Raw genomic sequence first — 56580 nt, forward strand, 5'->3', positions numbered from 1 at the left:
AGAAGTCGGTGGACGAGCACGGCCGGCCGATGGTCTACATCGCCGAGTCTCCGGAGGCCGAGCAGTTCGGTCCCCTGCCGCCCGCCGTGGCCGTCGCTCTGACCTGGCAGGGCCCGGTTGATGCACCCCGGCGCCGCCGACGCGGTGCGACCAGGCCGAACGACGGCCAGTGATTCACCCCCGAACTGACGGAGGCGCCCCTGCACCCGCACCACCCCATCGATCCCTCACGTCCCACCGCGCCGGACCCGATGTGCTGGGTTACCCCGCGCCACCTGGCCGGTGACGACGGCGTCCTCGCCGAGCGGATCGGCGAGACCCTGACCGACTTCGGCTGGCGCATGTGGCCGACCTCCCGCAACACCCTGCTCTATACGAGTCCCGACGGCCTGCGTGGCGCCGAGTGGATCCTCGCCGCCTACCCGTTCGAGTTGGGCGGCCTCCCGGTGGCCTGGCAGATGTCGGCCCGCCCGCACCCTGCCTCGGCCTTGACCGAGTGGAACGCGTACTTCACCGCCGGGATACCGCACGAGGCGCTCACCGATTTCGTCCTCGCGCTCGACGCCAGCGAGACCCCCGATGCTGGGCTCGAGAACGCCGAGGCGGTGCTCACATCGCTCAGCGCCCGGGGCTGGCTGCGCGACATGGAACGCCCGCGTACGACCGCCACCGACCCGGGCTTTTCCACGAACGTCTCGCTGGAGATGCTGCCGCCGCTCATCCACGACGCCGACCCTCGCGATGACCTGCTGGGGTGGCAGGCGTGGGCGGAGCCCGTGCTCGGGGAGCCGTACCTGTGGTGTGCGAGTTTCAGTGCGAGCGCCCCGCATGAGCTGGTCGCGGTCTTCGCCTCCTCGCTCGCCGCACCCGGCCCGGTGCCGCGCCGCACGCTGCCCGAGGGAGCGGAGGACCGTCTCACCGTCGTCCGCCGCGGCTGACGGGATGCCCATAGCCGCTGACCGAGGCGGGGATCGAGGGGAGCGATGCCCCTTCTCCCAGGCCCGGTGGTGCCGCTCCCTTCACGGACCGGCACCACCGGGCCTTCGCCGTACCACGGCATCAGCGCACCCGACGGCATCCTGGAACCAAGATCAAGGCCGTGCGTAGGATCACCGGCGTGCCAGGCAAAGTAATCGGCAAAGGGCCCTTGCGCGGCTACCTCCTGGAGGAGGTGCTGGCCTGGTTATTGCGCTCCAGCGGCTTCGAGGTCCTCACGGCCGACGATGACCAGGACAAAGAGCCGTGGAAGGTGCTGAAGGAGGACAAGAACGGTCTGCTGGTTCGCGGACGCGGGGCATGGCACCAAGTCGACGCGCTCGGACAGTTCCGGTATGTCCCGCCGTTCTCCCTGCCGGTCCGCCTGTTCGTCGAGGCAAAGTACCTGACCACAGGTCCAGTTGGTCTGCCCACCGTACGCAACGGCCACGGTGTGATCCATGACGTAAATGAGGGCGAGACCACCACGCTCACCGCTGTGGGGACCGGCCGGCCTCGGACGCGGTACCGCTACAGCTACGCGATCTTCTCCACGTCCGGCTTCAGCCCGGAGGCACAGGATTACGCGCTGGCCCACCAGATATCCCTGATCGACCTTTCCGCAGCGGACTTCGCCGTGCTGCGGAATCTCGTCAAGAACACGGCCGACACGATTCATGCGGTGCTCGAAGCCACCCCCGCGGCCGAGAGGCCGAAGGTGCGCGAGATACGGACGTATCTTCGTGGCCCGCTGCTCGAAATGGACACGGGCGACGTGGAACTGCCCGATGCGATTCGCGGCCCACTCGATTACCTGGCGCAGGCCCTATACAGCCGGTCGCAGCTCGGTCTCGTTCTGGCCTTTCCTGCCGCGCCGTTCGTCCTGGGACTGGCCTCGGACGATCTGTACGGCTTCGTCGACTACGCGAGAGCGCACCCCACGCATGCGGTGCGCCTACGCCGCATCAACCAGGCGGCGTCACATCCTGTTTGGGAACTGCGCTCCGCAGAGCACCCCGAGGCATACGCATTGCGGTTCGGGCTGCCGGAGCGGGTGGAAGCCTGGATTGTCGAGCAGGACGAAGGAATGCCCTCACGAACCCGGTACATCAAGCGCAGCATGCTGTCGACCATGACCCTGTACTGGATGCACGGGGAGCACGCCCAGACCTTCCAACTCCGTTACGAGCCGGGCGAACTCCGTCTCGACGGCTGATCGCCGCATACGACGAAGCCCCGGGGGCCGGGCCTGTCGGGAGGACAGAACCGGCCCCCGGGGCAGGTGATGGAGCGGATCAGCGGGTGGCGCGCGCCTTGGCGAGCGCCTTGTCCAGGTGGGCGTCCACGAGGCCCGGCGAGCCGGAGACGATGACCAAGATGTTGCCGGTGCGGATCGCCGTCTGCTTGACGACGCTGCGCTGCCCGCCGGCGGAGAAGGTGAGCAGCTGGCTCCACTGCTCGTCGCCGAGGTCCGGCGCGGCCGACTTCTCGGTACCCATGTCGACGACGGTGCTGCCTGACGTCACCTGGTAGGACGGGCAGGAGAGCATCGCGTCGAAGACCTTCCCGATGCCCGTGGACAGCTTCGCGGCGCTGTCGCTGTACAGCTCCTCGCTCACCTCGGAACTGCTGCTTCCGGTGTAGGTGAAGGACGCCTTGGACTTGCGGTGGAAGTCGAGGCCAGCACCGGTGGCCGTGGCGCCGCCGAGCTTATCCAGCGCTGGGCAGCCGATGACAGCGATGTTGTCGTTGCGGCGAGCGGGCTCGGCCTTAAGGGTGTAGCCCTCGCCCAGGTCGTTCTCGTTCAGCAGCCGCTGGTTCAGCTGGGCCGAGGACAGCGGCGTGGATGCCGAGAGCCTGCTGCCGCCCCGGTGCGCGGGTGTGGAAGACGCGGCCGAGGCGTCGGTGGGCTCGGCGGAGCCGGCGCAGCCGGTCAGGGTGAGGACGGTGAAGACGGCGCCAAGGCCGAGGGCGAGCGTGGTGGAGCGGCGCATACGTGAAACCCCTTTGATGATGCGAGACGGATGGTCTGACCGGGTCGGCCCTCCGGGTGTCGACGAACGCAGGGGTAGGGGAAGGGGTTTCGCGCTCTCAGCGGCCGAGGTGGCGCAGGCCTTCTTCGAGGGTGGGGTGGAAGTGGTCGACCGGACCGGAGTTGCGGTTGTACCAGGCGGTGTCCAGCCGGGTCTCCTGCATCTCGTGGCCGGCTTCGCAGCGCAGCCACACCGAGTCGTCGCGCATGTTGAAGACGATCCAGTTCCGGTAAGCACCGCAGTGGCACGCGTGGACCTCTCCGTCGATGACGAGCGGCAGGTCCCAGCGCATCATGAAGCCCGAGACGTCCTGCCGGCACGGTGCCCGGAACTCCGGCGGCAGGAAGTCGGGCACTACCGTCGCGGACTGCGCAGCTGGGGCCGACGCGGCGACCGGGCCGGGTGCATCCGGCAGTGGCCACTCGGTGTGCATCGCCAGCACCGCCTGGCCGGCACGCTGGGCTTCACGGAACTCTCGGTCCGCACGGTTGCGTCGGAACATGCCGTCTCCATCTCTGTCGTCTCGCCTGCACGAGGAGAGTGCCGCAAGTCGCTGACCTGCTGCAACTCTAAGAATGCTGAATTCAGCGGGACTTGGCGGAGCGCTCCTTACGGTTGGTCGGACGCTGCGCAGCTCCACCGCGGCCGGTGGCGGGCGTGCTGGCCGTGTGATCCGGCATGGTGGAAGCGTCGGCCGGCAGAGCAGCCATGCGCCGCAGTCGCCACACGAGCACGTCGCTGATCGAGTCGGCGGTGTCCAGCTCTCGCCGCTCGGCAGCCTCGGCCAGGAGCGCGGCCGGGTCGTGCCCGGCGCTCTCAACGTCGGCGAGCGTGGCGGCCAGTGCGTACCAGCCCTGTTCGGCGAGGATCTGCTCGGCCAGCTCGGGCACCGCCTGGCGCAGGTAGGCGGCCTGCTTGCGCTGCAGAGGCGGGGACAGGCGCCGACCGCGCTGGTGCATGACGCCCAGGTACGTCGGCGCGGCGGCCTGGTAGGCGGCGCGCAGGTGTTCGGCAGCCTGGCGGGCAGCAGCGGCCTGCTGAGCGTGCTTCTTCAATCCGTGCCAGTGAGCGGCAGCGGTGACCAGGAAGAACACCATGTCGATCAGCATGGCGGTGGTGGCGCCGTCCTCTCCGCGGCCGAGCGTCGGCCCACCGTGGACGAGGTCGCGGGCGGCCTGCCTCAAACCGCGGGCGTGCCCCCGCCCGGCCCGGACGTGGGATCGAGTGGCCCGCTCGAATGCGAAGGCGGCGTCTCGCAGTTCGCGCCGGGTGTGCGCGGCCGATGTCTTGGCGAGCGCGTCGAGGACCTCGCCGGCTCCGGCGAGCTGCGCGGCGATCAGCCTGTCGTCGCCCTGGTCGACGATGAGCACGGCCTGCCAGACCGCCCACGTCGCCTGGCGCCGGGCGGCCGACGGGCTGACCCGGGCAGAGCCGGAGGAGCGGTCGGTGGTGGCGTCGCGGTCGGGTTCGGAGGCGTTGGTGGACCACCGCTCGCGGATCTTGGGGAGGGAGAGGTCAGGGGCGAGGGCGGAGCCCGAATAGTAGATCGGCTCCTGGTCCTCGTTGCGGTCGTCCGTCAGCGCGACCTTGTAGCCGAGCAGATCGCCCGAGGGCGCGACACGCCGGCTGACCAGGAGGCCGGCGGCGGCCAGGCGGTCGAAGAACTCCTTCTCGCTGGCGACACCGGCGGCGGCGCGGCGCACCGTCTCTCGCAGTTCTTCGCGTGACGTTCGTTCCTTACCCTGGCGGTTCGCCTTGTGGCGTTCGGCGCTGGTGGGCCGCTTGGCGGCGGTTCCGTCGCCGGTGTTGAGCTGCTTGAGGCCGTACTCGGCCTCAATGAGACGGGCCTCGGCCTGGGAACGGCCGGCGTCGTTGTGCAGGCGGGCCTTACGCCCGTCCTCGTGAACGGTCGTGGCAATGATGTGGATGTGGTCATCGGCGTGACGCACGGCCGCCCAGCGGCAGCCGGGCTCGTCCTCGGGGTCGGCGATGCCGGTGGCGGCGACCATCCGACGGGCGATCTCGCCCCAGTGCTCGTCGGTCAGGATCGGATCCTCCGGTGCAGCACGGACCGAGAGGTGCCACACATGCTTCTTGGGGCGCTGTCGCTTGGGAAGCACGTTGACGGGCTGGTCGAGCAGTCGTTGCAGATCCGCCAGCGTCGCCTTCGGGTCGCGGCCAGGGTCGGGAGCGAAGAAGTCCCAGGAAGCGACGAGGTGGGGATCGATGTGCTCCTCGTGCGTACCGGGCCCGTAGAGGTAGTACAGCAGGCCGATGGTGCGGGTGCCGCGCTTGTGAACTCGCGGGATCATTCGTTGGGGGTCTCGGCTTCGATGTAGTGGTCGGCAAAGGTGGTGACGCGTTCGGCGGCGTACCGGACGGCGGTCAGGGCTGAGCGGGCATGCGGTGCGTCCTCGCCGGAGTTGAGCGTCTTGGCAACTTGGTTGATGTTGTTGCCGATCCGGCTGAGATGACGCTGAAGGTCGAAGAGTGCGTTGACCATCTCGCGTTCGGCGGCGATCTCGGCGGCGGTGCGGTTGAGGTCGCTGGCAGCCCGAAGCGCGGCGCGGGCGAGGAAGCCGGCGACGCTCATATGACATTCGTTGGCAGCGCGGACGAGGAGTTGGTACTCGTCGTCGTTCATGCGGCAACTGGGTTGGTGTAGACGCTTGTTCTTGTCATGCAGGCGTTTGCGCTGACGCGTACGCGGTTTCGCGGGGACTTCATGTGAGCAGCGCGGGCTGTGGCAGGTGTGCTGATTTTCCCCCTGGGATTGCCGGCCGCCCTCGGTCGCAATCCCACGGACCGGTGCCCCCTGGCACAGGTCCGTCTCGCCCGCCATTTCAATGGCGGGAAACCCATTTGCAATGCTCCCGACGGGAGCATTGCAAAAGGGATAACTTGCTCCCGCTGAGGTCGAGTTGGCTTCCGGCTCATCGGGCGGGGAAGAGGGGTTTGTCGTCGGGTTTGTCATCGGGTGTCGTTCCTCGTGGTGCGGATTTGGCGCTGGATCGCGGCGGCCAGATCGACCATGGCGGTCGCGCCGTCGAGGACCCGGACGGACGACTCGGGCCGGTGCTGGACGAGCCACTGGCCGGTGGGGGTCAGCACGGCTGTGTGCAGCAGCTGGTGGTGCACGAGCACGTCCGCCCAGGCGCCGGCTTCGGCGATCGACGGGACGTGCGTGCGCGAGTGGCGGGCAGAAATGGCGATCCCTCCGGGGCAGGAGCGGTGGCCCGACCGAGGCCGGGCAACCATGCGGAATGCGGAGTCAGGCGCGTGACCTGCATCTTTGCAGGAGTCAGCCGCACTCGGGACAGCGGTCGAGGTGTGTGTTCAGGGCCCGCGCCATGTTCCGCTTCACCGAGACGGCGTTCTTCGCGCTGGTCTTCGCCGGCGCGGATCCCTGGTGGCGTTCGGCGTGACCGCGCAGAAAGCGGGCGTCCCGCTCGAAGTCGGCCTTGGTGGTGGCGAATCTGTGGCAGGTCTTCATCGGGCCGTCCTCCTTGTCGTGGTGCCCGCCTCATCTCGCAGCAGTTGCAGAAGCCGCGTGATGTTCTCGTTCCGGCCGCCCGCGAGGTTCAGGGAGCGCAGGATCTCCCGCAGCTGCGGGCGCGTGATGACCGCATTTCCGTCACGCTCCAGCAGTGCGGGTATGTGGGGACGCACCAGCTCGGCCGTCTCGTCGAGGCTCAGCTGCTTACGCCGAGGGCGCTTGGGCTTACCGCCACCCGGCCGACTCCGCTGCGCCTTCGTCTTGGGCTGCGGCTTCCGCCGTCCGGGGACGGTGTGGGGACGGTCCTCTTCGGCCTCGGTCCCCGATTCGGTGTCGGAGTTTTCGCCGTCCCCGTTGTCGTTGGGGACGGTGTGGGGACGGTCCCCTTCAGCCTCCGTCCCCGTTTCCGTGTCCGGGTGTTCCCGTCCCTCTTTGCCGTTGGGGACGGCTGCAGGGGACGGTCCTGCACCGCCCTGAGCAGCAGCTTCGTGGACGTCCGCGGCGTTGCCCTCGATGTCGGCGTCGGCCTCTTCGGCCCCGGCGGGTGCGTCCCCTCGGTCCCCGATCGCCGCCGCTGTGCCCTCGCTCAGCAGGCTCGAGTCGGGCTCATCGACGCGGTCCCCGTTGCCGTTGGGGACGGTGTGGGGACGGTCCCCATCGGCCTCCGTCCCCGTCCCCGATTCCGTACGGTCCCCGTTCCCGCTGTTCTGGAGACCGTCGTTGGGGACGGCGCTCAGCCACCGACCCACCTGTTTCTTGTCCGTCGGCAGCGTCACCGGGGACGGGCCGAAAGGGGACCGGTTCTCGCCAGCGGAGTCCGGGCCGTGCACGGACTGGGCCCAGGGCGACGGCAGATCGACGGTGGCGAGGGCTGCCGCGTGCCGGCGGGCGGCCAGCTGCTCCAGGAGAGCCTGACGCTGCTGAGGATCGGTACCGACCCCGGCTCGGGTGAGAGCCGACTGAAGCCGACGCGTGATCCTGGTGTCCTTCTCGCGATCCGCCGCCGACATCCCGGCCAGCTGGGAGGCAAGGGCCACTGCCCGTCGAGTCGCGCGGTCCTTGGTGATCTGCGCGGCATCGCGGTTGCGGGTGGCGATGCCCAGGCGTGAGAGGAGCCGCTCTCGTGCTTCGCGTCCGAGCGTGGCCAGGAGTCCCTGCGAGGCGGCGTCCGGTTTGTGCAATCGAAGCTCGATGCCCATGGCCAGGTGCCAGAGCACGGCTGCCATGACCGGGCCGACGAAGGCGCGCACGGTGCCGCCCATCGTGCCCGACTCGGCGTACGCAGGGATGACCTGCACCCCGGTGATAACCCAGACCAGGGCGCCGGGCAGGCCGGGCGCTCCCTGGGTCTTCAGGTTCTGCCGGGCCATCAGCGCGGTCGCGAACAGTGCCGCCTCACCCGCGCTGAACATCATGGCCCGCTCGACGGTGCCGGCCATGTCGAGGTAGTCAGCGGCGAACCGCCAGCTGGTGTCGCCGGAGTAGACGGTGCAGTTGAGCGCGGCGAGGGCCGCGACCCAGACCGCGGGGGTGCCGACGCGCCTGCCGTCCGCCCGGTTCCGGTTACGCCGGATCGACCAGCCAGCAAGCGCGAGGGCGAGCAGCCCGACGGCTGCGACGACACAGGCAGGTTCGATGGCGTAGGGCAAGGACATGGCGATGGGGTTTGTCATGCGGCCTTTCGGAGAGCAGCGATCAGGGAGTCGGTCTGCACCTGGCGGGGCACCTGTACCGGCGAGGCGATATCCTCGTCGTCGGCGGTCTCGTCGTCGGCCGGCTTGGTCTCGTCGGCCTGATCCCAGTAGTGGTCGCGGTCGGCGACGGCGTGTGCGGCGTTGCGCATCAGGTCGCGCGCCCAGTCGAGGTCGAGGCGCAGCGCGTACGCGAGGCGCTCGGGGCTCCAGCCGCGGACGTAGGCGTGGCGGGTGACGGCCTCGCGCTCGGCGTCGCTGAGGTGGATGTCGCGCCCCTCGAAGGCGGCCTTCACTCGGCTGTAGTCCAGGCGCTTGTTGACCTTGGCGTGCCAGGGGCGGCGCTCGTCCTCGGTGAGCCCGCCCCACATGCCCTGGCGGATCTCGTTGTCGAGGGCGTAGTCGAAGCACGCCTTCTTCACCGGGCACTGCCCGCAGATTGTCTTTGCCGCGTCGATGGCCGCACGGTTGCGGGCCGCGTGGAAGAACAGCTCGTCGATCTCCTTGGCCGGCAGGCCCCGGCACAGGCCGCGTTCCTGCCAGCTGTGGTCGGCGATGCCCCGAATGGTCGGGGTCGGGGTGTCGTTGGTGGTGATGTGGCGCAAGGCAGTCTCCGGAGGGCGCCTCGGTCGGCGCGGGGCGCTCGACAGCGGTGGTGGCTGGGGTGCGGCGGGGCGCTGCGAGGCGGGCTCGGGGTACGGCTGGGCCGTACGCAAGGCGGATGGTTTCTGTGGAGAGCGGGCTGCGCTTAGGCGGAGGACGCCTGGGCCTGCTCCGCCAGGGCGCGGTCGATGCGGCCGGGGTGGGCAGTGGCGCGCGGTGCGTTGCCCCGGGCCGTGCCGTCGAGGGTGATGCGTCGGCGGCGGCAGGACTCGCCCTCTGCGGCGTGACACCACTCGCACGGCACGCCGAGGACGTCAGGGCCGCCGGCGGCGATCGCGGCTTCCCGGGCGGCGCGGGCCGGACGGAATGGGGCCAGCTCGGCCCGTACGGCGGACGGGATGTAGGAGCCGACAGCGGCCAGCTGGTCCTTGAGACCCGACCGGTGTCGCCCCGCGGTGATCCCGCGGTGCGCTGAGGGAGCGGCCTGTCCGGCCGCCACGGCGTCGCGCGCCGCCAGCAGCTCCGCCCTCCAGGCTTCCGGGTTATCCGGGTCGGCTGCCGGGGTCGGGTCCGTGTGACGGGCCAGACGCTCTCGTCGGTGCGCCTGCCATTCACGGGCCACATCGGCCGGCAGGATCGGGTACGGCGACATCACGATGCGCTTGCGGACGATCTCGCGCACGTCCCAGCCCTGGCCGGTGGCCATGGGGACGTCGCCGAGCAGCTCGTGCCAGGTGTCGAGCTGGTTGTCAGCCTCACCCGGGTCGGTACGGATGAGACGGGGATCGAGGCGTCCGGCGTAGGTGAGCACGGCAGCAACTTCGCGGTGGTCCATGGCAGTTACTCCGTTCCGGTTCGCTTGTCGACGGCGGCGAGCAGGGCGGCCATGTGCGCATCGGCGCGAGTCATGCCGACCTGCGGCGCGGGGGCGCCGCCGGGCAGGGCGTAGAGGTTCGGTCGCTGGGGTGTGGGGCTGTGCTCGCGGGCGATCCAGGACCGCCAGTCGGCAGCCCAGGTCGAGGCGGGGCGAGGGCTCCAGGCGGCTCGGTGTTGGCGCCACTTCGCGTCGGCGGCCTGGAGGCCGTGCTCACCGAGACGGGCGAGATGTCCCTGCTGCTGTGCCCAGGACAGGCTGGCGTCGTCGATCTGCCAGTCCGCGACGGAGGTGAGGCCGACAGCACTCCTGCTGCTGTACTTACGGTTCACCTTCGGTTCACTACGGTTCTGGGGGTCAGATTCAGACCCGGAGGGGGGTCGGATTCCGACCCGGGGAGGGGTCATTTTCTGACGAGGGGGTGCAGATTCCGACCCGGTCAGATCTTGACGAGGGGGGTCGGATTCTGACCCGGTCCGGGGCCAGATGCCGTGCTTGCGCAGCCGATCGACGTCCAGTTCGGGCACCGGACAGGACTCGGCCGGGGGCTCGACGTACGCCTCGGGGTCGTCCGTGCGGGCCGCCGCGATCTCCGCCAGCCACGCAGCGGCGCGCGGCAGCCGGTAGACCGTGCTGTGCTGCGGGCCGACGAGGTCGTCGAGCACCTCCAGTTCGCCGCTCTCGGCCAGCGCGGCCAAGGCGGCGCGCACGGCGTTGCGGCTCGCGTTCGTGCGCCGCATCAGCGAGGTGAGGGACGCCCAGGCGACGCACTGCTCGTCGGGGATCCGGTCAGCGATCGACAGCAAGACCAGGCGCGCGTTGCCGCGACTGGCGCTGTATCCCCACGCCCATTCCCGGGTGTCCCGGCTCATCGGGGCACCGCCCAGGCGGGGCGGGCGGAGGAGGCCGGCTCCGGTGCGAGGGCGCTGTGCAGCCGATGCGTGGTTACGGGGCCAGGGGGCGAAGCGGGGACGGCTGCCGCGCGAGCCGGGGACACCGGCCCTTTGCGCAGGGCAGGCGGCATGTGGGACTCTCCTCCGTAGTGAAACCCGCGCCGGTGTGCCCCGTGGAAAGGGCCGGTGCGGTGAAAGGTGGGTAAATCTCCGCCCTTGCCGGGGCAGGAGTACCAGCTGGCGTCCGGCGTCCGGGAGTTACCGCTCCCAGGGCGCCGTCGCTGTTTCGGGGCTATCTCACCCGACTGAATCGCGCGTTCCGCATAGGGCTCCTCGCCTCGTCTGCCGCCGGGCGGGGTGCCCGGCGAGGGACGACGAACTTATGCAGGACCTGCTGCAAGATCCAGACCTTGCTAAAGGACTCTCTACAAGTCGCACCACAGGGCGGCGGCACCTGCGTGTACCTGTGGAGGCAGTGGGCCGCGACACAGGCAGCAGGCTGAGCGCCCCGACGCACTCGGACATGACTCTCACGGCACCCCCTCGTGTCTTGTGTCGCGACGCGGCGCAGCAGCGAACCACGCTGGTTCGGCGGCGCCGACCATGGCGGCGCGCTCGGTGCTACTCAGCATGCCGAGGCAGTCGGAGAGGTACCGCCGACTGGTGTCGGGGATGTGGGCGATGGCGGCGAGGGCAGCGCCTCGCACCGCTGGCGCAAACGGCTGTGCCGTTCCGGCGCGGGCCCGGCCGGGCAGAGTCAGCCGTCCGTCCACGAACACAGCGAGGACTGGCCGCGCACCGCAGTTCCCGAATGACCCGACGGAAAAACTCGAGTGTGCATCGCGAAGGGGATCGAGCCTTCCCACTGTTACCTCTGCGCCTTCCATTTCAAGATCAAATTCGTCCTGCAATTACAGGCGCAACTAATATCGCTAGGTGAAAGTGATGAGTGTCACGCATGTCATACGCGCTTATCGGTAGAAACGGACAGACCATCCCGAAGGGTGGACGCGCAAACACAGGAGGCGTTTGCGAGGTAGAACTTTCCACATGCAAGATCCGTGCGTCAACTGGCGTTAATCGCGGAGTACGATGTCGGAACCCCTGTTAAGTTGCACGCCTTGGAAAGGATCATGAAAGAGCCAGCAGAGGAGCCGACGAGTCTTCATGCGAAGAAGCTCAGTGACCGGCTCAACCGCCTGTTTGAAGTGGTGCACCCGCCTGGTCGCGGCCCGTACAGCAACTCTGAAGTGGCCGAGCTGATGGCCGAGCGAGGGCTCGAAACCGTGACGTCTACCTACCTCTGGATGCTGCGCACCGGTCGCCGAGACAACCCGACGAAGCGTCATCTTGAAGCCCTGGCAAGCTTTTTCGGTGTTCCTGCCGCCTATTGGTTCGATGATGAGGTCGCCGAAAAGACCGCGGAGGAACTGAAGTTGCTGGAATTGCTCCGCGATTCGAAGATCAAAAACGTGCTGCTGCGTCTGTCCGATGTCTCGGCGGACGGAAAGGAAGCGGTACTCGGTCTCGTGGACGGCGTACGAAAGATGGAGGGGCTGCCGCCCTCCAACTAGCCGCATTCCGGCTATGGTTCAGCAAATGATCAAGGAATGACAATGTGGTCCACGGGTAGGTGGCGCCAGGGTGACCCCCTGGCCGCCCTGGAACTCCCCGACGTCACGAACATCCGCGACCTACGCGACGAGGTCTCCCGTCGTACGGGGCGCGAGGTGATCCTGCAGCCGCAAGAGCAGGCACCGTCGGTCTGTGGGGCGTGTGCGGTCCTGGAGGCCGTCATCTACGTGTTCTACGACCCGCGGACCAGCAGCCTGCATCAAGATCAGATCATCGCTCACGAGTTCATGCATCTGTTCCTCGGACACCACGAGGCCCGCCCGCTGTCCGCCCTGGCACCGGCGCTCATCACCACCATGGACCCGGCCATCGTGCAGATGATGCTCGGGCGGACCAAGTACGACGACGCAGAGGAGCACGAGACCGAGCTCCTCGCCTCGCTCCTCCAGCGCCGGATCATCGACCGGTGGCTGCGCAGCGACGAGTCCTCAGGTGACGAGGTCCAGGACCGCGTTGCGCACACCCTGCTGCGCAGGCGGGAGGCCCGGCCGTGAAGGACCTGCTCCACCCGATCAGCCTCGTGGTCGCTGTCCTGGGACTTCTCTGCCTCCTGCGGGACATCCCCGCCCGTCGCCGCGACACCGCCACCACGGCCCTGGCTTCCGTCTTCCTGCTGTCGGGTCTGTCGTTCTTGTTCTCCATCACCCCGATGTGGGACTACCTTGACCGTGTCCTGGGCACCGTGAACCTCTCCGTCCCTCTGGCCCAGAGCTGCGTGATCGCCCTGATCGCCTGCCAGCAGGTGGTCCTTACCTACTGGGGATCGCCCCCGGACATCGCCCGCAGAAGAGCGCGGGCCTGGCTCGGTGCCGGCCTCGCGGTGATCGCGGGGCTGCTGGTGCTCTTCGCCTTGCTGACGCCGAGCGCGCCGAGGCCGATCGACTTCACGCTGTACTACGCGCACGACCACGTGTACGCCGCGTACCTCACCCTCTACGTCACCGCGTACACGATCGGCGAGGTGCTCCTCGCCCGCGGCTGCTGGCGCCTGGCCCGGCGCAGCAAGCGCACCTCCGTCCGCGTCGGTCTGCGGGTCGTCGCCCTGGGCGCCGTCGTCACCTTTGGATACAGCGGCGTGCGGACGGGCAACGTCATCGCCCCCGCCTTCGGGATCTCCCTCGCAGGCTGGGAGAACTTCGCCTGGACGTGCGGCGACGTCGGCGCCATGATCACCCTGATCGGCTGGCTGGTGCCCACGATCACCGACCAGGCCAAGAACGTCCGCTACTGGATCAAGCAGCACCTCAGCCACTACCGCCTGCGCCCCCTGTGGCTGGCCTTCTCCAGCGAAGCCCCCGAGATCCGCCTACCGGTCGACCATGGCGACCCCACCCAGCGCCGACGCTTCCGCAGCATCGGATTTAAGCTCTACCGACGGGCGGTCGAGATCCGCGACGGCCGCTTCGTGATCCGGCAGTACCTCGACGTGGGCGTCCGCGAAAGCAGCGAAGCCCACCACAGGGCGCAAGGGCTCTCGGGCGAGGAACTGGACGCCGCAGTCACTGCCGACCAGATACTCGCCGGCATCGCCGCCCGCAAGTCGGGCGAGCATCCCCATCCCGACCAGCTCACCGACTTCGCCGATACCGATCCCGAGACGAGCCGGCCGATGGACGACATCGACGCCCTCCTCGCCGTCGCCCGCCACCTTCCCCGCCAGCCTGCCCGCGCCCCCCACCCCGAGCGAGCCTCCGCATGACCGACCTGACCCGTCAGCCCGCGCACGTCCAGCTGCGCGCCCTGGAACGCCGCGAGATCTCCAGCCGCGAGCTGCTCGATCTCCATCTCGATCGGATCGACGCCAGCACTATCAATGCCGTCATCACCCGCGATGACGATGCGGCCCGGCAAGCCGCTCACACTTCCGACGAGCGCCGAGCCCGCGGCGAGGCCAGCGGGGTCCTCGATGGCCTCCCGCTCACCATCAAGGACAGCTTCGAAACGGCCGGCCTTCGCACCACCAGCGGAGCCAAGGAACTCGCCGACCACATTCCCGACCAAGACGCAGACGCCGTCGCACGACTCCGCTGCCAAGGCGCGGTGATCATGGGCAAGACCAACACCCCCGCCTACTGCCAGGACCTCCACACCGACAACGCCCTCTTCGGCCCCACGCTCAACCCGCACGACCCAGCGCGGACGGTCGGCGGCTCCTCCGGTGGACCTGCCGCGGCAGTCGCCGCCCACCTCACCCCCGCCGACCTAGGTAGCGACCTTGCCGGCTCGCTGCGCCTACCGGCCCACTACTGCGGGGTGTACGGACTGCGGCCGACACACGGACTGGTCCCGGCCCGCGGCCACGTCCCCCGGCCACCGGGTTGGCTTACCAGCAGCGACATGGTCACTCCCGGCCCCCTGGCCCGCCACCCCCGAGACCTCGACCTGCTCCTTACCGCGCTCACCACACCGGCACCGGCCGAGGGCTCACCCTGGCGCGTAGACCTGCCGACGGTCAGCAAGGGCATCGACGCACTGCGCATTGCGATGTGGGCCGAGGACCCTAACTGTCCCGTCGACCACGAGACCGCACAGGCGCTCATCACTCTTCAGAAGGCGCTGATCGCAGCCGGAGCCCTGGTCCGCCACACACCCGGGCCTGTTGGCTTCGTCGACTCGACGCGCCTGTTCGAACAGCTTCTGCACGCCACCGCGACGGCCACAACGAACGACGAAACCGCTGACGCTGAGCTCGCTGCCGCGCGGCAGCTGCAGGACCAGGATTCCAGCCCTCGCGCGATTTGGCTCCGCCACCGGACCCAAACCCACCGATCCTGGCTGCGCGCGAACGAGGAACGCGCCCGACTCCGTTCGGACTGGCAGCGGTTCTTCGCGGAACACGACGTCCTCGTCACACCAGCCGCACCCACAGCCGCGATCCCGGCAGGCAGTCGCACCCTCGCGGTCGGCGGCCAGGAACAGAACTTCTTCGACCAGACCGGCTGGGCCAACCTCACCAGCCACATCGGCCTTCCTAGCCTGGTTGTACCAGTGTCTTCGACCGCTCAGGGGCTGCCCATTGGCATTCAGATCATCGGTCGCCCGTACTCGGAGCGCGTTCTGCTTTCCGTAGCCGAAAGGCTGACCTCCCTGCTTTGTGTCTCTGAGTGAGAATGCAACCCTCGTTCCTGTGGTGGATGCCGCCTCGGCCCGCCGACGGCCTTCGGGAGGAGTACCGGCCGATGATCCGCTTTTGTCGGCGACGCTTGAAATGTGGTTCTGGATCACTTTCAGGATACTGTTGGTGATCTTCGCTCGTTTGGGGTGAAGTTGCCTGGTCTTCGTTCGCTTCTCAGGTGGAATGTGCTGCGCTGGTCGGAGCGGGGCGGTTCGAGCGGTCGGAGGGTGACCGCGATGGCGATGGGTTCTGGGCCTGGAGGGTTGATCCCGCCGTGGACGGTGCGTATGGCGCGGGCCAGTAACCCGCATGGCACGGCGGCGATGTGGGTGCGGGACCGGCTGGACGGCCTGTTCACTGATAAGGACTTCGCCTGCTGGTATCCGGTTGACGGGCGACGGGGTCTGTCGCCGGCTCAGTTGGCGCTGGTGTCGGCGTTGCAGTACGCGGAGAACCTCACCGACCGGCAGGCTGCCGAGGCCGTGCGCTGCCGACTGGACTGGAAATACTGCCTGGGTCTGGAGCTGGACGATGCGGGCTTTGACCACTCGGTGCTCAGCGAGTTCCGCGGCCGGATGGCCGACGGGGACCGGGCCGACCAGCTGCTTGCGGTGATGGTCGACCGTCTCGTCACCGCGGGCCTGCTCAAACGCCGCGGCCGCCTCCGCACTGACTCCGCCCACGTGCTCGCCGCCGTACGCAGGCTCAACCGGGGCGAACTGGTCGCCGAAACCCTCCGCTGCGCACTGGAGGAACTCGCGGTCCCGGCGGAGGAGTGGCTGGCTGGGTTCATCACGCCGCAGTGGGCCGACCGCTACGGACGCCCCGTCCGCTACGACCGACTGCCGCGCGGCCGGGAGGCAATGATCGCATACGTCCTGCAGGTCGGCGCCGACGGCATGCACATCCTGCAGGCCATCCATCGAGACGACGCGCCACCCCGGCTGCGGAACCTGCCGGCTGTGCAGGTCCTGCGGCAGGTATGGGTACAGCAGTACTGGCATGACGCGGAAGGTCAACTGCGCTGGCGGGGGCCGAAGTCCACTCGCGACCGGGCCAGTCGGCGCAAGACCGAACAACGGAATACCGGCAAGACCTCCGCCGACGGCAGGCCGGATCCGGCCACCGCGCGAGTGCCGTGGTCGAGTCTGGAGATTGTTACTCCGCACGATCCCGAAGTCCGCTACAGCCAGAAGATCACCGCCGCCGGGCAGCGTGACTGGATCGGCTACCGCGACCACCAGACCGAGACGTGCGACGACACCGGCCCGAACGTGATCGTCCAAGTGGTCACCCAGCCGGCCACAGAACAGGACATCGACGCCCTGGAACGCATCTACCAGGGCGTCACCACACAGGGTTTCCGCCCGTCGAGCATGTCGTCGACGGCGGCTACAGCACGCCCGACAGCATCCATCGCTCCGCCGAGAGGTGGGAGATCACGCTTCTCGGGCCGGTCCGCGACGATCCGAAGGCCGCAGAGCGTCCCGGCTGCACGAAGGAGGACTTCCGCATCGATTGGGAGGCCCGCACCCTGAACTGTCCGAACGGTGTGACCAGCCCGCCGTGGAAACCCACGCTGGGCGACGGACATCCCCGGCTGTCGGTACTCTTCCCGCGCAAAGCCTGCCGAGAGTGTGAAGACCGTCTTCAGTGCACCGGCAACACCGACGGCAAGGGACGGCACATCTTCCTGCTGCCCCAGCGCCAGCAGGAGATCCAGACACACATCCGCAGGGAGCAGAAGACCGATCCCTGGCGACGCCGCTATGCCATCCGCGCTGGCTGCGAGGCAACCGTATCCGAGACCGTCCACGCCCACGGCCTTCGTCACTGCCGCTACCGGGGCCTGTCCAGGACGCACGTGCAGCACGTACTGACAGCTGCCGGAGCCAACATCATCCGCCTCAGCGAGTGCTTCCCACCTGGAACGACGCCACCCCGCCCACCCCGGCCAGCCAGCCACTTCCAACGACTCTGCAAGAAGCTGACGTCCTAGAGATCACCAACAGCATCCGGAAAGTGATCCAGAACCACTTTTCAGCCGTCGCCGACACGCTTTCGGGGGTGGATAGTGATTGTCTTCGAGCTAGTAGGACTTCGTTAGGTCTGTCTCGATCTTGGAGTCCTGCTGGGCAGGGGCTGATGGCAGGTGGTGCAGATGCCGGTCCAGCACCTCAGGGTGTTCTGGAGGGTGTCGAGGACCTGGTAGAGGGTGAGGCGGCCCGGGTGCTTTTGGGGCCAGGCGTTGTTCGGTTCGGTGAGGAAGGCGTGGGCGACGGTCACGAGGGTGACGTGGTGGTGCCAGCCGGGCCAGGAACGGCCTTCGAAGTGGTCCAGGCCCAGGCCGTGTTTGAGTTCGCGGTAGTCGTGCTCGATGCGCCAGCGGACCGTGGCCAGCCGGACCAGGTCGGCGATCGCCGTGTCGGCCGGCAGGTTGGACAGCCAGTAGTCGGTGGGAGCCTCGGCGCCTTCGGGCCATTCGACCAGCAGCCAGCAGTCGGGCAGGATCCCGTCCCACCAGTCCTGTTCGGCCGAGGCAGCGGCTTTGATCGGGCGCTCGACGGCTTTGCCTGCCGGACGGACACGTGCGGCAGCGAAGCGGGAACGTAACGTGCTCGAGTCCCGCGGCCAGGTCCAACACTGAGCGTGCCCGGTGGCGATAGCGTGGCTGGGGCCAGCAGCCGACCGTCCCGTGGCGGGCCGGGGCCTCAGGCTTGGCGTCGAACGGGTGGGCCGTCACATCGGGGCGGATGGCGAGCACGTAAGGGAGTTGGCGGTCGCTCAGCGCGGCCCGCAGGTGTGCGTTGGTGCCGTAGGCGGCATCGGCCACCACCGCCGGCGGTGTCATCCCCCAGGCGGCGAGGGTGTCGAGCATGTCCAACGCCAGACGCCACTTCTCCCGATGGGTGATCTCGGGCGGGATGATGGTCTTGGCCCGGCCGTCGCTGTCCGAGGCCCATTCCGCGGGCAGGAACAGCCGCCATTGCAGCGGGCAGGAGGCGGTATCACTCGCCGCGTGAACACTCACGGCGACCTGGCAGTTGGCCCGTTCGCCCAGGGCTCCGCAGTACTGCGGAGCCACGGCGACCGACATCTGTCCGTCTTTGGGCACCGACACATCGTCGATCACCCAGGCCGCCGGATCGACCAGCGGCAGCAGGCGTTCGTTGATCCGCCGCTGCACCGGCGCCGGATCCCACGTGGACTGGTTCCTGCTGCAGATTCTGCTCGTTGCCGTCCGGCAGCCGCGACGCCATCGCCTGAATCGACTTGCGGCGCCCGTCCAGCATCAGTCCCCGCAGATAGCAGTCGCCCTTAGCCCGCTGGTCCTTACGCGGTACCGAGGCGAACACATCAGCCACGTATAACGCCAACGTCGCCCGAACACGGTTCACTTCATGTGCGTCCACACACTCAACATGCTCGTGATCAGGACTGATAGGAAGACCTAACGGAGTCCTACTAGACGGTGACCCGGTAGCCGCTCTCAGCCAGAATGCGAGCCGAGGTCGCTCCGGAGGGACCGGCCCCGATGATCAGGACATCCGTCACCTGCTTGTCCGGCGGCTGTCCGACTTCTGCCATCTGCAATCTCCTCGATGATTGCCGGAGCCCTATCGTCCGAACAGGGCCGTCCTGGTTCAGGTGGTGCCGCGCGCCGGGTTTCTGTGGCCACGACAAAGGTGCGGTGACCCACCGAGGGCTCATCGGCGGCACTCATCGTGGGACACACGGTTCGCCCTGTATCCCATTCTGCGCACGGACAAGACGGTGGAGCAGAACCGACCTTCGCAGCACAGCATGCGCTGAACACGGGGCGTCCGCCGACCAGGGTATGCCGAAGGTCCCGACCGTCTCCTCGGTCGGGACCTTCGTCACGTTCCGCAGCCCGGTTTGTCCCAGCCTGCCTTCAAGGCGCGCTCAGAAACATGTCCGTATGGCGGCGCACTGTGCACGTTGGATCAGCCGTCGCTGCGGCAGCGGGTGATCGTGCTGCATCCCCGGGTGTAGGCGTTCGCGGTGGGCGAGTCGAGGTTCGTGTTGAAGTCCCAGTGGGCGCCGGGGTCCTGGGCCGGGTCGTACTGGACGCGGGCCTGGGCGTGGTGCGGGTTGCCCACGAACTGCTCGAAGTGAGGCGCGGTGATGCTGGCGGGTTCGAGGAGACCGGTGGGGCCGTACCTGGCCGTCATCGTGTAGATCTCCACGCCGATGATCGCGTAGTTCGGGATGTGCCGGACGAACGCCCACTCGTCCTGGGAGTGGTAGTGGTCGTACAGGTCACTGCGGTTTCGGATCTGGTCGGGGATGTACATCGCTTGCGACGCCCAGTGGGGATCGATGCGGTAGACGTAGGTGCGGGCCATGACGGTGCCGTGATAGCAGCTCTGCAGAAGATAGTTCCCGATGCCGGGAAGCAGGGCGTAGATGGCCTGCCGTGCTGTCGAGCACCTCCGGGCACCCAAGGCCATCTCAGCCAGGTTGTTCACTCCCTGGCTCCGCGCGAACGACTCGGCCACACTCTGTGTTCCCGAGGTCGAGATGTACTCGCTGGTCAGCGTGCGGTCTCCCTGCACGTGCGACACGATGTCGGAGTTGGTGCCGCGAGACCAGAGGCCGGCGTCGAAGAGCCCCTGTCCGTTGGGCGCGATAGGCGGGCGTGAGTCTCCGCGGTACACCACGCCCGGGAGCGTCCGTTGCGCAACGATGTCCCGGTTGTGCAGGCTGGGGCACTGTCCTGAGCCCGAGGCTTCGGAGAACGCCCCCGAGAAGTTGCCTCCAGGGCAGGGATAGTCCACGGCCTGGGCACTCGACAGCGGGCCGAAGAGGGTGGCGAGCATCGCGATGAGGACCGCGGTCACCGTCGACACCATCGTGCGGTTGCGCCGGCGGGTCGCCGGGGGATCTGACATCGGTGTCGCCGGCGGCCGCGGATGCGCCGCCGTGCCAGGGGGCGTTATCTCTGAGTGGGACATGGGTGCGTTCTCCAGGTTCTTCGGGTGCTCGCCCGGCGTGTGCAAGACCGGGACAGCACTGAGCCTGACAACCCAGGAGTTGTCCGGCACCCCCCTCTCACCAGCGAAAACAACTTTTCTGGCCTCGGGAGGGATGTCTGCCTGGTCCTTTCGGGCTCTCTGACAACGACGCACGTCACAGGCGGAGCGCCTTCCCGGCGAAGCCGGGCGAAAAGTATCTTGTGTGCTGATCGTCATTTACTCCTCTTGTGCGGGAAGGTGCTGATCCGTGGGGCGTCCCGAGCGTCCGGTGGACCCGACGGCAGGCCCCGTGCAGCGGCTCGCCTATGAACTGCGAGAGCTGCGCAGGGCTGCCGGCAACCCGTCGTACCGGACGATGGAGAAGACGGCCGGTTTCTCGGTGACGACTCTGGCGCAGGCGGCGGGTGGCCAGCGGCTTCCGTCGCTCGCCGCGGTCCAGGGATATGTACGAGCGTGTGGCGCCGATCCCGCGGCGTGGGAGCCTCGGTGGCAGGAGACTGCGGCGGAGGTCGCGGGAACACCACGCGACGATGCGGACGCGATACCGCCGTACCGAGGGCTCACGCGGTTCGAGCCGGGCGACCGTGAGCTGTTCTTCGGCCGGGACCGGCTGATCGAGGAGTTGCACGCGCTCGCGTGTGAGAACCGGTTCGCGGTGGTGTTCGGGGCGTCGGGCAGCGGCAAGTCCTCGCTGCTGCGAGCCGGGCTGGTGCCGCGTCTGCGGGAGGAGGCCGAGCGCCACGGGCGACCGGCGGTGCTGCGGATGTTCACTCCGGGGCCTAGGCCCGCCGCTACGTACGGCCATCTACTGGCCCCCGCGGACGGCGAGCCGGAGAGCTGGGTGGTGGTGGACCAGTTCGAAGAGGTCTTCACCCTGTGCCGTGACCGCGCCGAGCGCGGCCGTTTCCTCGATCTGCTGCTTGCCGCCCGTGCCCCCGGTAGCCGGCTGCGAGTGCTGATCGCCGTCCGGGCCGATTTCTACGCCCGGTTCGGCGAGCACCGGGAACTGGCTCAGGCGGTGCGCTGCGCCGCTCTGCTGGTCGGGCCGATGAGCGCGGAGGAGCTGCGCGAGGCTGTCGTCAGACCGGCGCAGGCGGCGGGGCTCGTCGTGGAGCGTGAGCTGACCGCGCGGATCGTCGAGGACGTTCTGGAGGAACCCGGCGGACTGCCGATGCTGTCGCACGCCCTGCTGGAGACCTGGCGAAGGCGCAAGGGGCGCATGCTGACCCTCGCCACATACGAGTCGGCCGGCGGGGTGCGCGGCGCAATCGCGGCGAGCGCCGAGGACGTCTACGGGGAGTTGTCCGAGGCGCAGGCGCGCTTCGCTCGGCACCTGCTGCTGCGGCTGATCGAGCCGGGCCAAGGGGACGCCGACACCCGGCGACCTCTCACCCGGAGCGAGCTGGCCGAGTGGCCGGACCTGGAGGTGCAGCCGGTGGTGGAGCGCTTGGCCCGCGCCCGGCTGCTGACCGTTGACGAGGACGGGGTTCAGCTCGCCCACGAGGCACTGATCACCTGCTGGCCCAGGCTGTGCGGCTGGATCGAGGAGCACCGGGATCGGCTGCGGCACCACCGCCGGCTGACCGAGGCCGCCACCGCCTGGATCGAGCACGGCCGAGACCCCAGCATGCTGTACGCGGGCACGCGGCTGGCCCATGCCGAGGAGCTGTTCCAGAGCGACGAGGATTGGTACGCCGGCCTGACCACGCTGGAGAGGTCGTTCCTGTTCGCAGCGGCCAGGCAACGGGCGGCGCAGCAGCAGGCTGCTGCCCGCTCCCGGCGCCGGGGCCGGACTCTGGTGACAGCTCTCTCCGCTGTTCTGGCGGTGGCGCTGGTCGTGGGCTTGGCCGCTTGGCGGTTGGCGGAGGTCAGCCAGCGGCAGCGCGTTGACGCTGCGGCTCGCAGGGTTGCCGAGGTCGCCGACGCTCTGCGCTCGACGGACCCGCGCACCGCGATGCTGCTCGGAGCCGCCGCCTGGGAGATTTCACCGCTGCCGGAATCCCGTGCGGCCCTGCTGAGCAGCCTGGCCCAGCCCCAGCCGACCACCTTCACCGACCCGGAGCCCGGGACAGGGTCGGCACGGTTCCTCGTCGGATCAGGGCGCACCTTGCTCAGTACCGACGGCCGTACCTGGCGAACCTGGGACGTCGTCCGCGGTCGCCGCACCGCCTCGGGCGAACTGCCCGGGGGCGCAGTCATCGCGGCCGCTCCGGACGCGCGTACCCTTCTGATCAAGATGGCCAGCGGTGCGCAGCGGCTGTGGGACACCCGTGCCGCACGGTGGGTGGGTGTCCCGGCCCCGGCCGGCACTACCGCGACCTTCAGTGCCAGCGGACGAAGCTACCTGGTCAGCGGCCCCGACGACCGGGTACGGCTCTACTCCTTCACCGACGGCAAACTGCTCTTCCAGACCCCGGTCGCCGGGGTGATGCACGCCACGGTCGACGCGAGCGACCGGCAGGTGGCCGTCTGCCCCACCGGTCAGACTCCGCAGGTCTGGGACATTGCCCGCCACCGCCCTCTGCCCGGTACTTGGCAAAGCACCACCGGCATCTGCGGCGACCCCCGCACCTCCCTCATCCTCGCCGGACAGCATCTCGTGGCCCTGACCAAGAACGATGTGCGGGTATGGGACACCACTTCCGGCCGCCTCCTCGCCGCCCTCCCCGAACCCGGCGCCGCGCAGGCCGCTCTGAGCGCGGACGGGAACTTCCTCGCGACCACCGACAGCCAGGAAGTCCGCCTGTGGCGGCTGTCCGCCCCAGGCGCTCCGGTATTCCGGTACAACCGGGGCGACGGGAAGCCCCCGAACGGCTTCGCCTGGGACCCCGAACACCCGTTCCTGCGCTGTCTCGTCGGCGGCACCGTCCACACCCTCGACCTCACCCGGACCGTCACGCCCGCCTGGCGTGCTCAGCCTCTCACCGCGGTTCGGCTCGCCCCGAACGGCCGTACGCTCGCCACCGCCGAACGCATCGGCACCACCTACGTGTTCCAGCTGCGTGACGCCCGCGACGGCCATGTCCTGAGCACACTGCCGCCCTCTCCACTACCCGCCTCCCCGGATCGCAGACACCCCGTCGTCGGCGCGGACACCGTGCCCCTACTCGCGTTCGACCCCGAGGGGAACACGCTCGCGTACGGTGTCTCGGCACCCGGCCGGACGACCGCATCGCAGCGCCTCACCGTGTGGGATGTGTCGGCCGACCAGCCCCGAAGCACGGTGGACCTGGCCACGGCGCAGTCAGCCCCGGCCGTGGTCGCGATCGCCCTGGGGCCCGGCGGGCGCACCCTTCACACGGTCCGCACCGCAGTTCCCGGTGCGGCGGACTATGAGACGTGGGACATCGCTGGGCAGCGAAGAACCGCCGTCCTGCCCGGTCAGGTCGGTGCCCATCTGGCCGTCAGTCCCGGGGGCCTCGTCGTGACCGACAACGGCGTCATCAGCGCCGGCAGGACGGTCACCTACGACCTGGTACAGAACGACGCGATCGGCGCCCTCGCCTTCGCCCCTGACGGCTCCCGCCTGGCGGCCGGAGACCAGAGTGGCCATGTCGCCCTGTGGACCGACAGACTCCAGCAGCGCACGGGCATCCTGCGGAACGTCTTCCCACCGCCCGGCGACATCGCCGCCCGCTCTCCCGAAGCCGTCAGCGCCCTCGCCTTCAGCCCCGACGGCCGCACTCTGGCCGTGGGCGGCGACGCGGGCACCCTCCAACTCTGGGACACCGCGACCCAGCAACCCCTGGGCAGCCCCCTCCCCACTCCCGGCGAGCGCATCGACACCCTCGCCTTCAGCACCGACAGCGGGACCCTCTACGCCGGCAGCGCCCATGTCCCCCTTCAGCGGTACGTGGTGGATCCCGCCCGCGTCGTGTCGGACATCTGCGCCCGGTCCGGCGGCAGCGGCCTGACTCCTGCCCAGTGGCACACGTATGTCCCCGACGCGCCGTACCACCGAGTGTGCGCGTAGCGCTCGCCCCTGCCACAGAACAGCGCCAGGCTGCATAGCTGCGGTGCATGGAGCAGGCCAGCCTCATCGTCGGTGAGGACGAGCAACATGGACTAGGGCGGACTAGGCCGTGTCTGGTGGGGTGGGGCGGCAGGTCCGTGAGGGGGTTTGTTCGGGATGGCTGGTGGGCTCGTAGGCTGGCTCGGTGGACGACCTGTTGACCGATCTGATGTCTCGTGTGCGGGGTCGTGGGACGGCCCTGGCGCGGTGGGCCGCGGCCTCGGACGAGGCGGGGGTGCGGATGGGCGCTCCGGCCCCGTTGACGCTGATCGCGGTGGTCCGGGGCGGTTGCGCGGTTGCTCCGGACTGCCGGGACGCCGTGATCGTGGGGGCCGGTGAGGCGGTGCTGTTGTCCGGGGCCGGACCGTACACGGTCGCGCCGGTCGCGGGTACGGTCCCCGACCTGGTGGTGTCGGGCCCCGACCGGTACACGGACGCGTCCGGTCGTCCCGTCTCGGGGCCCGCCGTCACCGGCACCCGCACCTGCGGGTATCCCTCGGACGCGGGGACGTCGTTGATCGTGACGGGTTCCTATGCGTGGGCCGCCGACGTGGGCGAGCGGCTGTTGGCCGCCCTGCCGCCGGTGACGCTGCTGCGGCAGGAGGAGCTGCCCGCCGAGCTGCTCTCCCTCCTGGCGCAGGAGACCGCCGTGGACGCGCCCGGCCAGCAGGCCGTACTGGACCGGTTGCTGGATCTCGTGCTGGTCCGCGCGGTCCGGGCGGTCTTCGCCCGGCCCGGCACGGTGTCGCCGCCCTGGTGGCTGGCACGGGCCGATCCGGTCGTGGGGCCGGCCTTGCGGGCCCTGCACGAGCGGCCTGCCGAGCCGTGGACGGTGCCCCGGCTGGCGGGCGTCGTCGGGGTGTCACGGGCGACGCTGTCCCGGCGGTTCGCCGACCGGCTGGGCACGAGCCCGATGGCCTACCTCGCGGACTGGCGGATGACCCTCGCCGCTGATCTCCTCGCCGACCCGCACACGACGGTCGCGGCGGTGGCCCGCGCGGTCGGCTACCGGGACGAATCCTCCTTCGCCACCGCCTTCAAGCGCCTGCGCGGCCACTCCCCGGCCTCCCGCCCCTGACCCCGTGGGGCCCGGCGGCCTCCCCCAGGGCGCACCTGAGCCGATCGCGAAGGTGAGTGAGCATTCCGGACCTGGCCGGGGCCGCCGTTTCCGGGTGTGCTGGAGGGAGAGCCTCCGGTCGTCGGGCCGGGGCGCGGAACGTGGAACGGAGTAGGTCGCATGCTGACCGACCAGGTCAAGAAGCAGGTCCTCCAGCGGTACATCGACTGCTGGAACGACGGCGACGCCGAGGGCGTCCTGGCCCTGTTCGCGGACGAGGCGACGGCCGAGGACCCGGTCGGCACGGAGGTCGCGGTCGGCATCGAGGCGATCCGGGCGAAGTTGCTGCCGGGCAAGGAGCAGGTCATCCGGATCACCCTGGACGGGCCGATCCGGACGACCTACGGCAACCGGGCCGCGATGGCCTTCACCCTCGACTGCTGGTTCGGCGAGGAAGCCAAGCGCATCAAGGTCATCGACGTGATGACGCTCGACGACGAGGGGAAGATCCTCGCCCTGGAAGCCCACTGGGGCGACGACGACATCGAACCCCTCCCCGCCGACCAGCACTGACAGGTTGATCCGGACCGCGGAGTCCTTTGGTGCCCTTCCGCGGCCCGGCTCGGTGACGCAAGACGGGGCCTGACCCAGATACGCCAGAAACCCGCCACGTGATGATCTTGGCTACGGCCGAGGTAGCTGACGCGGTTCGCGTACTCGCGGCGGGCCTTGGCTGTGCCGGGATCGCGGCGGTGTTGTCGAGGAGCTGGCTGCGGTCGAGGAGTTGGCGGTGTATGGCGGGGACGGCGCTGACGCGCAGGGTGTAGCCCTGGCCGCGTCGTACGGTCACGCCCTGGTCGAGCGCGGTCCGCTCGGCGGGCTCCAGTTCGGCCGCTCGGAGGAAGTCGGCGACCTTGCCCGGCACGTCCTGACGGCCGCCGGCCGGGACCGCGCAATGGCGGTCCCGGCCGGCGGGATCGGTGTCCTGGCCTGCGGGGCGGGTCAGATCCAGGTGGGCATGGCCTGGTCGGCGTAGCGGGCGCCGAAGCCGCCGCGGGGCAGGATCTCCTGGATGGCGGCGAGGTCGGCCTGGGTGAGGGTGACGTCGGCCGCACCGGCGTTCTCCTCGATCCGGGCGGCGCTGCGGGTGCCGGGGATGGGCACGATGTGCTCACCCTGGGCGAGCAGCCAGGCCAGGGCCAGCTGCGAGACGGTGATGCCCTTCGTCTTGGCCAGCTCGTCGAGCCGGTCTACGGCCTCGACGTTCTTCTCGAAGTTGCCGGGCAGCCAGCGCGGGTCGTGGTTGCGGTAGTCGCTCGGGTCGTACTGGCTGGCGGGCTTGGCGCTGCCGGTGATGAAGCCGCGGCCGAGCGGCGAGTAGGCGACGAAGCCGATGCCGAGGTCGTCCAGGACCGGGAAGAGCTCCTCGACCTCGCGGGCGAAGAGGCTGTACTCGGTCTGCAGGACGGAGACGGGCTGCACGGCGTGCGCGCGGCGGATGGTCTGCGGCCCCGCCTCGCTCAGGCCGAAGTACTTCACCTTGCCCGCGTCGATCAGCTCCTTGACGGCGCCGGCGACCTCCTCGATCGGGACCTGCGGGTCGACGCGGTGCTGGTAGAAGACATCGATGCGGTCGGTGCCGAGGTAGCGCAGGCTGTTGTCGGCGACCTTGCGGATGTTGTCGGGGTGGCTGTTGAGGGCGCCGCCGTAGGGGTCGGCGGCCAGGTCGAAGCCGAACTTGGTGGCCAGCACCACCTCGTCGCGGAAGTCCTTGACCGCCTTGCCGAGCAGGATCTCGTTGGAGCCGGTGCCCATGCCGTAGAGCTCGGCGGTGTCGAAGAAGGTGACGCCCTTCTCGTGGGCACGCTGGACGGCGGCGACGCCCGCCTGCTCGTCCGTGGGGCCGTAGGCCATGGTCAGGCCCATGGATCCGTAGCCGACCGCCGAGACCTCAAGGCCCTGGGTACCGAGTGTCCTGTGCTGCATGACGCACTCCCATAGTCAAACCAAACTGTCTGGTTCGACCGTAAGCCCGGCTCACCGCCGAGTCAAACCGAACGGTTTGGTACGATCGGGGCATGATCTCCTCCACCGGCGCCGACTCCACCCGCGACCGAATCGTCGCCGCGGCCACGGCCGAATTCGCCCGGCACGGAATCGCCGGCGCCCGCATCGAGCGCATCGCGAAGGCCGCGAAGACCAGCAAGGAGCGGGTCTACGCCTACTTCCGCGGCAAGGAGGAGCTCTATCGCTTCGTCTCCGGGCGCGAACTCGCCGCGATCGCGGAGGCCACCCGCATGGACCCCGCGGACCTGCCCGGCTACGCGGGCCGCATCCACGACTACTTCACCGCCCACCCCGAGCGGCACCGACTGATGGCCTGGGGGCAGCTGGAACTCGACCCCGACGGAACGACGGACGACGACCCCATCCGCCAGACGATGGCCCACAAGACCGAGCAACTGCGCGCCGCGCAGGAAGCGGGACACCTCGACCCCGCCTGGGATCCGCTCGACGTCCTCGTCCTGGTCAACCAGATCGCCACCTCCTGGGCCAACCAGCCCGGCCTCGCCGCCGGGATCCCCCCGCAGGAACGGGCGGCATACCTGGCGTCTCGGCGCACCGCCGTCGTAGCGGCCGTCCAGCGCCTCTTCCCCTCAGCTTGAAATTTGACGTCCGACTCCGGTCGTGGGAGCGGGCTGTTCGGCCCCTGGAAAGACGCTCATGTTGTTCATGATCATTGAGAGGTTTCGGGGCGGAGGCGCGGCGCCGGTGTATGAGCGGTTCCGTGAGCGCGGCCGGATGGCGCCGGACGGTCTTCGCTACATCGACAGCTGGGTCGATGCCAGTTTCAGCCGCTGCTTTCAGCTCATGGAGTGCGACGATCTGAGTCTGCTGCTGGCCTGGGTCTCCTAGTGGAACGATCTGGAGGACTTCGAGGTCGTCCCCGTCGTCGGCAGTAGTCATGCCTCTGCAGTGGCGAACATGATCAACGATTAGCCTGCCGTTGATCTGGTGCGCCGGGGCTTTGTTCCGACCTGGCGGGGGCTGGTTTCTGATAGGACTGCAAGCTCAGCCTGGGCGTCACTCGACGGGGAGCGTGACCTCCGGCCCGAAGGGGTGCCACGCGGGGCCGGTCGCCGCAACCGACGCGGATCGCCTGCCGCGCGCACCGTGCCACGGGGCGGCCGCGAATGCTTTCAACAAACCTTGGCACCCTCAAGTGATCAACGCACCACCCACGGATGATCATGTGATCGTGGAGGCACAGGTGCGTGACTACGGGTTTTCGCCGGCTGAGCAGGATGCGATCTGGAGACGCTGGCGCGAAGGGCAGTCGTTCAGCTTGATCGGGCGGGCGCTCGGGGCACCGATGCAGAACGCCCGTCGGTTCCTGCACCAGAGCGGCGGAGTCCGCATCGCCCCGCAGCAGCGATCACAGCGGCATCTGAGCGGCAGCGAGCGCGAGGAGATATCCCGCGGCATCGCCGCCGGCGAATCTGGCCGGCAGTTGGCCAGGCGGCTGGGCCGATCGCCTTCGCCCGTCTCCCGAGAGATCGCCCGCAACGGAGGCCGGGACCGCTACCGCGCCACATCCGCCGATGAGGCCGCCTATGCGCGCGGGCGCCGTCCCAAGCAGGCCAAGCTCGCCCAACGACCGGCTCTGCGCGCCTTGGTGGAGGCGAAGCTGGCTCTGTGCTGGTCTCCCGATCAGATCGCAGGGTGGCTGCGACGTCAGTTTCCTGGCGACACCACCATGCAGATCTCGCACGAAGCGATCTACCTCTCGCTCTACGACCCTCGTCGCCGCCAGGCAATCGACCGCAGCCTCACTCAGCGCCTGCGGTCAGGCCGGCCCATGCGCCGCCCGAAGATCGCCCGTCGGCCCACCGGACGGGGCATCATCCGCGGCATGGTGTCCATCACCGCCCGCCCCGCCGAGGCCGAGGACCGGAAGGTCCCCGGTCATTGGGAGGGCGACCTCGTGATGGGCACCAGGCCCTCGGCGGTCGCCACTCTCGTCGAGCGAACCAGCCGCTACACGACCATCGTCGCGCTGCCGGACGGCATCAAGGCCGAGCAGGTCACCCCGCACCTCACCAGGAGCCTCCTCGGCATCCCACCCCAACTGCGGCGGACGCTCACCTGGGACCGCGGCCGCGAGATCGCCGAGCACCAGGCCATCACCACCGAGACCAGGATGCCGATCTACCTCTGCAAGCCGCGGAGCCCGTGGCAACGCGGCACCAACGAGAACACCTATTGGTGCAGCCTTGGCGGGCCGGGCTTCTTCGACGGGAGAGGTCCGGCGGGATCGTCGGGTGACTCGGAGAACACGTGCCGAAAGGCTTTCCGTTGAGATGTCCACGGCGGTCCACAGGGCGAGAGCCCTGGCCGGGAATGACTTGATAGAAGCCTGCTGAGCCGTCAACTCGCAATAGGTCTGTCCCCTGGCCAGGGCCCTCGCGTCTGTCCCGTCATCCGCGACAGCAGACAAGAGGACAACTCGATGGTGACAGTGGGGATCGACCCGCACAAGCACGTCCACGTCGCAGTGGCCGTCGACGCTGACGGCAGGCGGCTGACCAGGCCGTTGACCGTCAAGAACGGCACCCCCGTCACCTGGGCCATCGAGGACGGTCGCGGCTTCGCCCGCCGCCTGGCCGACGGCCTGCGGCTGACCGGCCACGAGGTGGTCTGGGTCCCCACCAGGCTGATGTCCGCCCACCGCAAGCTTCACGCCGCCACCGGCTCGAAGTCCGACCCCGTCGACGCCGCCGCGGTCGCCCACGCCGCGATCGCCACCCCCGGCCTGGACCGTCACCGCATCGACGACCGCGTGCGCGAGCTGCGCGTGCTGGTCGACTCACGGGCCGACCTCGTCCGACGCCGCACCATGGTGATCAACCAGCTCAAGGCATACACTCACCTCTGGCTCGACCACACACCAGGCGACCTCACCCGCCGGCCCGGCATGACCTCGCTGACCGCGCTGGTGGACACCACGGACGTGAGCGCCCACGTCCGCCGGGTGCTGACCGAGATGATCACGGAAATAGGCGAGCTGAACAAACGCGTCCGCGGACTCGAAAACACGATCCGGGACCTGGTAACCCCACTGGCACCCGCGCTTCTGGAGATCACCGGGATCAGCCACGTCTCCGCGGCGGTCCTCCTCGCGGAGATCGGCGACATCACCCGCTTCACCAGCTCAGCGAAGCTCGCCCGCTACACCGGAACCGCACCGATCCCGGTCTACTCCTCAGACAAGGAACGCTACCGACTGCACCGAGGCGGCAACCGGCGGCTCAACAGCGTGCTCTACACGGCGTCCATCGTCCAGCAGCGATTCCACCCAGGCGCACGAGCACTCCTGGCCCGCCACGAGCCGACCAAGGGAGCCCGCGGAGCCCGGCGCATCCTCAAACGCCACCTGATCGACGTCATCCACCGCGCCATGGCCCAAGACCGAGCCACCTGGCAGCACCACATCACCCAACACCAGCTCGCCGCTTGACATAGAAGCGTCAACCGGCTGCTTCGGCAGTACCTCCCCAAGGGCGCCGACCTCCGCACGTTCAGCCAAGCCGACCTGGACGCCATCGCTCACGAACTCAACCACCGTCCGCGCAAGACCCACGGCTACCGCACTCCGGCAGAGGTCTACGCTGACCTCCTGAACAGCAGTGATGCGCTGACCGCTTGAGCTCGCCAACTCCGGACCATCGTTTGACGACATCGCTTCGAAGGGGCGGGCCCCGGCGGCGGCTCCGTCCGCGCCGGGGGCTGTCACGAACGGCCCGGCTATGACTGCGAAGGTCGGTTTTGCTCCACCGTCGTGTCCGTGCGCAGGATGGGATACGCGGCTAATCGCTGCGCCGTCCGAAGCACCTCTACGCCGACCGCGGCTACAACCACGAGAGCTACCGCGACCAGGTCCGACGGTTCGAAAGCACCCCGTACATCGCCCCGACGCGGCACCGAAGACGACTCCGGACTCGGCGTCACTTCTGAGTCGTGGAAGGCGCCATTGCACTACTGCACTGCTTCCGCCGCCTACGCATCCGCTGGGAGAGCCGCGACGACATCCAGCAGGCCTTCATCACACTCGGTTGTGCCGTCATTTTCTGGCGACGACTGAGGACCCCGCTCTGATTCCAGTCCAAAGTTCGGTGGAATCTCACGTCACGAACTCGCGCCAAGCACAAGGAGGCGGAATGCTCGCTGACTCGTCGGCCCTGGCGGCCGGAAGGCGGCATTCTGTCGGACAGCGCTGGGATGGAACAGATCTCGCTGTGGGCAATACCGCAGCCGGTGAATGTCGTGTCTAACCTCGAAGTTTCGTGACGGTCCACCGACGGAGTCGGTGGACCGTCACGAAACTTCGAGGTTAACGAACAAGGGGTCGTTCGGACGATCGACGAACGCCAAGATTCTGGGTGTTTCCCCGCCCGCGGTTCGTTGGCGGAGTCGGCGCGCGCTGCCTTATCCCTCGGACGTCGACTGGCTCCTTTCGGCGGAGACCACTTCGGCCATCAGAGCGTAGATTGTATCCACGATTCGCCTCGCTGTATCCGACATCTGCTGGTTGGCGGGCCAGATCAGCCCCCAGTCGAGAGGCAGGTTGCGAATTTCGCAACCTGGTACTGCGACGAGTCCGAGGTCGGGTCGGATGGTCGGGAACGCCATGCTGCTGATCAAGACGAAATCTGTCGCGAGAGCGAGCCGAGCGAGGAGATCGTAATTATCCATCTCTATCACGGGGCCATACACCGGAAGCCCCGAGAGCAGGTGCTCGGCGTCGAGGTCGCGGAGAAATGTGCCCGCTGCGACAGGAAACTGCGGCAGCGACTCATTGACATGCCCCGTTGCGAGGGGATGTCCCTCGCGGACAAGCAGGCCGAGCGCACCTCCTGGAACCTTGGAGGTATCAAATTCGTGGGCCGCCGCGAAGTGGTCGGACCCCGCAGGGATTCCTCCGGTGAAGAATTCGATCTGCCCGCCGCGGAGCAGACGGCGGAGTTCGCTGTCTGATTCGACCGTGATCCGGTAGCGAAAGCCGAGGGTCTGGAGCGCCGGAAGCAGGCGCGGCAGGAAAAGCGCAGCCGCCACGGAACCCATTCCGAAGCGCACCTGACGATCCCCGCCCCCTCCAAGGAGTTTGAGCGCTTCGGCGTCCGCAGCATTCCGGCTCAGCACGGCCTCCGCCATCCGTACGAATTCCACACCTTTCTCGGTCAAGCGGGCACCGAACCTGCCTCGTTCGAAGATCTGGATCTCAAAGTCCCGTTCAACGGCCTGCACGCTCCGCGTGAGCGCGGACTGTGAGAGCGGGATGGCGGCGGCGGCGGCACTGTAGCTGCCCTCGCGAGCTACCGCCACGACGTGGCTGAGCCGGTCCAGATCGATCACGGTCACCCTCCTTGACTCCACGGAGTCGAGATCCTCCATGCGTCACACGCATGCAACACAACAATACTTGCATTGGACACAAGCATGGCAGGCCCTGTCTCATCGAGGTCAGAGCGAAGCCGGACCAGGCTCATTCGGACGATCTCGTGGCGCGGCGGACAGGCGACACGCTTGCGTCGCACACCGACACCGAGGCCGCGAGGGGTAAGTCGAGCAATGGGGCGCCGGACCGAGGATGGAAGGACTTACCAGCATGACGAGACGGGCCAGGGCGGCTTTCGAAGAGATCATCAACGCCGGTCGTGCACCGGTCGGCGCCTTTGTGATGTCGACGGATCCCAACACGACGACGATCTACGGCCGTGCTGGGTACGACTGGGTGCTCATCGATCGGGAGCACGGGATCATGGACGAGTCGGCCATGCGTGCGCACCTGCTCGCCGCCGACGCGACGGGCCTCGTCCCCATCGTGCGGGTGCTCCACAACAGCTCTCCGCTGATCCAGCAGGCGCTCGACGCGGGCGCCCAGGGCGTTCTGGTCCCGAAGATCGGATCGGCCGATGACGCGGCGCGAGCAGTCGCGGCCACCCGCTATGCGCCGGGCGGCCGGGGGATGTGCCCGGTGGTTCCCGCTGCGGGCTTTTCCGGGAACGGCTGGGGCGATTACGCCTCGGACCTGAACGGCAACGTCATCCTGATGCCGTTGATCGAGTCGCGGGCCGGTGTGGACAACATCGACGAGATCTGCGCCGTCAAAGGCGTCGACTACATCTTCTTCGGACTCGCCGACCTCTCGCAGGACATGGGCATCGACATGCTGGACGACGCGGACACGCTCATCGGTATGTGGGAGAAGGTCGTGGCCGCAGCGCGCCGGCACGGGGTGCGCGCGGGCGCACCCCTGGGTTACGGGTTCGATGACCTCGCCGACTTCGGAAGTCTCGACAGCGACTTGGGGTCGCTGCGCTCGGCGGCCGATCTGGCGCTGACGCACTGGCGAGAGCGCCCCCAGCAGCACTGATCGGCGCACCCACGACTCGATACCCCCTGTACCGGGGCACGGCAGGCCCGCCCGCCGACCAGATCGATGCCGCACCGGACACCTCCGGGCCGGCACGGCACAGAACCCGGGCGATCGACCGATCCCCGCCAGCATGAAAGAGGAAAGAATGAACGACCGCGCCGGCGCCGAGCAGATCGAGGGATATTTCAAGTCCCTCTCCAACTGGGGGCGTTGGGGAGAAGACGACCGTCTGGGGACGCTGAACCTCATCACTTCGGCCGTGCGCCGCGAAGCCGCCGCGTCCGTGCGACGCGGTGAGACGGTGTCGCTGGCCCGGGACCTCGATCCCCAAAAGCCGGATCCGCTTCACTCCGGCGTCACGCATCTGGAGCGGCGGTCGATGGTCGGCGAGGTGGAGCACATGCTCGGGCGGCGCGCGCGGTGGGACGCGGTGGCCGAGAGCATCGAGATCAGTCCGCACGGCGGGAACGCGCACCTCGACGGCCTGGGCCATTACAGCTGGGACGGAAAGCAGTACAACGGTTTCCCCATTGCTGATTCGAACGACGAGGTGGGTTCGAAGCACCTCGACGTCCGGCACGCGAGTGACGGGATCGTGACGCGGGGCGTGCTCCTCGACATCGCGGGGCTTTTCGATGTCGAGTTCGTCGAGCGGGGCTACGCCATCACCCCGGCCGACCTCCTCGCCGCGGAGAAGAGGCAGGGAGTGCGCGTGCGCTCGGGGGACGCGCTGCTGATTCACACCGGTAATGCCGCAGCGATCGTGAAGCACGGCCCTCTCTATTCGACCGAGGAGAAAGGTGTGCTCGACGGAGTCCAGGCCGGACTCGACGCCGCATGCCTGCCGTTCCTCCACGAGCGGGACATATCGGTGATGGGCGCGGACGGCACTCACGACGTGCAGCCGCCTCGACTGGACGATTTTGATTTCGCGCGGCCGATCCATTCGGTATGCCTCGTAGGAATGGGACTGTGGCTGATGGACAACCTGAATCTCACCGAACTCGCCGAGACATGCGCGAAGACACGGCAATGGGACTTCCTGTTCACGGCGCTCCCATGGCGATTCGTCGGCTCCACCTCAAGCCCCCTCAATCCCGTCGCGGTCCTCTAGAAGGGAGCAGCACCATGTCCGATTCGGATCAGTTCTCTGTTGCGCGTACCGAAGACCGCGCGGAGATACAGCACCGCATTCATCAGTTCTGCCGAGCGGTCGACCGAATGGAGCTCGACGAACTGCACGAGGTGTTCCATCCGGATGCCTATGACGATCACGGCGTGTTCAAAGGCACCCCCGCCGGCTTCATCGAGTGGGCGAAGAAGCGACACGCGACGATCGCCTTCTCGAGTCATCACGTGAGCAACATCTACATCGAGTTCGCGTCGAAGGACGAGGCGTTCGCCGAGACGTATCTGCTGATCTGGCAGAGCGTAACCCCGAGTTCCAGCATCATGGCAGGCCCTGCAGACGCGACCTCGTACGAGATGCTCTCCAGCAACCGGTACGTCGACCGTTTCACCCGCCGGGACGGCCGCTGGCGGATCCAGACGCGGACGGTCGTTCCCGGCTCCGCGATGCGGCTGAGCGACGACGCGCCCCCCACCCTTGCGGACGGCTTCGTCCGCTACACGAGGGACGAGCATGATCCGGCCGAGCAGCTCCGCCTCGGGCTCGGAGTGAAGGAATGACCGGAACAGACGAGAGCGAAGCGAGGCACTGACATGGCATCTTCTGCCACCGCACTGGTGCAGACAGGCCCGATGGCCGTCGAGTTCCAGGAATTCCCCCTCCCCAGTCTCGAACCCGGAGCGGCACTGCTGCGTATCGAGGCGAACGGGATCTGCGCGAGCGACATCGACGCGTACGAGGGCCACGGCGGGGGCATGGACCCGTCGGACGAGAAGCAGTATCCCCGGATCAACGGGCACGAGATCGTGGGCGTCATCGAAGAACTCGGCCCGCTGACTCCGGACCGTGCCGGACTCAAGGTCGGCGACCGGGTCGCGGTGAACCCGTGGCTGGCGTGCGGGTCGTGTCCACCGTGCCGTCGCAGCGAGCCGCAGTTCTGCGTCGGGATGGAGTTCCGCCCCAGCTGCTACGGGTTCATTCCGACCTACATCTCCTCGGGCCTGTGGGGCGGGTACTCCACCCACGCCTACATCCACCCGCGCACCATCCTGTATCCGTTCCCCGAGGAAATCGATCCCCTGGACGCCGCCCTCTGGAACCCTCTGGCCAACGGCATTCAGTGGGCCGTGCGAGACGGTGGCGTCGGGCTCGGCAGCCGGGTCGCGGTCCTCGGCTCCGGCCAGCGCGGACTTGCCTGCGTCGCCGCCGCGAAGGCGGCCGGCGCGGGTCTGATCGTGACAACCGGGCTGAGCCGCGACCGCCACAAGCTGGACATGGCCCTTCGGCTGGGCGCCGATGCCGCCTTCGACGTCGAGACGAGCGACTTCGTGCCGGAGGCCCGCGCGCTCACCGGCGGAGAAGGGTTCGACGTGGTGATCGACACCTCGCCCGGTGCGGAACAGCCAGTGATCGACGGCCTCAACATCCTCCGTTCCGGAGGCACGTTCGCCTCGGCCGGCATCAAGCATCACGACCTTGAGCGGTTCCCGATCGACCTGGTCACGACGCGCGGGATCCGGATGATCGGGGTACTCGGTGCGAGCCACGAGGCGTTGGCGATGGCGGCGGACCTCATCATCTCGAAAGCCCTCCCGATCGGAGAGCTGCGGACCCACGTGTTCGGCTTCGACCAGTTCGCCCACGCACTCGACGTTCTCAAAGGCAAGGTCCCGGGAGAGAAGTCCATCAACGTGGTCGTCACACCCACATTCACCGAGGCGACGTCGGACACCCGCTAGTTCCCCTTGTCGGTTCGAAGGCACGGACGAGTACCTGCGGACTCGCCGTCCCTGAGCAGCACAGTTCGCTTCCACCCCGCCGCGGCGGGGCGGGCTACATCACCTAGGAAGGCAGTACCAATGACGACGGACTGGACGACCGTTGACAACAACCTGCTCAATCCAGCCTGGTACCAGAGCCGCGACTATCACGCCGCCTTCAAGGCCTTGCGCGACGAGGATCCGGTTCACTGGGCCGTGGACGAGCGCTTCGGCCGCAACTACTGGGTACTGAGCCGGTACGACGACGTCAAGGACTACCTGCTCGATCATGGCCAGTTCAGCAGCCGCTGGCAGACCCGGCCTCCGCGCAGCCCGAAGAGGCTGACGCCGGAAGAGCGTCACGAGCTGGGGTACGACGTCGGCATCGCCTTCAACGACCCGCCGATCCACACCATTTACCGTCGGCCGGTCAACAAGCACTTCAGCGTACCGGCAGTCAAGCGGCTCGGTGAGGACATCGACCGCATAGTCGACGACATCGTCGCCGGCGTGGCTTCCCGGGGTGAGGCCGACCTGGTGGAGGACATCTGCGCCGAACTCCCCGTGCGGGTCATCTTCAACATGCTCGGTGTACCCGAAGAGGACTGGCCGATGCTGCGCGAGGCATGCTGGCAGTGGCTCGCAGCGGCGGACCCGCGCTGGGTCATCGACAACGACCCGATCAAGACCTCGCATTACGGCTTCACGCGCCTCGCGGACTACTGCACGAATCTGGCCATCGAGCGCCGAAACAATCCCACCGACGACTTCGCCACCGTCATCGGCAACCTTGAGATCGACGGCGACAAGCTCAGCATCCACGAGATGAAGCACTGGTTCGTCACGCTCATCGTCGGCGGTCTGGAAACGACCCGCAACGCCGCGGCAGTCGCAACCTGGCAGTTCATGGAGAACCCCGACCAGCGCCAGCTGCTGCTCAACGACCCGACGTTGACCGCGAGCGCCGTCGAGGAGTCCCTGCGGTGGGTGAGCCCCACGAAGAACCGTCTGCGCATCGCCAACGAGGACATGGAACTGGGCGGCAGGCGCATCCGCGCCGGTGACTGGGTCATCGGCCTTCTCGCCTCGGCGAACAAGGACGAGCAGGTCTTCGCCGAACCCCACCGCTTCGACATCACCCGCACCCCCAACGAGCACCTCGCGTTCGGCACCGGCATCCATCGGTGCCTGGGCCGGAACCTGGCCCGCCTGGAGCTGGCGGCCTTGTTCCCCAAGCTGCTGCGGGCCCTCCCCGACCTGGAGCGGACCGAGCACGGCGAGCCGGACTGGATCGCCGACGCGACCGTGACGGGCTTCACGCGCATGCCCGTGCGGTTCACACCGGTGCACGACCTGGACCGCGCCCTGACGCACGCCTGATCGGAAAGGAGCAACTCGATGCCCAAGGTCCAGTTCAAGACCAGCAGCGGCGAAGTCCGCACCGTGGACGCCGACGAGGGCGAATCCCTGATGCAGGTCGCCGTGCGCAACGGGGTGCCAGGAATCCTCGGGGAGTGCGGTGGCGAGCTGTCGTGCGCCACATGCCACATGTACATCGCCGAGCCCTGGGCGACGCATTTCTCCCCGGCCTCGGACGACGAACAGGATCTGCTGGAGATGGCCGATGACCGTCGGCCCGAGAGCCGCCTCGGCTGCCAGTTGAAGGTGTCGGAGTCGGCCGACGGACTCGTGGCGGAAGTCGCCCAACCCTGATGTGTGAAGGAGCTGTTCCATGTCTGAGCACTATGACGTCCTGATCGTCGGTGCAGGCCAGGCCGGTGCGCAGGTTGCCGGGGAGTTGGCCGACGCAGGCTTCCCCGGCACCGTGGGGATCGTCGGTGCCGAGGACACCCCGCCGTACGAGCGGCCGCCACTGTCCAAGGGGTACCTCTCCGGGGAGGCCTCCGCGGAGAGTCTGCTGCTGCGTCCGGCGGACCGCTGGGCCGCAGACGGTGCCGAGCTGCTGCTGGGCACCGAGGTGATCGAGGTCGACCCGTCGGAGCACATGGTCACCACTGCCGGGGGAGAGCGCCTCGGATACGGACGCCTCGTGTGGGCGGCCGGCGGCCGGGCACGGATCCTGCCAGTGCCTGGCGCGGACCTGGACGGCGTCCACTACGTGCGCACCCTCGCGGACGCGGATCGGCTGAAGACCCAACTGCCCACCGCGCGGCGGGCCGTGGTGATCGGCGGCGGGTTCATCGGTCTGGAGGCCGCCGCCGCGTTCGCCAAGGCCGGCCTGGACGTCACCGTGGTCGAGGCCATGGACCGGCTCCTCGGTCGTGTCACTTCGCCGGTGGTCTCAGAATTCTTCGCCAAGGTCCACGGGGAGCACCAGGTCGACGTGCTCTTCGGACACGGTGTCACAGAGATCACCGGCAGTAACGGCGCCGTGAAGGGAGTCGCCCTGTCCGACGGCCGCACCATCTCGGCGGACATCGTCGTCGTAGGCGTCGGTCTGGTGCCGAACGTCGAACCGATCATCCAGGCCGGCGCTGTCGGCGCCAACGGAGTGGAGGTCGACGAGTCCGGCCGCACCACGCTCCCCGACGTATTCGCGGCCGGGGACTGTGCGAACTTCGCCAACGCCCACACCAGGCAGGCCCGGATGCGACTCGAATCCGTACAGAACGCCGTCGAGCAGGGGCGCGCCGTCGCCCGTGCAATCCTGGGCATGGACCAGCCCTCACCTGCCGTTCCATGGTTCTGGTCGAACCAGTACGACATCAAGTTCAAGACCATGGGCATCCTCACCGGCTACGACACGTCCATCGTGCGCGGTGATCCGTCGTCCGGCCGGTTCAGCGTCGTCTACCTGCTCGATGGTGCAGTGATCGCCGTGGACACGCTGAACAATGTCCGTGACTACGCGCAGGCCAAGGTTCTGATCAAGAGCCAGGCCCAGGTGGACCCCGCAGCGGTGGCCGATCCCACCGTGCAGCTCAAAGACCTCGTAGCGAAGAGGCCAGCGGATGTCGCATGAACTGGGGCTGTCGGGGCAGCTCGTCTGGGGCGTGAAGTCAGGATTCCGCGAATACGTCGCCGCCGTGACCGACGGCGCCGAGTCGACAACTGACGGGGTGCGCACGAACGAAAGCGGGGCGTTCGTCTTCAGCCTCGATGACGCGACAAGCCTCGACAACACCTCGGGACACGGCACACTGAAGTTCCGCGGAAGTGTCGTCTTCAGCGCGTATCACGGAATCCTGCTGGTGCGCGTCCGGGACCCGTGGATCACCCTGGACGGGGACGGCGGAACGGTATCCATCATGCACCCCGCCTATCGGGAGCCCACATCGGAACGTCAGGCAATCGGTACCTTCGATGGGGTCCGGCGCGAGGTGGTGCCAGGTGCCGTCAACTGGAGCATCGACGTGCCCCGCATGACCTATGAGGGGACACAGGCCTTCGGCGACGTGTACCCGGTCGATGCCCCCTTCGACCCCATCGTCATCACCCTTGCAAAACCCGGTCCACGCGCTCCCACTGCGTTCGCACGCAGGGCTTCGGCCTGAAGTCGTTCCACACGGCTTGGCAGAGCAGCCGGCACCCGTCGGCTACGCGGACTTCGCCGAGGGTACCTACATCGACCGGGTGCACAACCCAGCCCTGCTTTGACGCTCTGGCCTCGGCCTTTCAGTTGGGTCTGGCTGTACCGGGTTGATGGCCGAGGCCACGTCTTCCTCGCCGTGTGCGTTCGTCGGACATGGCAAGGACCCCGACCCGGCCGGGCCTCCGAGGAGCCTTGGTTCGCGTGTGGGCAGGGACGCCGTGCTGTTTCAGGTGACCGGCCGGGGCAGGGCATGTAGCCGGGTGAAGACGGTCGCGAAGGTGTGACGCCAGGGCCAGATGGCGGTGATCCGTAGGTGCAGGCGGGCGGGCACCGCGGACGATGCGGGCGGCGGTATGCAGGAGCTGGCGGCGCAGTCGCTTCGGGTCGGCCGGGGCCAAGCCGCCGTCCAGTAGACGATCTTCACCATGGCCCCGCCGACCCGCCCGAGCACTCCTGGGCACACCAGCCCGCCCTAACTGCAGTTTTTTACGAGCGCATGACCGCGGCCGGGGATCACGCCAGGCCCATCCCAGTCTCCCCACCCTCCGCTACTGCTTCCATTTGTCGTTCCTGCGGCAGCCGAGTTTGACAAAGCAGGATGCGGGGCGCCCGACCAAGATGCAGGCACGTCTCGATGCCTCCGACGTCTACCAGCTCGTCGAGGAACGGCCGTGCCTGCTCCCTCCTCCGGGCCGACCAACGGAGTCTGTGAAGCGTCGGCAGACGCCGTGACGTACTTGAGCGTGGTGCATCGCCTGGCGTCGGCTCCAGGTCACAGGGGTCGGGCCGAAGGGATGGGGTTACGAGAAGATCTCCCAGGGGCCGGCGCGGTTGGAGCGGGCGCGGAGCATGCCGTACTGGTCGCCGGTGTAGCCGACTTCGACCGAGACGAACAGACCGGTGGCTGCTGACTGGAGGGCGTAGTCGTCGGAGGGGTAGTCGGCGGTGAGGCACAGGTTGAGCTGCTCCCTGGGGCCGATGCCGTCGACGTCCGCGCGGAGCATGCCGGACTCGTCGCCGGTACCGGCCGCTCCGGCGGTCGTGAACCTGTGGTCGCCGTTCGAGGTGATGTGGGCGGGGACGCAGTTGGCGGTCACCCGGACCGTTCGGTTGAGTTCGTACCTCCAGGTCAGTTCCTGCTGGTGGTCCTTCCCCCAGCTGCGGGTGTGCACGGGTCGGTGCGGGGAGCGTCGCTGTTGGGTGTCAGGGGTGGGGTAGGTGATGTTCTCCATGACGACGGCGCCCGCGTTCTTGCCGTCGTAGGCCATGGTCTTGTGTTTTCCCTCGTTGTAGAGCGCGAACTTGCCGGTGTCGCCGATCTGCAGCCATTGGCAGTGCGGATCGGCGGCGTTGTAGTCCGGCTGTACGCGGGTGTTGTCGAGAAGGGGTCGGCGCACAGGATCTGGTTCTTCCAGCGCCCGTTGTAAAGGACGGCCGCGGCCTGGTAGATGGTGGGCGCGTTCGTGGTGCGGGCGAGGTCGGACCGCAGTTCGTCCATGGCCATCTCCAGCCCGGCGCCCGGCGCGCGGACGGCGTTCCAGGTCAGTGCCTGCGGGGGACCGGGTCTGTCCAGCCCTGTACCTGGACGTGGTCCTTGCGGGGGGTGTCGCTGCCGGCGGCCTTCGCATCGACCTTCCAACGGCTGTCCGTGTAGGACTGCAGCGGGTTGGCCCCCTGGCTGCGGTCGCCCCGGGAGAAGTACTGGCTCTCGTCGATCACCCAGCCGTCGGGTCGACAAGCGGCAGTATCCACTCACGGCCCCGCCTCTGCGCCGGCAACGGATCCCAGAGTGGGCTGCTTCGCGAACTGCGGCAGGTTCTGCCCGTGGCAGTCCGGCAGCATCGAGGTCATGGGCCCGGACGGACTTGCGGCGGCCGTCCCGTACGAGCCCCCGCAGGTACCGCCCTTGGCCGCCGGTCCCTGCTCGGCAACGCCGCGAACACGTCCGCCACGTATAACGGCAACGCCGTCCGACGCGGCTCACTTCATGTACGTGCACACACCCGACATGCTCCTGAACAGGACCGACAGGAGTCCTAACGCAGCCCTACTGGGCAGGTGCACGGCAAACCTACGGTATTTCCTCGCACATGCACATTAACAGCGTCATGCAGGCGTCCTTACGCTGTGCTACCTCGGCAAGCGGGAGGCCGCTTGGCCAGTCACCTGGCGTCCGACGTGTCACTGGTTGTTGACAACCATCCTCCGGAGGAGCGATTCGAATGATCAACGTCACGGCTGGTCGACGACGGACCAGTACCGCCCTCATGGCCACCTGTGTGTCTGCCCTGTTCTTGGCCGGTTGTGGTGCGGCCTCAACTGGAGGGGGCAATGCCTCCGCGAGTACTACCAACGTCAAGAAGAGTGCGCGACTGGCTGCGATGTTGCCGGAGGACATCCGTAGCGCGGGCAAGATTTCGGTCGCCACTGATCCGACGTATCCGCCGTTCGAGTCGCTCGACGCGGACCAGAAGACCATCATCGGCCTGGACGCCGATGTCATCAGAGCCGTTGCCGCGCGCCTCGGGGTCAAAGCTGAGTTCAAGACCACCAAGTTCGACTCGCTCATTCCCGGCCTGGCCGCCCACCGCTTCGACCTAGGAATCTCGGGCATGAGTGACACCCCGGAGCGGGAAAAGCAGGTCGACTTCGTCGATTACTTTACAATCAGCGGTGTTGCGCTGGTCCGCTCGGGCGATGCGCTGGCAGCAGCCGCCAAGCTCACCGACTTGTGCGGCGACCACCAGGTCGGAGTCCAGCTCGGTACCGTCCAAGTGGACACGGCCCAGCAGGCCGCAACCGAGTGTGCAGGTCTCGGCAAGCGGCCTTTCGCCGTCGACAAATTTCCCTCTATCCCCGACAGTGCGCTCGCGCTGACGAACAAGCGGGTGGATGCGGTCCTCACGGACGACGTCTCGGCGGTCAACACCGTGGAACAGTCCAAAGGCGGCTTCGAAGTTGCCAAGATGAGGTTCGGTAAGGGCCCCTTGGGCATCGTCTTCTCCAAGGAGAGCACCCAGCTGCGTAACGCGGTGAAGGCAGCGTTGCAGGAACTCGTCGGCGACGGCACTTACACCGACATCCTCAAGAAGCACAAGCTCGGGGCCGGAGCGGTAGAGAAGATCACCGTCAACCTGCACTGATTCGAGTGCTCAGCCCGGCCGATGGTTCGCCATCGGCCGGGCTGAGCTGGTCTCCGAACTCGGACGATCCTTGACACCTTCGGGGCGGCTTGCACAAGGTTACGCATGACAGTGCGGGTGAAGGATCTCATTGCAGCTCCCCTCGACCTCCGTGCGGTCTCCGCGACCTGCGCCCAAAGCATGGTGGAGATCAGCTGGGTCTCCACTACTGAGCTTCCCGACCCGCGCCAGTTCCTACGGGGCAACGAACTCGTGCTCACGATCGGACTTCAGAACAGGACGGCGGCGCAGCAGCGTGCCTTTGTCGAGAGCCTCGTCTCGGTGCCCGTCGCCGCTCTGGGGTACGCGACCGGATTGATCCACAAGCGTATTCCACGGGCGGTCATCGACACCGCGGAGTCGACTGGTCTGGCGCTGTTCGAGATTCCGCTCCAGACCCCATTCATTGCGATCAGCCACTGGGTGGCAGATCAGCTCTACTCCGAGCGGTACGCATTCATCCGGCAGGCCACGGTCGCGCAGGACGAATTGACCAAAGCGCTCCTCGGTGGCCTCGGCCTGGGGCCGCTGATGCGCAAACTGCATTCGCTGGTCGGGGCGCCTGTCGCCGTGATCGACACTCGTGGGCATGTCTTGGACAGCAGCCCCCGCCGGGCCAGTTGGCCAAGCATTGCCCAGATCAAGGCGGCTGCGCCCGACCCGATAGAGGGGGTGTCGGTGTGGCCGGTCTATATCGAAGGCGTGACGGTCGCCTACCTGTGTGGCAAGCAGCCGGCCGATGTTACACCGGTAATGCCCTTCGCTGTCGGGCTGATCGGGCTGGAGCTTGCCCGACGGCAGGCCATCTTGACCGGCCGCAGAGAAGTGATCGGGCAGACTATCCACGACATAGTCTTCAAGCACGTAGCCCCTGGGGAGGCTGAGCGTCGGCTGTCTGCCTACGGCTTCGCCCCGAGTGCCTCCCATCGCATGCTCGTTGGTCGGGTAACGGCCTCGGACGACCAGCTCAGGCGCGTCCCCTCAAGTGTGCTCGACTTGGTGGCACAGCCCAATGAGGGCATGATCACGGCCATCGTTGACGACATGCTGATCGCACTCATCCCCGGCTCGGAGAACCCCACTGACGTCGCAGCGGCTCTGCGGGACTCGCTCCTCCAACTGGGGACCGACGTCGTGGTGGGGGTGGGACGTGAACACGAAGGCGTGCGGGGGATTCGCGTCGGGTTTTTCGAAGCGTTGCAAGCGCTCTCGAAAGGGCCGGGCGTCCAGGAGGTCGAGCCGCTGAGCCTGCCCGACCTGCTGCTCAGCAACGCCGAGATCCCGGTGTGCGATATTGCCCGGGCCAGCCTGCAGCCTCTGCTGGACTACGACGAGGAGCGGGGGAGTGACCTCATCAAGACGCTGCGCGTGTTCCTGGAGGCAGGCTGCTCCCCGGGACGCACGGCGGAGCGGCTGGTGATCCACCGCAATGGATTGCAGTACCGACTGCAGCGGATCGGTGAGCTGACCGGGCGGGACCTGTCCTCGATCGAGGACAGGGTGCACTTCTGGCTGGCCCTCACCGCACTCAACAGGCACTGACGGACTGCACAGCCACCTGCTCTAATTACTGGGCAATTGCCCATCGCGGGTGTGCCGGGCCATGCCTACGCTGACTGCAATTCTCCGCCTCACCCGATGGAGCAGATCACATGCCCGACTCCCTCGCCGTCCCTGGTGGACAACTTACGATCGAAGAGCTGGCCTCCGTTGCCCGGCACGGACGCCAGGTTGGCGAGATGCCAGAGGAGACCCGCACGCGCATGCAGCGGAGTCGCGACTGGCTCGATGAGGTGCTGCGCGATGGACAGCGGACGATCTACGGAGTGAACACCGGCTTCGGCATGTTCGCCCACACACCGGTCGGAGCCAAGGACATGCGTCGGCTGTCACGCAACTGCGTCACGTCCTGCAGCGCCGGCGTCGGAGACCCCCTCGCGGACGAGGTCATTCGCGGCATGATGCTCATCCGCCTCAATGTCCTGGCTCAAGGGCTGTCAGCTGCGCGACCCGAGATCGCCATGACCCTGGCCGGGATGCTCAACGCCGGTGTGACGCCTTACGTGCCAGAGAAGGGCTCGCTGGGCGCCAGCGGCGACCTCGCGCCCATGTCGCACATCGCCCTGGTCCTTTCCCGAGGCGTTGACCCGGACGACAACGCCTCAGGCCGCGCGTGGTTGGACAGCCAGCTCCTCTCGGGCGAGGACGCCATGGCCAGGGCGGGCCTCGAGCGCCTCGTGCTCGAGCCCAAGGAAGGAGTCTCCCTGACCAATGGGACCGACTTCATGGTCGCGAGCGGGGCGCTGCTCGTCCACGACGCGAAGCAACTGCACGAGCACGCGATGATCGCCGCGGCGATGAGCATCGAGGCCGTCCGTGCCCGCACCCAGGCGTTCCACCCGGCTTACCACGAGGCCACGAGGCAACCGGGCCAGATCGCGGTGGCGACCCGGATCAGGGAGCTTCTGCAGGGAAGCCGCCTTGCCGATGGAGACCCGGCGAGGGTCCAGGACGCCTACAGCCTCAGGTGCATACCCCAGGTGCTTGGTCCGGCGTTGGACGCCGTGGCGCACGTCGAGGCGAGCGTGACTCGGGCGATGAACGCAGTCACGGACAACCCGCTCGTGGTCGAGAGCTCCGATGCCGGCGGCTACGAGGTTCTGTCTGGGGGCAACTTCCACGGCGAGGGACCTGCTTTCTGGCTGGACCACCTGGCGGTGGTGATGACTTCGGCCGCCAACATCGCCGAGCGACGCATCTTCCGTCTCCTCGATCCGAAGCTCAACGAGGGGCTGCCCGGGATGCTCGTCGCCGAGAGCGGTGTCGACACCGGCCTGATGGTGGCGCAGTACACGGCGGCTGCCCTGGTCGCCGACTGCAAGGTCCTGGCCCACCCCGACAGCGTGGATTCGATTCCCACGAGCGCCGACCAAGAGGACTACGTGAGCATGGGCGCGAACGGCGCCCGGCACGCCCGTGAGGTACTCGACAACGTTCGGCGGGTCATTGCCATCGAGTTGTACGTCGCCGCGCAGGCGCTGTCCCTGCGTGACCCCTCGGGGACGTCGATGAGCCCGGCCACCGCAGCCGCCCAGAGCGTCATCCGGGACCTTGTGCCGGTGCTAGAGCACGACCGCCCGATCTCCGACGACATGGAGGCAATCGCGGACCTGGTCGCGTCGGGAGCCATCGTCAAGGCTGTCGAGCGGTCCCTGGGGCACTGACCGCATGCTCTCCGATGACGGGAAGAGGAGACTCATGGTCTCAGTAAACATTGCACACCGAAATCAGTCGGCTGCAGCGGGTGAACCCGAGGTCATTCGTGCCGTCCCCTTGCGCCGGCCTGGCCAATGGCTGGCGACCGCAGTCTGCGGCGTCCTGGCCCTCATGCTGCTGGCATCGGTCGCCCAGAACCCGCGCTTCCAGTGGCATGTGGTGGGCCACTACCTCTTCACCGAGCCGATCCTCAGCGGGCTGTGGGTGACGATTGAGCTGACCGTCATCGCAATGGTCATCGGTATCTCTCTCGGAGTGCTGCTGGCAGTCATGCGGCTGTCAGGGAACAAGCTGGCCGGCTCGTTGGCGTGGGCATACGTGAGTTTCTTCCGGGGAACGCCCGTCCTGGTCCAGCTCATCTTCTGGTTCAACCTCTCGGCGCTCTATCCCAAGCTCACCCTGGGCATTCCCTTCGGCGGCCCCCACTTCCTCAGCCTCGATGCCAACGCGTTGGTGACCCCGTTCGTCGCAGCGGTGCTTGGGCTGGGGCTGAACGAGGCGGCCTACATGTCCGAGATCGTTCGAGGAGGGATCCTCGCTGTCGACGAGGGGCAGACCAGTGCCTCCCTCGCTCTGGGGATAAGCCGCATGCAGGCCCTACGCCGCATCGTGCTGCCTCAGGCGATGCGGGTAATCATCCCGCCAACCGGCAACGAAGCCATCGGCATGCTGAAGATGACCTCGATCGTGTCCATCGTCTCGCTGGCTGAACTGCTCTACGCAGCCCAGGCGATCTACACGACGACGTATCAGACTATCCCGCTCCTGGTGGTGGTGAGTCTCTGGTATCTCGCCGTAACCAGCATCCTGTCCGTCGGCCAGTACTACATCGAGAAGCGGTTCGCCCGGGGTGCTCACGGTACGAGCATGACCGCAAGATCGTCGCGGACACGGCTCCTGACCAACCTGATGCGTAGCAAGGGAGACGCTTCATGACTGTCCTGGAAGGTGATACCGAGCCAGCTGCGCCGGAGACTCGACTCATGGTGCAGGCCGAGCGGATAAGCAAGTCCTTCGGCCGTAACCATGTCCTCCGCGACATCTCCCTCGAGGTGAAGCGTGGCCAGGTCATGTGCCTCATCGGTCCGTCTGGTTCGGGAAAATCGACGTTCCTGCGCTGCATCAACCACCTGGAGAAAATCAACGCGGGACGACTCTACGTAGACGGCGAACTCGTCGGATATCGGGAAATTGACGGCCAGCTGCATGAGATGCGGGACCGCGATGTCCGGCGTCAGCGGTCACAGATCGGCATGGTCTTCCAGCACTTCAACCTCTTCCCGCACAAGACCGTCCTGGAGAATGTGATCGAGGCTCCGGTCCTGCTGCGCAAGAAGAGCCGTCGGGATGCCACGGCGCTGGCAGAGGAACTGCTTGCACGCGTCGGCCTCGCCGCTAAGAGGAACACCTACCCTCGATCCCTCTCGGGAGGCCAGCAGCAGCGCGTGGCAATCGCCAGGGCACTGGCCATGGAACCCAAGCTCATGCTCTTCGACGAGCCCACCTCCGCACTGGACCCCGAGCTCGTTGGTGACGTGCTCGAGGTGATGAAGGATCTCGCGAGGCACGGCACCACGATGGTGGTCGTCACACACGAGATCGGCTTCGCCCGCGAGGTCGGCGACACGCTTGTCTTCATGGATTCCGGCGTTGTCGTCGAGACCGGTGATCCCCGCCAGGTCCTCGCTGATCCCCAGCACGAGCGCACCAGGAACTTCCTCTCCCAGGTGCTCTGACGCGATCGCCAGCGCCTGTCCCTGCAAGACACGAAGGACGAGAACATGAGGATTGCTCCTGCTACCTGGCAGGACGAGGCCGCGTTCTACGACGCCGCACGTCCGTTCTGGTATCCCGTCGCACGGTCGGTAGACGTCTCAACGGGCAGCACCAAGGCGACGACACTCCTGGGTGAGGACCTGGTCATCTGGCGCACTGCTGATGGTCAGGCCGCCGTCGCTGACAACCTCTGCGCCCATCGCGGCACCATGCTGTCCGGGGGCACAGTCACCGCCAGTGGCAATCTGCAGTGCCCTTACCACGGTTGGGAGTACGACACTGCCGGCATCTGTCGTCGCATCCCGCAACGACCCGAAGGCACCCCCATCCCAACCAAGGCGCGGGTGGCCTCCTACCCCGTCAAGGAGCAGGCCGGCCTCATCTGGACCTGTCTCGCCGGAGAGGACGGGGCGGTACGCGACGTGCCTGAGTGCCCGTACTTCGAGGATGAGGACTGGTACTTTCACGTTGGCACCCCCAGCGAGTGGGAGTGCCAGGCATCGCGCATGGTCGAGAACTTCCTCGACGTCTCCCACTTCGGGATCGTCCATCCCGATACCTTCGGCAATCCGGAGGTGGAGATCGTGGAGCCCTACGACGTCAGCACGGCCGCCGACATGCTGAGCATCGACGCCAAGGTGCCCTACCTTGCCCAGGACCCCTGGGGCGAGCCCGAGCCAGGGCACACGATGGCCACCGTCCAGGTGGACTATCAGTACAAGTGTGAACTGCCCTTCACCGCCTGGATCCAGGGGCTAACGGCAGGCGAGGGATACATGCTCTACATCTCGGCCTCACCTGTCACGGCGAACCGCACGACCGTCTTCTGGGCCTTCGGGACCCCCAGCTCCCTCGCGGTCTCCGATGACGAGATCGAGCGACGTGAGCAGGCAGTCTTCGAGCCCGATCGAGTGATCGTCGAGGGGCAGCGTCCCGAGTGGCTTCCGCTCGACCTGACCGCGGAGCTGCAGATGCGATTCGACGCACTCGGTGTCGCATTCCGGAAGGCGCTCGAGCACCACGGGTTCCCTCGTATCGCGTTCCTGCGTAAGCCGACCAACTGACAGCCAGGAGGAGTGAAGCGATGTTCATCACGAATGCCTGGTACGTCGCCGCCTGGTCAGACGAGGTCGGAGACGTCCCCCTGCGTCGCATGATCTGCGGGTCGCCAGTAGTCCTGTTCCGCTCCGGAGGCGAGGCGGTGGCGCTCGCCGACGCATGTGCTCACCGTCAGTACCCGTTGTCAGGTGGTCAGGTGATCGACGGGCGCCTTCGGTGCGGCTACCACGGGTTCGAGTACAACGGTGAGGGCATCTGCACGGCCGTCCCGGGCCAGGACACAGTGCCGGCGAACACCTTCGTGCGTCGCTTCCCGATCGTGGAGCAGGACGGCTGGGTCTGGATCTGGCCGGGTGACCCTGAGCGCGCGCAAAACCAGTCGCCGCCCGACACCCACTGGCTTAACGACGCCGAATGGGACGGTGTGCGGTTCACGCATCTGTACAACTGTAGGGCCTCGCTGCTCCACGACAACCTCCTGGACCTGACCCACGAGGCGTTCCTCCACGAAGCGTCGATCGGCGATGACTCCGTCTACACCAACGGCATCACCGTGGAAGCAAGCGCCAACACCGTAGTGGTCGACCGCTTCATGCCGCGCTGTCACCCTTCCCAGCTCTACGTGACCGCCATGGGCGTCGAGCCACCGATGGACCGGTGGCACACCACCGACTTTCAACTGCCATCGCTGCACGTCATCCACTGCGGTGTCGGCACACCGGGGGCGCCCCGCCCGGAGGGCTATCACCTGGAGGTGCTCAACGCGATCACTCCCGCCACGGAGAACACCACTTGGTACTTCTACGCCAACTACCGCGACTTCGCCGTGTCGAACAGCGAGATCAACGAGCTGATGTACAACTCACTCAAGCAGGTTCTCGATGAGGACGCCGTTGCACTAGAGAAGCAGGAGCAGATGATTGCCGGTGGGCACGGCGCAGCCCACGACCGCCTCATCGCCCAGGACGCCGGCGTGGCCAAGGCTCGCCGCCTGCTGCGACAGTTGCTGGATGCGGAGTCCTCATGAGACTGGTGGTACGCGCATCTGCACGGCACACGACGCCCGACACGAAATCCGAGCCCCTGTCATCATCGCTGGTGGCTGGGCCCGACACGCCGGGACGAGAGCGATGGTTGTGGGACCTGTCCAGTCACTCTGCGGGTCCGGAGGGCAGCGCGGGGCCAGAGGCCTCGGTCGACGACGGTGCTGTCCGGCGGGTCAGGGCCGGGGCTGACGCAGCGGTGACGCTGACCTACGACGCCTGCAGCCTCGAGGCAGGACTGGAGGAAATCAGCATCGCGGGCCGCCAGCAACTCGTCAGGGACGAGTCGGAGGTGTGGGTGCTGCTTCCCACCAAGGGTTCCATTGTAGAGGGGAACTGGACCGTGCATCCGGGCGACGTTCTTGTCCTTGAGGGCGATGACCCGTGCGTGCTGGAGGTTGAACCGCTGGCCCCCTCGGGCGGGTTCGTACTGATGGCTCACCTCCGACGGCGCGATGGCAGGGCGCTGCGCTGGATGCCCTGACCACCACTCGAAACGGATGCCTTCGACGACGAACAGCGGCGGCTGGCCACGGCGCCAGCCGCGGTGACGAAGCGCCCTCTACAAGGAGGGAACCAGACAACAGAATCTGCAATGACACAGATTGTCAGTCCACCGTGATCGCGCGGGCAAGCGGCGCACCGGTCGAGAGTTCCTCCCTAGACGGGACTTCTCGATGATGGTCGACGTTTACCAGCCAGAACGCCTGGCCTTCGACGCGTTCGTCACCAAGGAGATCAGCACCAGCGACGTCGAGGAAGCCTTCGTCCGCGTGCTGTTTGCGGCCCGAGGCATCCCGGCTGTCTCATTCCAACCGACCGCTGATCGAGAAGCTGATCAGGACGCGCCTGGTTCGCCTTCTCCTCCTGGACGGTGGCCCGCTCCGGGCATAGTCCGAACGACGACCGTTGTCGCCGAACGAGCGCGTATGGCTCGGGCACCCGCCCCCGTCCGGGCACGACGGCCGCTGCCAGATACAGAGGCCGCTCGCTGACAACGCAATCACGATGGTGCATGAAACGCCCGCGGACGCGGGCCAAGGAGGGCCGTTGAGTTGTACGTGACCCACGACGAACAGTCGTTGCGGCTGCAGGTTCGGCAGATGCGCTGGGAGGCCGAGGGCGTGCTGTCAGTGGAAATGGAGTTCCTGGACGGTTCGCCCCTGCCGGCCTGGGCACCGGGGTCGCACCTGGATCTCCACCTGCCCGGTGTGATCACCCGGCAGTACTCCCTGTGTGGCAGCCCGGCCGACAGGCGTACCTGGCGGATCGCCGTACTGCTGGAGCCGAACAGCCGCGGCGGCTCCCAGGCAGTACACACCGCTCTCCGCCCAGGCGACCACGTGAGCGTGGTCGGTCCGCGGAACAACTTCAGCCTCGTCGAGTCACCCAACTACCTGTTCATCGCAGGCGGCATCGGGATCACCCCACTTATCCCAATGCTGGAGGTCGCAGACTCGGCTGGCTCCAACTGGCGACTGGTCTACGGCGGGCGTACCCGTACGGCGATGGCTTTCGCCTCAGATCTGGAGGCGAAGTATGGCGACCGGGTCCAGGTCGTACCACAGGACGTATACGGCCTTCTCGACCTTGAATCACTGCTGGGCACACCGGAAGAAGCTACGCGCATCTACTGCTGCGGTCCCGAGCCCTTGCTGTCCGCCGTCGAGAATCGGTGCAACGGCACCTGGCCATCCGGAGCGCTCCACGTGGAGAGATTCTTGGCACGCCCGAGGCAGGCGGTCGACTCCGCCGAGGAGGACTCCTTCGAGGTGGTCCTTCAGCGGACAGGCCGCACTGTGGAGGTGGCACCGGGCCAGTCTGTGCTCGAAGCGCTCGACACTGCTGGGCTGAACTTCCCAAGCTCCTGCCGAGAGGGCATCTGCGGCACTTGCGAGGCGAAGGTACTCGACGGCGTGCCCGACCACCGCGATAGCCTGCTTTCGGAAGAGGAACGAGCCGCGAACGACACGATGATGATCTGCGTGGGTCGCTCCAAGGGTCCACGTCTGGTACTCGACTTGTAACGACGGCAGGTGCCATGCCGTAGCAGATATACGGCCCGCCGTCCTCGTCGATCAGGTCGCCTCCATCGGCGCCATGCCCCTAACCGTCGCCCGCGACCTAGGCTGCCATGTCGTTACCCGGCCGGCCACCAGACTGCGGTCGCCAACCTCTAGCCCGGCGACCTGGACCTCCGGGTCGACCATCCGCGGTGAACAGCCACTGCGGCCCGGACTGTTGGCACAACCCCGACCTCTTCGACATCACCCGCGCCCCCACGGCCACGTCGGCTTCGCCATGGACCCGCACCAGCGCATCGGCCAATACGTGGCCCGATTGGAAACCGAGGCACCGCTGGCCGCCCTGGCCCGCGGCGGCGAGCGGATCGAACTCGCGGACACACCGCACCGCCACCCCAACAACACCCTGCGCTGGTGGGCCTCCCCGGCACCTGCGTGTTCGGTCGGCCGCCTGACCCGCCGTCGACATCAGTTCCATCGCAATCATTTCTGCGGAAAGTGAGAGACCCAGCAATGTCCCAGCAGGTACGAGGCGTCATCGCGCGAGCGAAGGGCCAGCCGGTCAGCATCGAGACCATCATGATCCCCGACCCGGGTCCGGGAGAGGCGGTGGTGCGGATCAAGGCGTGCGGGGTGTGCCACACCGACCTCCACTACCGTGAGGGCGGTATCAACGACGGGTTCCCTTTCCTGCTTGGCCACGAGGCCGCAGGCGTTGTGGAGGCGATCGGTGAAGGCGTGACCGACATCGAGCCCGGCGACTTCGTGATCCTCAACTGGCGTGCCGTGTGCGGCCAGTGCCGGGCTTGCCTACGCGGGCGGCCCTGGTACTGCTTCAACACCCACAACGCGAGGCAGAAGATGACTCTCATCGACGGCACCGAACTGTCCCCTGCCCTGGGCATCGGCGCCTTCGCGGAGAAGACGCTGGTCGCGGCGGGTCAGTGCACCAAGGTCGACCGCTCGGCGTCGGCGGCCGCCGCCGGCCTGCTGGGCTGCGGGGTGATGGCGGGCATCGGTGCCGCGATCAACACCGGCAACGTCGGCCGCGGCGACAGCGTGGCGGTCATCGGCTGCGGTGGCGTCGGCGGCGCCGCGATCATGGGGTCGAACCTGGCGGGCGCCGCGAAGATCATCGCGGTGGACCTGGACGACCGGAAGCTGGAGACCGCCCGCAAGCTGGGCGCGACCCACACCGTCAACTCCAAGGAGTCCGACCCTGTCGAGGCGATCCGCGAGCTGACCGGCGGCTTCGGCGCCGACGTCGTCATCGAGGCGGTCGGCCGCCCGGAGACGTACCAGCAGGCCTTCTACGCCCGTGACCTCGCAGGCACGGTCGTCCTGGTCGGCGTACCCACGCCCGACATGAAGCTCGAATTGCCACTCCTGGACGTGTTCGGCCGCGGCGGTGCACTCAAGTCATCCTGGTACGGCGACTGTCTTCCCTCGCGCGACTTCCCCCTCCTTATCGACCTCTACCTCCAGGGCCGCCTGGACCTTGACGCGTTCGTCAGCGAGACGATCGATCTGGACGGCGTCGAGGACGCCTTCGCCCGTATGCACAAGGGAGAGGTGCTGCGCTCCGTGGTCGTGTTGTGACGGCCACCCGTATCGAACGCCTGGTCACGTCTGGCACCTTCAGTCTGGACGGCGGCACCTGGGATGTCGAGAACAACGTGTGGATCGTGGGTGACGACGAAGAAGTGATCGTCATCGACGCCGCCCTCTGCTGCTACAAACGCCTCCTCAAACTGACCATGTAGGACACGGTGTTAGAGGTCATCTCATTTGGGGTGTTCGATAGGCTCCAGGTGTGGGGATCGTTGAGCGGCTGGTACCAGATGAACTGTGGGAGTTGTTCCAGCGAGTGGTGCCGGAGGCGCCGAGTCGACCTCAGGGCGGCGGCCGGCGCCGGCACGGTGACAGGGAGGTACTGGCGGCGATCGTGTTCGTGGCCACATCGGGCTGTACGTGGCAGCAAGTGCCGTCCGCCTCGTTCGGACCGTCGGGACCCACGGCTCACCGACGTTTCACCGAGTGGTCGAAGGCTCGGGTGTCGGCGAAGCTGCACCGCCTGGTCCTCGACGAACTCGGTTCCCGCGGCGAACTGGACTGGTCCCGCTGCGCGATCGACTCGGTGAACATGCGGGCCCTGAAAAAGAGGACCTGACAGGTCCGAATCCGGTGGATCGGGGCAAGTACGGCTCGAAGATCCACTTAATCACCGAGCGCACCGGCCTGCCCCTGTCCGTCGGGATATCCGGAGCCAACCTGCATGACAGCCAGGCCCTCGAACCGCTCGTGCGCGGTATCCCGCCCATCCGCTCCCGCCGTGGTCCGCGCCGACGGCGGCCTGCCAAGCTGCATGGCGACAAGGGCTACGACTACGACCACCTGCGTCGATGGTTACGTCAGCGTGGCATCCGGCACCGCATCGCCCGCAGGGGCATCGAGTCTTCCAAAGGGCTGGGACGCCACCGCTGAACCATCGAGCGCACCATGGCCTGGCTAGCGGGTTGCCGACATCTGCATCGCCGCTACGAACGCCAAGCCAGCCACTTTCTAGCCTTCGCCAGTATCGCCTGCACCCTTATCTGCTACCGCCGACTGACCAGATGAGCTGACCGGTGGACTATCGATAGGCCCACAGAGCAAGTTGAGGTAATCCTCGTCTGTCGTCTGCGGAGGGTCCCAGTCGTCCGCCGGAGGTATCTCAGTGTCTCGCATCGTCCACTCCATCCATCCGGTTCTATTGGTAGAGACTCACGCTGTGGCTGCCGCCTCACGCCAGCCACCACATCATCATCGCAGTGCCTGCAGGGTCATCGAGGACATGATGTGCCGAAAGACGGAAGCACCCGCGATACAAGTTCGTGCGCCCCTACTACTTGAGCCACCACGTCCACTTCTCCGTGCTCTACCGGCGGGCCAAATGAGATGACTTGTTACTGACCTTTCCGTTGAGTTGTCGGGGGTGACATCGCTTGATCCCTGCGGTAGCTCGTGGCCATGAGGTATGCCCAGGGTGGTGGTCTCACTCCGCAAGGGCAGGCCGCGCGTGAGCAGGTGCGTATGCTCGCCGCCGACTGCTTTGCGCGGGACGAGAAGAACGTGGTGATAGCCAAACGGCTCCGGGTCAGTGTGCGGTCGGTGGAACGGTGGCGCCGGTCTTGGCGTGAGGGAGGGGCGGCAGGCGCTGTGCACTTCCGGGCCTGCCAAGCGGCCGAAGGTCGACGACAGTGACTTCGCTGTGCTCGAGCCTCTCTTGCTGGCCGGCGCGATGGCCCAGGGCTGGGCGGATGAGCGGTGGACGCTCTCGAGGGTGCGCTTGCTGATCGCGGAGCACCTGGGGGTGTCGTTATCGGTCCGCCGAGTGTGGGAGTTGCTGCGGCGGCACGGCTGGTCGTGTCAGCAGCCTGCGAGGCGGGCAGTCGAGCGGGACGAAGCGGCTGTGGCCGGCTGGGTGAGGGAGTCCTGGCCCCGGGCAAAGCCACTGCGGCGGCGCTCGGGGCATGGCTGGTCTTTGAAGACGAGGCCGCCGTCTCGATGACGTCGCACCGGGCACGCACATGGGCGCCCAGAGGGGGCACGCCTGTGGTTCGGTTCAACGGCGCTTCCCGCGGCCGCATCTCGATGGCCGCGCTGGTGTGCTTCAAGGCCGGCGAACGCAGCCGCCTGATCTACCGTCCTCGCGTCCAGGGCCATCACCGAGGTGCCCATCGCGGCTTCACCTGGCAGGACTACCGAGATCTCCTCGTGCGGGCGCACCTACAGCTCGGCGGTCCCGTCGTGGTGATCTGGGACAACTTGAATGTTCATCGCTGCAGTCGATTACGTGAATACGCGGCAGAGCATGACTGGCTCACCATCGTCCAGCTGCCCAGCTATGCACCCGACCTCAATCCTGTCGAGGGCATCTGGTCGTTGCTCCGGCGCGACACCACCGCCAACGTCGTCTTC

At 67.5% G+C, this 56580-nt stretch carries 53 protein-coding genes and 7 pseudogenes (2 of these 60 cut by a window edge); 40 read left to right on the forward strand and 20 right to left on the reverse strand.

The window, feature by feature from the left end:
- The 3 genes from MB828_RS26605 to MB828_RS26615 all read left to right on the forward strand — a co-directional run.
- A protein-coding gene (locus MB828_RS26605; RefSeq protein ID WP_301650421.1) for a hypothetical protein crosses the window boundary here: on the forward strand, positions 1–173 show its 3' portion. It extends 109 nt beyond the left edge of the window; the window shows 173 of its 282 coding nt (coding positions 110–282); its start codon lies off the left edge, out of view; it ends in the stop codon at positions 171–173.
- Between the two features lie 78 nt (positions 174–251).
- Positions 252–938, forward strand: a complete 687-nt coding sequence (locus MB828_RS26610; RefSeq protein WP_301650422.1) for a DUF317 domain-containing protein — start codon at positions 252–254, stop codon at positions 936–938.
- Positions 939–1099: 161 nt separating this feature from the next.
- Positions 1100–2191, forward strand: a complete 1092-nt coding sequence (locus tag MB828_RS26615; RefSeq protein ID WP_301650423.1) for a hypothetical protein — start codon at positions 1100–1102, stop codon at positions 2189–2191.
- A gap of 79 nt (positions 2192–2270) precedes the next feature.
- On the opposite strand, the gene MB828_RS26620 is transcribed toward MB828_RS26615, so the two are convergent.
- The 10 genes from MB828_RS26620 to MB828_RS26665 all read right to left on the reverse strand — a co-directional run bounded on the left by MB828_RS26620 (position 2271) and on the right by MB828_RS26665 (position 10544).
- Positions 2271–2969 carry a hypothetical protein gene (locus tag MB828_RS26620; RefSeq protein ID WP_301650424.1) on the reverse strand — a complete coding sequence of 233 codons (699 nt, stop codon included), beginning with the start codon at positions 2967–2969 and terminating at the stop codon, positions 2271–2273.
- A 97-nt stretch (positions 2970–3066) separates the two neighbouring features.
- Positions 3067–3510: a hypothetical protein gene (locus MB828_RS26625; protein WP_301650425.1), complete on the reverse strand. Its 444-nt coding sequence runs from the start codon at positions 3508–3510 to the stop codon at positions 3067–3069.
- 82 nt (positions 3511–3592) lie between these two features.
- Positions 3593–5320, reverse strand: a complete 1728-nt coding sequence (locus MB828_RS26630) for a relaxase/mobilization nuclease domain-containing protein (RefSeq protein ID WP_301650426.1) — start codon at positions 5318–5320, stop codon at positions 3593–3595.
- Positions 5317–5694, reverse strand: coding sequence for a plasmid mobilization protein (locus MB828_RS26635; protein ID WP_430381434.1), 378 nt, complete (start codon positions 5692–5694; stop codon positions 5317–5319). The genes MB828_RS26630 and MB828_RS26635 overlap by 4 nt, the downstream gene beginning before the upstream one ends.
- A gap of 284 nt (positions 5695–5978) precedes the next feature.
- Positions 5979–6266, reverse strand: a complete 288-nt coding sequence (locus MB828_RS26640; RefSeq protein WP_301650428.1) for a hypothetical protein — start codon at positions 6264–6266, stop codon at positions 5979–5981.
- Between the two features lie 43 nt (positions 6267–6309).
- Complete coding sequence (locus tag MB828_RS26645; protein ID WP_301650429.1) at positions 6310–6501, reverse strand: hypothetical protein; 192 nt, start codon at positions 6499–6501, stop codon at positions 6310–6312.
- On the reverse strand, positions 6498–8177 hold the full coding sequence (locus MB828_RS26650; protein ID WP_301650430.1) for a hypothetical protein: 1680 nt from the start codon (positions 8175–8177) through the stop codon (positions 6498–6500). The genes MB828_RS26645 and MB828_RS26650 overlap by 4 nt, the downstream gene beginning before the upstream one ends.
- Positions 8174–8800 carry a WhiB family transcriptional regulator gene (locus MB828_RS26655; protein WP_301650431.1) on the reverse strand — a complete coding sequence of 209 codons (627 nt, stop codon included), beginning with the start codon at positions 8798–8800 and terminating at the stop codon, positions 8174–8176. Before MB828_RS26655 ends, MB828_RS26650 begins: the two co-directional genes overlap by 4 nt.
- A gap of 143 nt (positions 8801–8943) precedes the next feature.
- A complete protein-coding gene (locus tag MB828_RS26660) occupies positions 8944–9633 on the reverse strand; it encodes a zinc finger domain-containing protein (protein WP_301650432.1) in 690 nt (229 codons plus the stop codon).
- Positions 9634–9638: 5 nt separating this feature from the next.
- Positions 9639–10544, reverse strand: coding sequence for a helix-turn-helix domain-containing protein (locus tag MB828_RS26665; protein WP_301650433.1), 906 nt, complete (start codon positions 10542–10544; stop codon positions 9639–9641).
- A gap of 1082 nt (positions 10545–11626) precedes the next feature.
- Here MB828_RS26665 and MB828_RS26670 point away from each other — a divergent pair.
- From MB828_RS26670 to MB828_RS46925, 6 genes are all read left to right on the forward strand, one after another.
- Entirely contained in the window at positions 11627–12139 is a 513-nt protein-coding gene (locus MB828_RS26670; RefSeq protein WP_301650434.1) for an XRE family transcriptional regulator, read from the forward strand.
- 42 nt (positions 12140–12181) lie between these two features.
- Entirely contained in the window at positions 12182–12694 is a 513-nt protein-coding gene (locus MB828_RS26675) for a hypothetical protein (RefSeq protein WP_301650435.1), read from the forward strand.
- Positions 12691–13899, forward strand: coding sequence for an MAB_1171c family putative transporter (locus tag MB828_RS26680; RefSeq protein WP_301650436.1), 1209 nt, complete (start codon positions 12691–12693; stop codon positions 13897–13899). Before MB828_RS26675 ends, MB828_RS26680 begins: the two co-directional genes overlap by 4 nt.
- Complete coding sequence (locus tag MB828_RS26685) at positions 13896–15308, forward strand: amidase family protein (protein ID WP_301650437.1); 1413 nt, start codon at positions 13896–13898, stop codon at positions 15306–15308. The genes MB828_RS26680 and MB828_RS26685 overlap by 4 nt, the downstream gene beginning before the upstream one ends.
- Positions 15309–15551: 243 nt before the next feature.
- Complete coding sequence (locus tag MB828_RS26690) at positions 15552–16853, forward strand: transposase (protein ID WP_301650438.1); 1302 nt, start codon at positions 15552–15554, stop codon at positions 16851–16853.
- Positions 16854–16867: 14 nt separating this feature from the next.
- Positions 16868–17314 (forward strand): transposase, encoded by a 447-nt coding sequence (locus MB828_RS46925; RefSeq protein ID WP_430381426.1) that lies wholly within the window; start codon positions 16868–16870, stop codon positions 17312–17314.
- A 104-nt stretch (positions 17315–17418) separates the two neighbouring features.
- Here the strand turns inward: MB828_RS46925 and MB828_RS46930 are convergent, their stop codons facing one another.
- The 5 genes and pseudogenes from MB828_RS46930 to MB828_RS26705 all read right to left on the reverse strand — a co-directional run bounded on the left by MB828_RS46930 (position 17419) and on the right by MB828_RS26705 (position 20228).
- Entirely contained in the window at positions 17419–17601 is a 183-nt protein-coding gene (locus MB828_RS46930; RefSeq protein ID WP_430381435.1) for a hypothetical protein, read from the reverse strand.
- Positions 17602–17899: 298 nt separating this feature from the next.
- Positions 17900–18502 (reverse strand): annotated as a pseudogene (locus tag MB828_RS46935) (IS701 family transposase); the annotation flags it as partial.
- A gap of 88 nt (positions 18503–18590) precedes the next feature.
- A pseudogene (locus tag MB828_RS46940) lies at positions 18591–18728 on the reverse strand (IS701 family transposase); the annotation flags it as partial.
- 52 nt (positions 18729–18780) lie between these two features.
- Positions 18781–18903 carry an FAD-dependent monooxygenase gene (locus tag MB828_RS26700; protein ID WP_301650439.1) on the reverse strand — a complete coding sequence of 41 codons (123 nt, stop codon included), beginning with the start codon at positions 18901–18903 and terminating at the stop codon, positions 18781–18783.
- Between the two features lie 377 nt (positions 18904–19280).
- Entirely contained in the window at positions 19281–20228 is a 948-nt protein-coding gene (locus tag MB828_RS26705) for a hypothetical protein (RefSeq protein WP_301650440.1), read from the reverse strand.
- Between the two features lie 331 nt (positions 20229–20559).
- Between MB828_RS26705 and MB828_RS26710 the strand changes: the two genes are divergently transcribed.
- From MB828_RS26710 to MB828_RS26725, 4 genes are all read left to right on the forward strand, one after another.
- The gene (locus tag MB828_RS26710) at positions 20560–24285 is read left to right on the forward strand and encodes a hypothetical protein (RefSeq protein ID WP_301650441.1); all 3726 of its coding nucleotides are present in this window, start codon (positions 20560–20562) and stop codon (positions 24283–24285) included.
- A 184-nt stretch (positions 24286–24469) separates the two neighbouring features.
- On the forward strand, positions 24470–25402 hold the full coding sequence (locus MB828_RS26715; protein WP_301650442.1) for an AraC family transcriptional regulator: 933 nt from the start codon (positions 24470–24472) through the stop codon (positions 25400–25402).
- 159 nt (positions 25403–25561) lie between these two features.
- Positions 25562–25954, forward strand: coding sequence for a nuclear transport factor 2 family protein (locus MB828_RS26720; protein WP_301650443.1), 393 nt, complete (start codon positions 25562–25564; stop codon positions 25952–25954).
- Between the two features lie 217 nt (positions 25955–26171).
- Entirely contained in the window at positions 26172–26417 is a 246-nt protein-coding gene (locus tag MB828_RS26725; protein WP_301650444.1) for a hypothetical protein, read from the forward strand.
- Here the strand turns inward: MB828_RS26725 and MB828_RS26730 are convergent.
- Positions 26384–27367 (reverse strand): aldo/keto reductase, encoded by a 984-nt coding sequence (locus MB828_RS26730; protein WP_301650445.1) that lies wholly within the window; start codon positions 27365–27367, stop codon positions 26384–26386. The genes MB828_RS26725 and MB828_RS26730 overlap by 34 nt on opposite strands.
- 92 nt (positions 27368–27459) lie before the next feature.
- Here MB828_RS26730 and MB828_RS26735 point away from each other — a divergent pair, with 92 nt between their 5' ends.
- The 5 genes and pseudogenes from MB828_RS26735 to MB828_RS26755 form a co-directional block, all read left to right on the forward strand.
- On the forward strand, positions 27460–28047 hold the full coding sequence (locus tag MB828_RS26735) for a TetR family transcriptional regulator (RefSeq protein ID WP_301650446.1): 588 nt from the start codon (positions 27460–27462) through the stop codon (positions 28045–28047).
- 58 nt (positions 28048–28105) lie between these two features.
- Positions 28106–28297 (forward strand): DUF3303 domain-containing protein, encoded by a 192-nt coding sequence (locus MB828_RS26740; RefSeq protein ID WP_301650447.1) that lies wholly within the window; start codon positions 28106–28108, stop codon positions 28295–28297.
- 355 nt (positions 28298–28652) lie between these two features.
- Positions 28653–29642: pseudogene (locus MB828_RS26745) on the forward strand (IS30 family transposase); the annotation flags it as partial.
- 249 nt (positions 29643–29891) lie between these two features.
- Positions 29892–30899, forward strand: a complete 1008-nt coding sequence (locus MB828_RS26750; protein ID WP_301650449.1) for an IS110 family transposase — start codon at positions 29892–29894, stop codon at positions 30897–30899.
- Positions 30900–31088: pseudogene (locus MB828_RS26755) on the forward strand (IS30 family transposase); the annotation flags it as partial. It lies immediately after the preceding gene.
- 779 nt (positions 31089–31867) lie between these two features.
- Here the strand turns inward: MB828_RS26755 and MB828_RS26760 are convergent.
- Positions 31868–32794 carry a LysR family transcriptional regulator gene (locus tag MB828_RS26760; protein WP_301650450.1) on the reverse strand — a complete coding sequence of 309 codons (927 nt, stop codon included), beginning with the start codon at positions 32792–32794 and terminating at the stop codon, positions 31868–31870.
- A gap of 253 nt (positions 32795–33047) precedes the next feature.
- Between MB828_RS26760 and MB828_RS26765 the strand changes: the two genes are divergently transcribed.
- The 8 genes from MB828_RS26765 to MB828_RS26800 all read left to right on the forward strand — a co-directional run bounded on the left by MB828_RS26765 (position 33048) and on the right by MB828_RS26800 (position 40222).
- Complete coding sequence (locus tag MB828_RS26765; protein WP_301650451.1) at positions 33048–33815, forward strand: HpcH/HpaI aldolase family protein; 768 nt, start codon at positions 33048–33050, stop codon at positions 33813–33815.
- Positions 33816–33963: 148 nt separating this feature from the next.
- A complete protein-coding gene (locus tag MB828_RS26770) occupies positions 33964–34932 on the forward strand; it encodes a cyclase family protein (protein WP_301650452.1) in 969 nt (322 codons plus the stop codon).
- 14 nt (positions 34933–34946) lie between these two features.
- Complete coding sequence (locus MB828_RS26775; RefSeq protein ID WP_301650453.1) at positions 34947–35507, forward strand: nuclear transport factor 2 family protein; 561 nt, start codon at positions 34947–34949, stop codon at positions 35505–35507.
- A 33-nt stretch (positions 35508–35540) separates the two neighbouring features.
- Positions 35541–36686 (forward strand): zinc-dependent alcohol dehydrogenase, encoded by a 1146-nt coding sequence (locus MB828_RS26780; protein ID WP_301650454.1) that lies wholly within the window; start codon positions 35541–35543, stop codon positions 36684–36686.
- A 120-nt stretch (positions 36687–36806) separates the two neighbouring features.
- Positions 36807–38087 carry a cytochrome P450 gene (locus MB828_RS26785; protein WP_301650455.1) on the forward strand — a complete coding sequence of 427 codons (1281 nt, stop codon included), beginning with the start codon at positions 36807–36809 and terminating at the stop codon, positions 38085–38087.
- Positions 38088–38105: 18 nt separating this feature from the next.
- Positions 38106–38420 carry a 2Fe-2S iron-sulfur cluster-binding protein gene (locus tag MB828_RS26790; protein WP_301650456.1) on the forward strand — a complete coding sequence of 105 codons (315 nt, stop codon included), beginning with the start codon at positions 38106–38108 and terminating at the stop codon, positions 38418–38420.
- Between the two features lie 19 nt (positions 38421–38439).
- Entirely contained in the window at positions 38440–39690 is a 1251-nt protein-coding gene (locus MB828_RS26795; protein WP_301650457.1) for an NAD(P)/FAD-dependent oxidoreductase, read from the forward strand.
- Positions 39680–40222 (forward strand): HtaA domain-containing protein, encoded by a 543-nt coding sequence (locus MB828_RS26800; RefSeq protein ID WP_301650458.1) that lies wholly within the window; start codon positions 39680–39682, stop codon positions 40220–40222. The genes MB828_RS26795 and MB828_RS26800 overlap by 11 nt, the downstream gene beginning before the upstream one ends.
- A 264-nt stretch (positions 40223–40486) precedes the next feature.
- Here the strand turns inward: MB828_RS26800 and MB828_RS26805 are convergent, their stop codons facing one another.
- The 3 genes from MB828_RS26805 to MB828_RS26815 form a co-directional block, all read right to left on the reverse strand.
- On the reverse strand, positions 40487–40723 hold the full coding sequence (locus tag MB828_RS26805; protein WP_301650459.1) for a hypothetical protein: 237 nt from the start codon (positions 40721–40723) through the stop codon (positions 40487–40489).
- 337 nt (positions 40724–41060) lie between these two features.
- Complete coding sequence (locus tag MB828_RS26810) at positions 41061–41657, reverse strand: fascin domain-containing protein (RefSeq protein ID WP_301650460.1); 597 nt, start codon at positions 41655–41657, stop codon at positions 41061–41063.
- 145 nt (positions 41658–41802) lie between these two features.
- Positions 41803–42012 (reverse strand): hypothetical protein, encoded by a 210-nt coding sequence (locus tag MB828_RS26815; RefSeq protein ID WP_301650461.1) that lies wholly within the window; start codon positions 42010–42012, stop codon positions 41803–41805.
- 470 nt (positions 42013–42482) lie between these two features.
- Between MB828_RS26815 and MB828_RS26820 the strand changes: the two genes are divergently transcribed.
- From MB828_RS26820 to MB828_RS46945, 14 genes and pseudogenes are all read left to right on the forward strand, one after another.
- Positions 42483–43403, forward strand: coding sequence for an ABC transporter substrate-binding protein (locus MB828_RS26820; RefSeq protein ID WP_301650462.1), 921 nt, complete (start codon positions 42483–42485; stop codon positions 43401–43403).
- A gap of 105 nt (positions 43404–43508) precedes the next feature.
- On the forward strand, positions 43509–44984 hold the full coding sequence (locus tag MB828_RS26825; protein WP_301650463.1) for a PucR family transcriptional regulator: 1476 nt from the start codon (positions 43509–43511) through the stop codon (positions 44982–44984).
- A gap of 110 nt (positions 44985–45094) precedes the next feature.
- Positions 45095–46666 carry a histidine ammonia-lyase gene (gene hutH, locus MB828_RS26830; RefSeq protein WP_301650464.1) on the forward strand — a complete coding sequence of 524 codons (1572 nt, stop codon included), beginning with the start codon at positions 45095–45097 and terminating at the stop codon, positions 46664–46666.
- A gap of 4 nt (positions 46667–46670) precedes the next feature.
- Positions 46671–47654 (forward strand): amino acid ABC transporter permease, encoded by a 984-nt coding sequence (locus MB828_RS26835; protein WP_301650465.1) that lies wholly within the window; start codon positions 46671–46673, stop codon positions 47652–47654.
- Positions 47651–48454: an amino acid ABC transporter ATP-binding protein gene (locus tag MB828_RS26840; RefSeq protein WP_301650466.1), complete on the forward strand. Its 804-nt coding sequence runs from the start codon at positions 47651–47653 to the stop codon at positions 48452–48454. The genes MB828_RS26835 and MB828_RS26840 overlap by 4 nt, the downstream gene beginning before the upstream one ends.
- A 45-nt stretch (positions 48455–48499) precedes the next feature.
- A complete protein-coding gene (locus tag MB828_RS26845) occupies positions 48500–49558 on the forward strand; it encodes an aromatic ring-hydroxylating oxygenase subunit alpha (protein ID WP_301650467.1) in 1059 nt (352 codons plus the stop codon).
- A gap of 20 nt (positions 49559–49578) precedes the next feature.
- Positions 49579–50580 carry an aromatic ring-hydroxylating dioxygenase subunit alpha gene (locus MB828_RS26850; protein ID WP_301650468.1) on the forward strand — a complete coding sequence of 334 codons (1002 nt, stop codon included), beginning with the start codon at positions 49579–49581 and terminating at the stop codon, positions 50578–50580.
- Positions 50581–50795: 215 nt separating this feature from the next.
- The gene (locus tag MB828_RS26855; protein WP_301650469.1) at positions 50796–51080 is read left to right on the forward strand and encodes a hypothetical protein; all 285 of its coding nucleotides are present in this window, start codon (positions 50796–50798) and stop codon (positions 51078–51080) included.
- Between the two features lie 619 nt (positions 51081–51699).
- Positions 51700–52623, forward strand: a complete 924-nt coding sequence (locus tag MB828_RS26860; RefSeq protein ID WP_301650539.1) for a PDR/VanB family oxidoreductase — start codon at positions 51700–51702, stop codon at positions 52621–52623.
- A gap of 274 nt (positions 52624–52897) precedes the next feature.
- Positions 52898–53122 carry a hypothetical protein gene (locus MB828_RS26865; protein ID WP_301650470.1) on the forward strand — a complete coding sequence of 75 codons (225 nt, stop codon included), beginning with the start codon at positions 52898–52900 and terminating at the stop codon, positions 53120–53122.
- 11 nt (positions 53123–53133) lie between these two features.
- Positions 53134–54219, forward strand: coding sequence for an S-(hydroxymethyl)mycothiol dehydrogenase (locus tag MB828_RS26870; RefSeq protein ID WP_301650471.1), 1086 nt, complete (start codon positions 53134–53136; stop codon positions 54217–54219).
- Positions 54216–54344 (forward strand): annotated as a pseudogene (locus tag MB828_RS26875) (MBL fold metallo-hydrolase); the annotation flags it as partial. The gene MB828_RS26870 and the pseudogene MB828_RS26875, both read left to right, overlap by 4 nt.
- Positions 54345–54439: 95 nt before the next feature.
- A pseudogene (locus MB828_RS26880) lies at positions 54440–55239 on the forward strand (IS5 family transposase).
- A gap of 390 nt (positions 55240–55629) precedes the next feature.
- A pseudogene (locus MB828_RS46945) lies at positions 55630–56580 on the forward strand (IS630 family transposase) (it continues 135 nt past the right edge of the window).

It is taken from the genome of Streptomyces arenae, assembly GCF_022343545.1.
Taxonomy (GTDB): domain Bacteria; phylum Actinomycetota; class Actinomycetes; order Streptomycetales; family Streptomycetaceae; genus Streptomyces; species Streptomyces humi.

What these genes read in the sequence shown, in the direction of transcription:
- MB828_RS26610 (WP_301650422.1), top strand. Translation starts at nt 252, where the DNA reads ATGTGCTGGGTTACCCCGCGCCACCTGGCCGGTGACGACGGCGTCCTC.
- MB828_RS26620 (WP_301650424.1), bottom strand. Translation starts at nt 2,969, where the DNA reads ATGCGCCGCTCCACCACGCTCGCCCTCGGCCTTGGCGCCGTCTTCACC.
- MB828_RS26625 (WP_301650425.1), bottom strand. Translation starts at nt 3,510, where the DNA reads ATGTTCCGACGCAACCGTGCGGACCGAGAGTTCCGTGAAGCCCAGCGT.
- MB828_RS26630 (WP_301650426.1), bottom strand. Translation starts at nt 5,320, where the DNA reads ATGATCCCGCGAGTTCACAAGCGCGGCACCCGCACCATCGGCCTGCTG.
- MB828_RS26640 (WP_301650428.1), bottom strand. Translation starts at nt 6,266, where the DNA reads ATGGTTGCCCGGCCTCGGTCGGGCCACCGCTCCTGCCCCGGAGGGATC.
- MB828_RS26645 (WP_301650429.1), bottom strand. Translation starts at nt 6,501, where the DNA reads ATGAAGACCTGCCACAGATTCGCCACCACCAAGGCCGACTTCGAGCGG.
- MB828_RS26650 (WP_301650430.1), bottom strand. Translation starts at nt 8,177, where the DNA reads ATGACAAACCCCATCGCCATGTCCTTGCCCTACGCCATCGAACCTGCC.
- MB828_RS26660 (WP_301650432.1), bottom strand. Translation starts at nt 9,633, where the DNA reads ATGGACCACCGCGAAGTTGCTGCCGTGCTCACCTACGCCGGACGCCTC.
- MB828_RS26665 (WP_301650433.1), bottom strand. Translation starts at nt 10,544, where the DNA reads ATGAGCCGGGACACCCGGGAATGGGCGTGGGGATACAGCGCCAGTCGC.
- MB828_RS26675 (WP_301650435.1), top strand. Translation starts at nt 12,182, where the DNA reads ATGTGGTCCACGGGTAGGTGGCGCCAGGGTGACCCCCTGGCCGCCCTG.
- MB828_RS26685 (WP_301650437.1), top strand. Translation starts at nt 13,896, where the DNA reads ATGACCGACCTGACCCGTCAGCCCGCGCACGTCCAGCTGCGCGCCCTG.
- MB828_RS26690 (WP_301650438.1), top strand. Translation starts at nt 15,552, where the DNA reads ATGGCGATGGGTTCTGGGCCTGGAGGGTTGATCCCGCCGTGGACGGTG.
- MB828_RS26700 (WP_301650439.1), bottom strand. Translation starts at nt 18,903, where the DNA reads ATGGCAGAAGTCGGACAGCCGCCGGACAAGCAGGTGACGGATGTCCTG.
- MB828_RS26705 (WP_301650440.1), bottom strand. Translation starts at nt 20,228, where the DNA reads ATGTCAGATCCCCCGGCGACCCGCCGGCGCAACCGCACGATGGTGTCG.
- MB828_RS26720 (WP_301650443.1), top strand. Translation starts at nt 25,562, where the DNA reads ATGCTGACCGACCAGGTCAAGAAGCAGGTCCTCCAGCGGTACATCGAC.
- MB828_RS26730 (WP_301650445.1), bottom strand. Translation starts at nt 27,367, where the DNA reads ATGCAGCACAGGACACTCGGTACCCAGGGCCTTGAGGTCTCGGCGGTC.
- MB828_RS26735 (WP_301650446.1), top strand. Translation starts at nt 27,460, where the DNA reads ATGATCTCCTCCACCGGCGCCGACTCCACCCGCGACCGAATCGTCGCC.
- MB828_RS26740 (WP_301650447.1), top strand. Translation starts at nt 28,106, where the DNA reads ATGTTGTTCATGATCATTGAGAGGTTTCGGGGCGGAGGCGCGGCGCCG.
- MB828_RS26750 (WP_301650449.1), top strand. Translation starts at nt 29,892, where the DNA reads ATGGTGACAGTGGGGATCGACCCGCACAAGCACGTCCACGTCGCAGTG.
- MB828_RS26765 (WP_301650451.1), top strand. Translation starts at nt 33,048, where the DNA reads ATGACGAGACGGGCCAGGGCGGCTTTCGAAGAGATCATCAACGCCGGT.
- MB828_RS26770 (WP_301650452.1), top strand. Translation starts at nt 33,964, where the DNA reads ATGAACGACCGCGCCGGCGCCGAGCAGATCGAGGGATATTTCAAGTCC.
- MB828_RS26775 (WP_301650453.1), top strand. Translation starts at nt 34,947, where the DNA reads ATGTCCGATTCGGATCAGTTCTCTGTTGCGCGTACCGAAGACCGCGCG.
- MB828_RS26780 (WP_301650454.1), top strand. Translation starts at nt 35,541, where the DNA reads ATGGCATCTTCTGCCACCGCACTGGTGCAGACAGGCCCGATGGCCGTC.
- MB828_RS26785 (WP_301650455.1), top strand. Translation starts at nt 36,807, where the DNA reads ATGACGACGGACTGGACGACCGTTGACAACAACCTGCTCAATCCAGCC.
- MB828_RS26790 (WP_301650456.1), top strand. Translation starts at nt 38,106, where the DNA reads ATGCCCAAGGTCCAGTTCAAGACCAGCAGCGGCGAAGTCCGCACCGTG.
- MB828_RS26795 (WP_301650457.1), top strand. Translation starts at nt 38,440, where the DNA reads ATGTCTGAGCACTATGACGTCCTGATCGTCGGTGCAGGCCAGGCCGGT.
- MB828_RS26800 (WP_301650458.1), top strand. Translation starts at nt 39,680, where the DNA reads ATGTCGCATGAACTGGGGCTGTCGGGGCAGCTCGTCTGGGGCGTGAAG.
- MB828_RS26820 (WP_301650462.1), top strand. Translation starts at nt 42,483, where the DNA reads ATGATCAACGTCACGGCTGGTCGACGACGGACCAGTACCGCCCTCATG.
- MB828_RS26825 (WP_301650463.1), top strand. Translation starts at nt 43,509, where the DNA reads ATGACAGTGCGGGTGAAGGATCTCATTGCAGCTCCCCTCGACCTCCGT.
- hutH (WP_301650464.1), top strand. Translation starts at nt 45,095, where the DNA reads ATGCCCGACTCCCTCGCCGTCCCTGGTGGACAACTTACGATCGAAGAG.
- MB828_RS26835 (WP_301650465.1), top strand. Translation starts at nt 46,671, where the DNA reads ATGCTCTCCGATGACGGGAAGAGGAGACTCATGGTCTCAGTAAACATT.
- MB828_RS26840 (WP_301650466.1), top strand. Translation starts at nt 47,651, where the DNA reads ATGACTGTCCTGGAAGGTGATACCGAGCCAGCTGCGCCGGAGACTCGA.
- MB828_RS26845 (WP_301650467.1), top strand. Translation starts at nt 48,500, where the DNA reads ATGAGGATTGCTCCTGCTACCTGGCAGGACGAGGCCGCGTTCTACGAC.
- MB828_RS26850 (WP_301650468.1), top strand. Translation starts at nt 49,579, where the DNA reads ATGTTCATCACGAATGCCTGGTACGTCGCCGCCTGGTCAGACGAGGTC.
- MB828_RS26860 (WP_301650539.1), top strand. Translation starts at nt 51,700, where the DNA reads ATGCGCTGGGAGGCCGAGGGCGTGCTGTCAGTGGAAATGGAGTTCCTG.
- MB828_RS26865 (WP_301650470.1), top strand. Translation starts at nt 52,898, where the DNA reads ATGGACCCGCACCAGCGCATCGGCCAATACGTGGCCCGATTGGAAACC.
- MB828_RS26870 (WP_301650471.1), top strand. Translation starts at nt 53,134, where the DNA reads ATGTCCCAGCAGGTACGAGGCGTCATCGCGCGAGCGAAGGGCCAGCCG.